The 53,892-nt window shown below is 38.8% G+C and carries 53 protein-coding genes and 1 pseudogene; 31 read left to right on the forward strand and 23 right to left on the reverse strand.

Features of this window, described 5'->3' with window-relative positions; all coding sequences use genetic code 11:
• The first annotated feature begins 113 nt into the window (after positions 1-113).
• The 6 genes from FJR05_RS17105 (at position 114) to FJR05_RS17130 (ending at position 3,224) form a co-directional block, all read left to right on the forward strand.
• Complete coding sequence (locus FJR05_RS17105) at positions 114-1,205, forward strand: PspA/IM30 family protein (protein ID WP_217385615.1); 1,092 nt, start codon at positions 114-116, stop codon at positions 1,203-1,205.
• A 330-nt stretch (positions 1,206-1,535) separates the two neighbouring features.
• A complete protein-coding gene (locus FJR05_RS28020) occupies positions 1,536-1,688 on the forward strand; it encodes a hypothetical protein (RefSeq protein ID WP_371416906.1) in 153 nt (50 codons plus the stop codon).
• A 2-nt stretch (positions 1,689-1,690) separates the two neighbouring features.
• Complete coding sequence (locus FJR05_RS17115; protein ID WP_371416907.1) at positions 1,691-2,086, forward strand: type II toxin-antitoxin system VapC family toxin; 396 nt, start codon at positions 1,691-1,693, stop codon at positions 2,084-2,086.
• A 146-nt stretch (positions 2,087-2,232) separates the two neighbouring features.
• Positions 2,233-2,454: a hypothetical protein gene (locus tag FJR05_RS17120; protein WP_168645226.1), complete on the forward strand. Its 222-nt coding sequence runs from the start codon at positions 2,233-2,235 to the stop codon at positions 2,452-2,454.
• Positions 2,455-2,471: 17 nt separating this feature from the next.
• Positions 2,472-2,873 (forward strand): type II toxin-antitoxin system VapC family toxin, encoded by a 402-nt coding sequence (locus FJR05_RS17125; RefSeq protein WP_168645227.1) that lies wholly within the window; start codon positions 2,472-2,474, stop codon positions 2,871-2,873.
• 63 nt (positions 2,874-2,936) lie between these two features.
• Positions 2,937-3,224 (forward strand): hypothetical protein, encoded by a 288-nt coding sequence (locus FJR05_RS17130; RefSeq protein ID WP_168645228.1) that lies wholly within the window; start codon positions 2,937-2,939, stop codon positions 3,222-3,224.
• On the opposite strand, the gene FJR05_RS17135 is transcribed toward FJR05_RS17130, so the two are convergent.
• From FJR05_RS17135 to mutL, 3 genes are all read right to left on the reverse strand, one after another.
• Positions 3,221-3,424: a type II toxin-antitoxin system HicA family toxin gene (locus FJR05_RS17135; protein WP_168645229.1), complete on the reverse strand. Its 204-nt coding sequence runs from the start codon at positions 3,422-3,424 to the stop codon at positions 3,221-3,223. The genes FJR05_RS17130 and FJR05_RS17135 overlap by 4 nt on opposite strands.
• A complete protein-coding gene (locus tag FJR05_RS17140; protein ID WP_168645230.1) occupies positions 3,421-3,615 on the reverse strand; it encodes a type II toxin-antitoxin system HicB family antitoxin in 195 nt (64 codons plus the stop codon). Before FJR05_RS17140 ends, FJR05_RS17135 begins: the two co-directional genes overlap by 4 nt.
• A 128-nt stretch (positions 3,616-3,743) precedes the next feature.
• Positions 3,744-5,402: a DNA mismatch repair endonuclease MutL gene (gene mutL, locus FJR05_RS17145; protein WP_168645231.1), complete on the reverse strand. Its 1,659-nt coding sequence runs from the start codon at positions 5,400-5,402 to the stop codon at positions 3,744-3,746.
• A 172-nt stretch (positions 5,403-5,574) separates the two neighbouring features.
• On the opposite strand from mutL, the gene FJR05_RS17150 reads away from it, so the two are divergent.
• The gene (locus FJR05_RS17150) at positions 5,575-5,910 is read left to right on the forward strand and encodes a rhodanese-like domain-containing protein (protein ID WP_168645232.1); all 336 of its coding nucleotides are present in this window, start codon (positions 5,575-5,577) and stop codon (positions 5,908-5,910) included.
• Between the two features lie 76 nt (positions 5,911-5,986).
• Here the strand turns inward: FJR05_RS17150 and FJR05_RS17155 are convergent, their stop codons facing one another.
• Complete coding sequence (locus FJR05_RS17155; RefSeq protein WP_168645233.1) at positions 5,987-6,997, reverse strand: adenosine deaminase; 1,011 nt, start codon at positions 6,995-6,997, stop codon at positions 5,987-5,989.
• An 80-nt stretch (positions 6,998-7,077) separates the two neighbouring features.
• Positions 7,078-7,497, reverse strand: a complete 420-nt coding sequence (locus tag FJR05_RS17160) for a DUF2358 domain-containing protein (RefSeq protein WP_168645234.1) — start codon at positions 7,495-7,497, stop codon at positions 7,078-7,080.
• Between the two features lie 176 nt (positions 7,498-7,673).
• Between FJR05_RS17160 and FJR05_RS17165 the strand changes: the two genes are divergently transcribed.
• Entirely contained in the window at positions 7,674-8,132 is a 459-nt protein-coding gene (locus FJR05_RS17165) for a pentapeptide repeat-containing protein (RefSeq protein ID WP_168645235.1), read from the forward strand.
• Positions 8,133-8,338: 206 nt separating this feature from the next.
• On the opposite strand, the gene metK is transcribed toward FJR05_RS17165, so the two are convergent.
• From metK to FJR05_RS17180, 3 genes are all read right to left on the reverse strand, one after another.
• Positions 8,339-9,580 carry a methionine adenosyltransferase gene (gene metK, locus FJR05_RS17170; protein WP_168645236.1) on the reverse strand — a complete coding sequence of 414 codons (1,242 nt, stop codon included), beginning with the start codon at positions 9,578-9,580 and terminating at the stop codon, positions 8,339-8,341.
• Positions 9,581-9,976: 396 nt separating this feature from the next.
• Positions 9,977-10,333 (reverse strand): hypothetical protein, encoded by a 357-nt coding sequence (locus FJR05_RS17175; RefSeq protein ID WP_168645225.1) that lies wholly within the window; start codon positions 10,331-10,333, stop codon positions 9,977-9,979.
• 349 nt (positions 10,334-10,682) lie between these two features.
• Positions 10,683-11,684, reverse strand: coding sequence for a phosphoribulokinase (locus tag FJR05_RS17180; protein ID WP_168645237.1), 1,002 nt, complete (start codon positions 11,682-11,684; stop codon positions 10,683-10,685).
• Between the two features lie 865 nt (positions 11,685-12,549).
• Here FJR05_RS17180 and petH point away from each other — a divergent pair.
• Both petH and FJR05_RS17190 read left to right on the forward strand, forming a co-directional pair.
• Entirely contained in the window at positions 12,550-13,905 is a 1,356-nt protein-coding gene (petH, locus tag FJR05_RS17185) for a ferredoxin--NADP reductase (RefSeq protein ID WP_168645238.1), read from the forward strand.
• 111 nt (positions 13,906-14,016) lie between these two features.
• A complete protein-coding gene (locus FJR05_RS17190; RefSeq protein ID WP_168645267.1) occupies positions 14,017-15,306 on the forward strand; it encodes a homoserine dehydrogenase in 1,290 nt (429 codons plus the stop codon).
• Between the two features lie 63 nt (positions 15,307-15,369).
• On the opposite strand, the gene FJR05_RS17195 is transcribed toward FJR05_RS17190, so the two are convergent.
• Positions 15,370-15,807, reverse strand: coding sequence for a CAAD domain-containing protein (locus tag FJR05_RS17195; protein ID WP_168645268.1), 438 nt, complete (start codon positions 15,805-15,807; stop codon positions 15,370-15,372).
• Positions 15,808-16,176: 369 nt separating this feature from the next.
• Between FJR05_RS17195 and pcrA the strand changes: the two genes are divergently transcribed.
• The 6 genes from pcrA (at position 16,177) to FJR05_RS17225 (ending at position 23,904) form a co-directional block, all read left to right on the forward strand.
• Positions 16,177-18,507 carry a DNA helicase PcrA gene (pcrA, locus tag FJR05_RS17200; protein ID WP_168645239.1) on the forward strand — a complete coding sequence of 777 codons (2,331 nt, stop codon included), beginning with the start codon at positions 16,177-16,179 and terminating at the stop codon, positions 18,505-18,507.
• Between the two features lie 630 nt (positions 18,508-19,137).
• On the forward strand, positions 19,138-20,664 hold the full coding sequence (psbB, locus tag FJR05_RS17205; protein ID WP_168645240.1) for a photosystem II chlorophyll-binding protein CP47: 1,527 nt from the start codon (positions 19,138-19,140) through the stop codon (positions 20,662-20,664).
• A gap of 98 nt (positions 20,665-20,762) precedes the next feature.
• Positions 20,763-20,867, forward strand: a complete 105-nt coding sequence (locus tag FJR05_RS17210) for a photosystem II reaction center protein T (RefSeq protein ID WP_168645241.1) — start codon at positions 20,763-20,765, stop codon at positions 20,865-20,867.
• Between the two features lie 300 nt (positions 20,868-21,167).
• The gene (locus tag FJR05_RS17215; RefSeq protein ID WP_168645242.1) at positions 21,168-22,208 is read left to right on the forward strand and encodes a 30S ribosomal protein S1; all 1,041 of its coding nucleotides are present in this window, start codon (positions 21,168-21,170) and stop codon (positions 22,206-22,208) included.
• A 119-nt stretch (positions 22,209-22,327) separates the two neighbouring features.
• Entirely contained in the window at positions 22,328-23,059 is a 732-nt protein-coding gene (locus tag FJR05_RS17220) for an HAD family hydrolase (protein ID WP_168645243.1), read from the forward strand.
• 179 nt (positions 23,060-23,238) lie between these two features.
• Positions 23,239-23,904: a nitroreductase family protein gene (locus FJR05_RS17225; RefSeq protein ID WP_168645244.1), complete on the forward strand. Its 666-nt coding sequence runs from the start codon at positions 23,239-23,241 to the stop codon at positions 23,902-23,904.
• A gap of 456 nt (positions 23,905-24,360) precedes the next feature.
• Here FJR05_RS17225 and FJR05_RS17230 read toward each other — a convergent pair whose 3' ends face one another.
• Positions 24,361-24,522, reverse strand: coding sequence for a hypothetical protein (locus tag FJR05_RS17230; RefSeq protein WP_168645245.1), 162 nt, complete (start codon positions 24,520-24,522; stop codon positions 24,361-24,363).
• Positions 24,523-24,900: 378 nt separating this feature from the next.
• Here FJR05_RS17230 and FJR05_RS17235 point away from each other — a divergent pair, with 378 nt between their 5' ends.
• The 5 genes from FJR05_RS17235 to FJR05_RS17255 all read left to right on the forward strand — a co-directional run bounded on the left by FJR05_RS17235 (position 24,901) and on the right by FJR05_RS17255 (position 29,462).
• Positions 24,901-25,401, forward strand: a complete 501-nt coding sequence (locus tag FJR05_RS17235) for a DUF2231 domain-containing protein (protein WP_168645246.1) — start codon at positions 24,901-24,903, stop codon at positions 25,399-25,401.
• Positions 25,398-26,009, forward strand: coding sequence for a DUF2231 domain-containing protein (locus FJR05_RS17240; protein ID WP_168645247.1), 612 nt, complete (start codon positions 25,398-25,400; stop codon positions 26,007-26,009). Before FJR05_RS17235 ends, FJR05_RS17240 begins: the two co-directional genes overlap by 4 nt.
• A 103-nt stretch (positions 26,010-26,112) precedes the next feature.
• Positions 26,113-27,039, forward strand: a complete 927-nt coding sequence (locus tag FJR05_RS17245) for a cytochrome c oxidase subunit II (protein WP_168645248.1) — start codon at positions 26,113-26,115, stop codon at positions 27,037-27,039.
• 50 nt (positions 27,040-27,089) lie between these two features.
• The gene (ctaD, locus tag FJR05_RS17250) at positions 27,090-28,745 is read left to right on the forward strand and encodes a cytochrome c oxidase subunit I (protein ID WP_168645249.1); all 1,656 of its coding nucleotides are present in this window, start codon (positions 27,090-27,092) and stop codon (positions 28,743-28,745) included.
• A gap of 111 nt (positions 28,746-28,856) precedes the next feature.
• Positions 28,857-29,462, forward strand: coding sequence for a heme-copper oxidase subunit III (locus FJR05_RS17255; RefSeq protein ID WP_168645250.1), 606 nt, complete (start codon positions 28,857-28,859; stop codon positions 29,460-29,462).
• A 91-nt stretch (positions 29,463-29,553) separates the two neighbouring features.
• On the opposite strand, the gene FJR05_RS17260 is transcribed toward FJR05_RS17255, so the two are convergent.
• Positions 29,554-29,826 carry a type II toxin-antitoxin system RelE/ParE family toxin gene (locus FJR05_RS17260; protein ID WP_168645251.1) on the reverse strand — a complete coding sequence of 91 codons (273 nt, stop codon included), beginning with the start codon at positions 29,824-29,826 and terminating at the stop codon, positions 29,554-29,556.
• Complete coding sequence (locus tag FJR05_RS17265; RefSeq protein ID WP_168645252.1) at positions 29,823-30,026, reverse strand: hypothetical protein; 204 nt, start codon at positions 30,024-30,026, stop codon at positions 29,823-29,825. The genes FJR05_RS17260 and FJR05_RS17265 overlap by 4 nt, the downstream gene beginning before the upstream one ends.
• 350 nt (positions 30,027-30,376) lie before the next feature.
• Between FJR05_RS17265 and FJR05_RS17270 the strand changes: the two genes are divergently transcribed.
• The gene (locus FJR05_RS17270) at positions 30,377-31,861 is read left to right on the forward strand and encodes a TerB family tellurite resistance protein (protein ID WP_168645253.1); all 1,485 of its coding nucleotides are present in this window, start codon (positions 30,377-30,379) and stop codon (positions 31,859-31,861) included.
• Positions 31,862-32,264: 403 nt separating this feature from the next.
• On the opposite strand, the gene FJR05_RS17275 is transcribed toward FJR05_RS17270, so the two are convergent.
• Entirely contained in the window at positions 32,265-32,867 is a 603-nt protein-coding gene (locus tag FJR05_RS17275) for a DUF3318 domain-containing protein (RefSeq protein WP_168645254.1), read from the reverse strand.
• 74 nt (positions 32,868-32,941) lie between these two features.
• On the opposite strand from FJR05_RS17275, the gene FJR05_RS17280 reads away from it, so the two are divergent.
• On the forward strand, positions 32,942-33,199 hold the full coding sequence (locus FJR05_RS17280; protein ID WP_096662662.1) for a hypothetical protein: 258 nt from the start codon (positions 32,942-32,944) through the stop codon (positions 33,197-33,199).
• A gap of 45 nt (positions 33,200-33,244) precedes the next feature.
• Here the strand turns inward: FJR05_RS17280 and FJR05_RS17285 are convergent.
• Positions 33,245-33,415 (reverse strand): annotated as a pseudogene (locus FJR05_RS17285) (IS630 family transposase); the annotation flags it as partial.
• Between the two features lie 322 nt (positions 33,416-33,737).
• Between FJR05_RS17285 and FJR05_RS17290 the strand changes: the two are divergent.
• The 4 genes from FJR05_RS17290 to FJR05_RS17305 all read left to right on the forward strand — a co-directional run bounded on the left by FJR05_RS17290 (position 33,738) and on the right by FJR05_RS17305 (position 38,576).
• Entirely contained in the window at positions 33,738-36,782 is a 3,045-nt protein-coding gene (locus tag FJR05_RS17290; protein ID WP_168645269.1) for a phosphoenolpyruvate carboxylase, read from the forward strand.
• A 124-nt stretch (positions 36,783-36,906) separates the two neighbouring features.
• Positions 36,907-37,164, forward strand: a complete 258-nt coding sequence (locus FJR05_RS17295) for a hypothetical protein (protein ID WP_168645256.1) — start codon at positions 36,907-36,909, stop codon at positions 37,162-37,164.
• 147 nt (positions 37,165-37,311) lie between these two features.
• Positions 37,312-37,872 carry a hypothetical protein gene (locus tag FJR05_RS17300; protein WP_168645257.1) on the forward strand — a complete coding sequence of 187 codons (561 nt, stop codon included), beginning with the start codon at positions 37,312-37,314 and terminating at the stop codon, positions 37,870-37,872.
• Between the two features lie 113 nt (positions 37,873-37,985).
• Positions 37,986-38,576, forward strand: coding sequence for a hypothetical protein (locus tag FJR05_RS17305; RefSeq protein WP_168645258.1), 591 nt, complete (start codon positions 37,986-37,988; stop codon positions 38,574-38,576).
• 134 nt (positions 38,577-38,710) lie between these two features.
• On the opposite strand, the gene FJR05_RS17310 is transcribed toward FJR05_RS17305, so the two are convergent.
• Positions 38,711-39,475 carry a Uma2 family endonuclease gene (locus FJR05_RS17310; RefSeq protein WP_168645259.1) on the reverse strand — a complete coding sequence of 255 codons (765 nt, stop codon included), beginning with the start codon at positions 39,473-39,475 and terminating at the stop codon, positions 38,711-38,713.
• Positions 39,476-39,867: 392 nt separating this feature from the next.
• Here FJR05_RS17310 and FJR05_RS17315 point away from each other — a divergent pair, with 392 nt between their 5' ends.
• A complete protein-coding gene (locus FJR05_RS17315; protein WP_254446972.1) occupies positions 39,868-41,040 on the forward strand; it encodes a hypothetical protein in 1,173 nt (390 codons plus the stop codon).
• 325 nt (positions 41,041-41,365) lie between these two features.
• Here FJR05_RS17315 and FJR05_RS17320 read toward each other — a convergent pair whose 3' ends face one another.
• From FJR05_RS17320 to psaA, 3 genes are all read right to left on the reverse strand, one after another.
• Positions 41,366-42,697 (reverse strand): AAA-like domain-containing protein, encoded by a 1,332-nt coding sequence (locus tag FJR05_RS17320; RefSeq protein WP_254446973.1) that lies wholly within the window; start codon positions 42,695-42,697, stop codon positions 41,366-41,368.
• Positions 42,698-43,157: 460 nt separating this feature from the next.
• A complete protein-coding gene (gene psaB, locus FJR05_RS17325; protein ID WP_168645260.1) occupies positions 43,158-45,389 on the reverse strand; it encodes a photosystem I core protein PsaB in 2,232 nt (743 codons plus the stop codon).
• Between the two features lie 120 nt (positions 45,390-45,509).
• Positions 45,510-47,768 carry a photosystem I core protein PsaA gene (gene psaA / locus FJR05_RS17330; RefSeq protein WP_168645261.1) on the reverse strand — a complete coding sequence of 753 codons (2,259 nt, stop codon included), beginning with the start codon at positions 47,766-47,768 and terminating at the stop codon, positions 45,510-45,512.
• A gap of 623 nt (positions 47,769-48,391) precedes the next feature.
• Between psaA and FJR05_RS17335 the strand changes: the two genes are divergently transcribed.
• Positions 48,392-49,573 (forward strand): hypothetical protein, encoded by a 1,182-nt coding sequence (locus FJR05_RS17335; protein ID WP_174783755.1) that lies wholly within the window; start codon positions 48,392-48,394, stop codon positions 49,571-49,573.
• Here the strand turns inward: FJR05_RS17335 and FJR05_RS17340 are convergent, their stop codons facing one another.
• Positions 49,574-50,488, reverse strand: a complete 915-nt coding sequence (locus tag FJR05_RS17340; protein ID WP_168645262.1) for a glutaminase — start codon at positions 50,486-50,488, stop codon at positions 49,574-49,576.
• Positions 50,489-50,769: 281 nt separating this feature from the next.
• Between FJR05_RS17340 and FJR05_RS17345 the strand changes: the two genes are divergently transcribed.
• Complete coding sequence (locus tag FJR05_RS17345; RefSeq protein ID WP_168645263.1) at positions 50,770-51,135, forward strand: hypothetical protein; 366 nt, start codon at positions 50,770-50,772, stop codon at positions 51,133-51,135.
• Positions 51,136-51,256: 121 nt separating this feature from the next.
• Here the strand turns inward: FJR05_RS17345 and aroB are convergent, their stop codons facing one another.
• Positions 51,257-52,348 (reverse strand): 3-dehydroquinate synthase, encoded by a 1,092-nt coding sequence (gene aroB, locus FJR05_RS17350; protein ID WP_168645264.1) that lies wholly within the window; start codon positions 52,346-52,348, stop codon positions 51,257-51,259.
• Positions 52,349-52,478: 130 nt separating this feature from the next.
• Between aroB and petL the strand changes: the two genes are divergently transcribed.
• On the forward strand, positions 52,479-52,571 hold the full coding sequence (gene petL, locus FJR05_RS17355) for a cytochrome b6-f complex subunit PetL (RefSeq protein WP_168645265.1): 93 nt from the start codon (positions 52,479-52,481) through the stop codon (positions 52,569-52,571).
• A gap of 161 nt (positions 52,572-52,732) precedes the next feature.
• Here the strand turns inward: petL and FJR05_RS17360 are convergent, their stop codons facing one another.
• The 3 genes from FJR05_RS17360 to FJR05_RS17370 are packed head-to-tail and all read right to left on the reverse strand — an operon-like array spanning position 52,733 to position 53,759.
• Positions 52,733-53,152 (reverse strand): type II toxin-antitoxin system VapC family toxin, encoded by a 420-nt coding sequence (locus FJR05_RS17360; protein ID WP_015081509.1) that lies wholly within the window; start codon positions 53,150-53,152, stop codon positions 52,733-52,735.
• Positions 53,149-53,418 (reverse strand): DUF2281 domain-containing protein, encoded by a 270-nt coding sequence (locus tag FJR05_RS17365; protein WP_028084968.1) that lies wholly within the window; start codon positions 53,416-53,418, stop codon positions 53,149-53,151. Before FJR05_RS17365 ends, FJR05_RS17360 begins: the two co-directional genes overlap by 4 nt.
• A 50-nt stretch (positions 53,419-53,468) precedes the next feature.
• Positions 53,469-53,759, reverse strand: a complete 291-nt coding sequence (locus FJR05_RS17370; RefSeq protein ID WP_174783756.1) for a hypothetical protein — start codon at positions 53,757-53,759, stop codon at positions 53,469-53,471.
• Between the last annotated feature and the right edge of the window lie 133 nt (positions 53,760-53,892).

Raw genomic sequence — 53,892 nt, forward strand, 5'->3', positions numbered from 1 at the left:
CCTACTTCTACCTACCCTATAAACTCTCGAAAGTGGGGGGAGAGTGAAAAACTACATTAAAAAGTATTCCCATATTAATTTTAGAGTCAACAATTCCTTTAGGTGAACTTAATTTGAGTTTAGGTTATTGGAATAGTGGGGATACATCTTATACTCAAGCCTCAATTTTATCGGGTATATCTTTCTCTGATTTGCTTCGTAGTTTAGTTAAACAAAGGGCTTTGGAGTGGGAAGTAACTCGCAAAAAATTGGAAGCAATTGGTAAGGATGAAGCCTATATTAAAACTATGGGGGGAGTGAATGAAGAAAATTTACAAGTTTATTACAAAGAGTTAGCAGAAAAGACGGAATTAGAAGAACATCGCATTGATATTGATACTTCTAATTTACCTATTACTAAACAATACAAAACCACAGAGCAAGATTACAAGAGTTTTTATCAATATTTAGCGGTATGGCATTGTTTGGCGATCGCCATTCATGCAGATATGCTCTTTTTGGGTAATTCTTGGGAAAATACGCCTTTATTGCCTAGTTTAATACCTTATCTATTAGAAAAGTATAAAAATCATTTTCTATTAACTCCCCAATTTTGGCAGGAAGCAATCTCTGAAATTGTGACAACTTACGGGCAGTTTTACGATAGTTTAAAATCGGATGCTTCTAGTTGTTTGCCTGAAATTCGCATGAAGTTGGCATTATCTTTAGCTAATTTGCCTAATGAATATAAGTATTTAGCTTTAAAACAGTGCGATCAAGCGGTTACTGACTGGTTAGTAGCGAATAATGTACCGTCAGATAAGATTTTTGATCTCGATGATGATGATGATTGTCAAACCTTAAAGGGAATTTTTTATCAAGAAGATAAGCCTTTTTTAGATTCAATTAAGCAGTTGTTAGTAATTGTCAATGAGGCTGAGAATATTGATTTAACCAATTTAAAAAGGATTAATAGTCTTTTGGAAGGTTGGAAGCTTTTAAGTCGTTTTGGCACTATTCCAGCTTTACCACAAGTAAAAGTAGAAGTTAAATCTATTATTACTAAAAGTGTGATGACAGCCTTTGAGCGCATGGAAGAAAAAGTGCTGATGCAGGAGAAGAAGTTTGGCAAATCTCTTGAGGATCAGTTTGCAGAGTTGGAGGCGGGGTGTGAAGATGTAGATGCAGAATTAGAAGCACTACGCTGTCAGTTGCCTAGACTTTAACATACTTCCGCACGTGAAGGGCAGGGGATTCTTGTGCATGGTTCACGAAAATTCGCTTATTACCTTTGTTTTCCCATTAATAATCGTGATCGTCTCTTTGTAGCGATCTCCGATCTTGTAGTGTGATTGTGGGGACATAACAATATTATTTCCCGATATTTTTTGATCAGGAAATCAATTAAAATTATAATAAAGTTATCAAATAGCGAGTAGTGAGAATTAAACAAAATGGAAATTACCAAATTATCAAATCAAGGTCAAATAACTATTCCTCAAATATTAAGAGAGCAGTATCATTGGTAAGACGGACAGGAATTAGTAATAATTAATATGGGTGATGGAATCTTATTAAAACCGAAAAAACCTTTTAAAGAAACGACTTTAGAACAAGTTGCAGGGTGTTTAAAATATGAAGAAAAAGCGAAAACAATAGAAGAAATGGATGAAGCAATTGAGCAAGGAATAAAGGAGTTAGGTTATTAATCATTGCAGTTGATACTAATATTATTGTCAGGTTGATTACCAAAGATGATCAATTACAATATGAAAAAAGTTTACAAGTATTTAAGAGTCAAAACATTTTTATTGCTGATACAGTAATTTTAGAAACAGAATGGGTGTTACGTTTTGCTTATAAATTTAAACCAGTAGAAATTGCTCAAGCTTTAAGAAAATTATTTGGTTTACCTAATGTGTATTTAACTAATTCTACGTTAATTTTACAAATTCTTGAATGGCATGAAAATGGGTTAGATTTTGCTGATGCTTTTCACTTAGCTTTTAGTAATCATTGTAGAGAATTTTATACATTTGATGAAAAGTTGATCAAAAAATCTGAAGGTTTAGGTAATTGTATTGTTAAAAAGCCTGATTTCGATTAATATGTTTACTAAATTATCAGCGAGTTAAGCGAAATTCACCTTTACAGCAATTCTTGTTCTCATGAAATACAATGAAGGGCGCACGCCCTGCGCCCCTACAATTAGTTTCTGATAATGATGATCACCCAATTTATAGAGGTTAATCCATGCTAAAAACTGTTCAGGGAATTTATAAAGATGGAAAAATCCAACTTGCTGAAATACCAAAAGACATTCACGAAAGCACTGTATTAGTTACATTTCTAGAAAACAAAACTAGAACTTGGTCGAATCTAATTTTGCAACATCAAGGTTTTGCAGATAGTATTACCTTTGAGTCCTATCGAGACGAATTGCTGCCACCTGACGAAACCATATTTTCAGTTTAATATTTTTAATTGAATTTATGCAATATTTACTTGATACTTGTGTAGTCAGTGATTTTGTCAAAGGTGATCCAAATACATTACAACGACTAAAACTGATTTCCCCTGACGATATTTCTATTTCCGCAGTAACATCAATGGAATTGAAGTATGGATTAGCAATAAATCCCCAACGAGCCATCAAAATTAGACCACTGATTATATCGTTTCTTAATTCTGTGACAATTTTACCTTTTGCAGAAGCAGAAGCAGAACAAACTGCTCAAATCAGGAGTTTTCTCAAACAGGCAGGAACTCCGATAGGTGCTTACGATGTCCTCATTGCCGCAACTGCAATCACCCATAAACTAATTATTGTAACTGCTAACGTTCGGGAATTTGAAAGAATCCCAAACCTGCAAATTGAGAACTGGCGAGATTAACAAGGGATTTCTTGTGGCACAATTGATATTAATAATGATTACCAAATCGGTTGAGGTTAATTCATGCTAAAAACTATTCAGAGCATTACAGAGATGAATAAACTCAGAAAAAAGGTAGTACAACGTTTGGAAGTTATCCCTGATGATAAATTACAAGAAGTTCTTAGCTTTTTAAATTATCTGGTTTGGCAAAGCGAAAATCCTCAAACCCAAGAAGATATAGACTGGTTAGAAAGTGACTTATCAAGGTTAGAAAAATATGAACCTTATGAATGGCAAGAAGGAGAATTAGAAGAGGGGATACTCGTTAAAATTATCGCTGAAACAGGAAAAGTCTTCAAAAATAATTAAAGTAAATCATCTTCTGTTAAATCAGCTTGTTTCATCAGACTTTTGAGAGTACCTATCTTTAAGTCTTTATTTCCGTGAATAGGAATTATCACGGATTTACTATCTTTATAGTATTTAAAATGGCTACCATTAACATCAACTAATATCCAACCTTTTTTATTCAGGATATTAGCTAATCTTTTTCCTGAAATTGATTTCATAAAGTAAGTTCTAATATTTGTCCAGATGGATTTTGATTAGGAATTGGTCTCAGATATAATTCAATTGCTTCTCTAAGATTGTTTTCTAATTCTTCCTTCGTATCACCCTCCGTAACACATCCTGGCAATGCTGGAACTTCCGCCCAAAAACCGCCTTCTTCTGCTTCATGTATGATTACTTGAATTTTCATAATTTATTCCGTTTAACTAGTTAATTCAATTATACCCAATTAAGGATGGATTGGACACGCAAATAATTAAGAGGACAATTATTTACGTTCACCTACTTATTATCCATTTGATTAAAAAATAAAATACTTCAAATTCCATGACTTTTGCCAATTACCCAATTACGTCGAAAAAACCGCGCTAGTGCTGATTCTTCCAAAGATAAATAAATCGGTCTACCATGAGGACAGGTGCGCGGGTTGCGGGTACGTTGCCAATTATCTAATAAGGTTTGCATTTCTGGTAAACTCATTTTTGTGCCATTGCGAATTGCACTCCGACAAGCAACAGCAACTTGAGCAGTTTGTAAATCTCCTCCCCAACTTAATTCTAAAATTGCATCAGCATAATCTTCCCGTTGTTTTAACATTATAGGAATATTACGCACTGCCCAAAGGTTATCACCAAATGGTTCTATATCTAAACCAATGCGTTGTAATTGGGAAACCTGGGCTGGTGATAATTGATAAATAATAATTGGGGTTTCTACAGCTACTAATTGCCAACTATCACATAATTGTTCATATAATACTCTTTCATGGGCTATATGTTGTTCTACTAACCACATTCCTCCTGAATGTTCAGCTACAATATAGGTATTGCTGAGTTGGGCAACAGCTTTTAAATAAGTTTGATTTTCACTGGGTTGAGAATTTTGAGGATTGAAATTATATTCACCTTTTGATTCTGCGACTTTCAATAAGTTACTAACTCTGGTTGTGTGAACAGATTCTTTTATATTGGTTTCTGAAATTCGCAGGGATTTGTGAATAGATTCAGTAATTTGTTCTTGCCAAAAAGTTAGTTCATTCAGATAAATTTCTGTTTTGGCTGGGTTACGATTCCAGTTAATTTGTTCTGGAGAAATCGTTAAATGTAAAAAACAAACTGGATAGCGATCGCGTGGTAATGTCTTATGAAAGGCTGAAAGTATTGTCTGCTCTAATTCTGGCGTTTTAATCATTCTGCCATTAATTGCCACTTTTACCCAATCAGGACGATGACGATGGCATCTATCCGGTAATCCTATCACCAAATGCAAAGACGAATTTTCCAGATTTGGTATTTGTAAATTCACCTCATGTAAATCACTTTGTCGCACCTGGGGGAGAATTTGGGGAATCAGTTTTCCCACAGTTGGTGCGGGACAAATCGTAAACCATTCTTTGTCATTTTGCCAAACTTGATAATTAACATGAGGATGACACAAAGCTATTTGTTGAATGACATTTTGTACAGCCTTTAATTGCTGATTTGTCGCCGGTAAACCCTGACGACGAGGCTCATAATTAGCAAATAAATTATTAACTGTGACTACCGTACCCGGTGCGATCGCTACCACTTCTACTTGTGATACTATTCCTTCATTATTATAAGCAACTCGCCAACCTTCACTTCCCCCCAAAGGACGACTTAAAACTTCTAAATCTGCCAAAGTTGTTAAACTATGTAGCGCCTCACCACGAAACCCCAAACTGCTGATTTTCCATAAATCTGCACTCGAATGAATCTTACTGGTACTGTGTGCAGTTGCAGCTTGTTGTAAATCATCCAAATTCATGCCACAACCATTATCAGCCACACGAACTCGCCACATTTGCGGCCATAAAGAAACGACAATGCGCGTTGCTCCAGCATCTAGGGAATTTTCCACCAACTCTCTGACAACAGCCACCAAAGAATCAATTACTTCTCCTGCCGTAATCAAATATACAACTTCTGTTGGTAAAGCTTGAATAGTAGATGCCATTATGAATAATTAAAAATTAAAAATTAAAACTTGTCTTACTGTGCAGAGAATTAGCTTACAATATTATGATCACAAAATTATCATTTCTAAAATCTGCTGTGATCCTAAAGAAATACGAATTAAGAAGGGATATTTGGTAAATTTCTGATTAGATTATCCCCAGAAAAAGCTTATGAGTATTAATTTAGTTGCTGATGTTCAAGACTTAAAAACCAGTCTCGAATGGGGTCAACCTGCTTTCACAATTATTGATGTGCGCGATCGCTCAAAGTACAATTATAGCCGCATCACCGGAGCAATTTCCATCCCCCTCAATGACTTGGAATCTCGCGCCCAAACTTCCCTCCACAGAGAACGCCAAATCTACATTTACGGCGAAAATGACAGCCAATCAGCCCAAGCTGTGAGAACCCTACAATTCCTCGGTTTTACCGCCGTAGCCGAACTCAGCGGTGGCATAAAAGCCTGGAAAACCATCGGTGGCGCTACAGAAGGGGTAGAGGGTTAAAAGGAGTTGGGGAGGTTGGGGAGGTAGCGGATAAAAGAATTTTATCTCCCCCCACTCCCCCTACTCCCCCCACTCCCTACCTCAACAACCCAGTTAACAAAGATGCCGGACGTTGACTGTGAGGCCAAGCAAAAGCATGACGGAAAGCTGCATCTTGACAAGCTTGTAACTGTTGAAAATTGATAATGTCGTAAGTCAAAAGATTTTCATATTCAAAGGGGAGACGCACATTATGTAAGCCCGCATTATCCGTACAAATAGCGATATCCACCCCAGCTTCAAAACAGCGGTCAAAAACCAACTTCAGTTGCCGAATATCCTGCAAAGTCCCTGTTTTTAAATAAGTTGTCGGACAAACCTCTAAACATTGTCCTCTTCTAGCAACTTCTGGCAGTAACTCAGGATACAAGAGCGGAACTTGGATACCGTGACCAATTCGCATTAAATAGGGCAACAATTCAGGATAACAACCATCTTTGGTTTCATAAAGATGCCCCGTAGTGTTAATACCCAGCGAATGGGCATAATTATATAAACTAATCCATTCTTCCATTCTTTCGGCATAATAGCGATCGCCACCAGCCAAATCTATCGCACAAACATACTTTCTATTTTGTGCCGCCAAATCAATAATTGCCTTATTTACCTCAAAAGATAAACGGGAGTGCATACAAAGAATTTGACCAGTCACAATCGGATATTCCGGTAAATAACTAGATTTACCTACAATATCCACAATTTCCGCCATTTTATCAATTCTTTCACCTTGATTCAAATGTTCAGGAGTTCGCAAATAGGGAGTATAGCGTAATTCCAAATAAGCCAAATTCTCAAAAATATAAGCACCACGTAATAAACGGTAAATAAAGTAAGGTAAAGTCTCCACCGTTTGCACACTTTCCACAAGAGTATGCAATTCTAGATATTCATCTAAAGTATTACGAGGACGAGTATAAAAATCTTCAAACTCTGCATATTCACCAAAGCGAGAAATCAACTCAGAATTATGACGCTGGAAATATCGCCATAGTACACGAGGTACAACTGAACCACCTAAATGCCGATGCAATTCTGCGTATAAAGCCATAGTGGTATTTTGCCAAGAAAATTTCACTAATTGTAACAAAAACTTCCCGAAAAAAAATCGTCTGACTCAAATACCGTTAATTAACCCCTTTGCCAAAACTGCTGGAGGATTTCCCCTGGTTTTCTATCCCAAGTGTCAATATGCTCATATATCAAACCATCTGTATTCAATTTGTAAGTTGAATAGCCATTAAAAAATAACTTTGCTTGCCAAGGAACACGCAAAACACCTCGAACTGTCCATGTAGCTATAATTGTGTCATGATCAAACTCAGATACATCATGTAAATCAAAAGCAATTTCGGTAAAAAATAACCGTGCATGAAATCGTAAAGTCCAAAAGATTAACCGATAGTTAAATTTACCTTTAAATTTATTAACTGGATCACGAAAATAGATATCATTTGTGTATATTTCATAAGAAATATCCTGCTCAAATAGTGTAGGTAGATCCTGTTGCAGAGTTGTAATTAACTGTTTTATCCGTAACTTAGATTTCATGTGATTTGTATTTAGTAATATGATGGACTATTCCCCGTTACCTATTCCCCATTACTGATTTATAAAAAGAAATATCAAGCTTGTAGTTTAAATCAACATTTTTCAGCTAATTAGTGAGATAATGGATTCGTGAGGTAAAGAACGGACATAACTATATTGTGAGAGGGGGAAACTTTATGAAACTTCAACTATTAGCCGCTATGGCCTTGATAACTCCCCTGTTTCTAGCTAATTCAGTTCAAGCTGGAAGCCAAAAAGATTTACAGAAACTTTTGTCAACTAGAGAATGTATCCAGTGTAACCTATCAGGACTCAACCTCAGTGGTACTCATCTAATTGGTGCAGACTTACGAGGCGCAAATCTTCAGGGTGCTAACCTTACAAATGCTAACTTAGAAGGTGCTGACCTAACTGGGGCAAACTTAGCAGGTGCTAATTTAACATCAGCTTTTCTTACCAACGTCAATTTCAAAAAAGCCAACTTAAACAGCGCAAATCTTACCCGCGCCACAATCAATGATTCCAATGTCTATCAAGCATCAATGGACAATCTTAACATTACTGATGCTGGTATATATAACACAGGCATCGGTATTGGTGGCGAAGATGGAGCTATGTTGCGTGATTGGGATTAAGTAGATATACTCAATACGGATTTAATTATTTGATTTAAGTAGGGGTTTAGCACTGCTAAACCCCTAAAATTCTAGTTTTTTCGTGATTTTACAAAAGCCCATGTCCCAACCATTTTGAGTATAAATTGAGAAAAATCTAAAAAAGAGGCTATAGATAATTAAATTGTCTATAACCTCAACCTAAATCTTGTTATCAAACTAACTGATTAAGCAAAGGCCGCTTTCTTTAAAACATCCACCTTATCAGTGCGTTCCCAAGGTAAATCCAAATCAGTTCTTCCCAAATGACCATAAGCCGCAACGTCCTGATAAAAACGTCCGCCTCTTTCACTTGGTAAGTTACGTAAATTGAACACATGGATAATTCCCGCTGGCCGGAGTTCAAAGTTATCCTTGACCAAATTCAACAGAATTTCATCATCAACTTTACCTGTACCAAAAGTATCAACAAAGATACTCACAGGACGCGCCACACCAATGGCGTAACTTAGCTGCACTTCACATTTTTCTGCTAACCCAGCCGCAACAATATTTTTTGCTGCATAACGAGCCGCATAAGCTGCGGAACGGTCTACTTTCGTGGGATCTTTACCGGAAAAAGCTCCGCCACCATGTCGAGAATAACCACCGTAGGTATCAACAATAATTTTCCGTCCTGTTAAACCGGAATCTCCTTGTGGTCCACCAATCACAAACTTACCAGTGGGGTTAACCAAGAACTTAGTCTCTTGACTTGGTTTCACAGTAATATCACCAAATATAGGTTCTACTACTTCTGTCCACAGGTCAGCTTTAATCTTAGCCTGTACCTCAGCATCATCGCTAATATCCCCAATATTAGCTGTATGTTGGGTAGAAATTAAGATCGTGTCAATCCCTACAGGCTTGCCATCTTCATAAACTATGGTAACTTGGGTTTTACCATCAGGACGCAGATAAGGGAGAATACCAGCCTTACGAACTCCCGCTAATCTTCGGGCAATGCGGTGAGCTAAACTGATGGGTAAAGGCATAAGTTCTGGGGTTTCGTTACAAGCAAAACCAAACATGATACCTTGATCACCAGCACCAATTTTATCGAATAGCTCTTCACTATCCTCTGTTCTGGCTTCTTTAGCAGTATTTACACCTTGAGCAATATCCGCTGATTGTTCATCCAAAGCAATTAGAACACTAGCACTATTCGCAGAGAAGCCGTTATCAGCGTCAGTATAGCCAATTTCCGCAATCTTTTTACGGGCAAGATTAACGTAATTAACATGAGCTTTAGTGGTAATTTCTCCGGTAATTAGCACCAAACCAGTATTAACTACAACTTCTGCTGCTACACGGCTATTGGGGTCTTCTGCCAATAGCGCATCAATAATGGTATCCGAAATTTGATCACAAATTTTATCTGGATGACCTTCTGTAACTGACTCGGAAGTAAATAAATAGCGTCGAGACAAAGGAATTTCCTCCTGATAGATTCTTTTCACCAATGAAATACATTAGTTACTAATTTCTGAAATCATAACAATATTTACAGTTTTTGGAATAAGTATCTTTTATCTCAGTACGTCAATAATCACAGGTATGAAAAAATGCACATTCTTCGTAAACTCTGCCTAGAAGTTAGGATAATTCATTAAACGCAGATAAACGCAGATAAACGCAGATGTAAGATATTGGCAGTTTTTGATTCTATTTGGAAATAGAAAATTTTCCCCAGATCATTTATGATTCCTCTATATCAAATGATATTAAGCAATTTTTTGATAAACAACATTAATTTTAGGTTGAGATTTATCTGGCTGTTGATTTGTTGTCAAATTTAGTATCAAATTTTTCCGCTTCCATAATTATCACTCATCTATTAAATCAGCAATTAGATGGTCATAAATATCTTGCCACAGGGTTAAATGTTCTTGAAAGTTGAGAATTACAGCTATTTGTTGACCTTGAATATCAGTTAAAAAATGAATATTACCAAGGTGAGGATATTGATTAATTACTGTTTCCCAAAGTTGTTGATGGGATAGTAAATCTATAAATACTCCTGTTCTTCTATTTTTTTTGTCTGTTAAAAACTGAATACCTTGTAATTTAGGTAAATTATTATTTTGATACGCTTGATAATATTTACCTCTCACTCCTTGACTGAAATCATATTCTTCTAACATTTCAGTATCTTGTGGTTGATTAATCTTGGTTTTGTTCATAAAACCTCGCGGTATGCGGGAAACTCAGTGGCTTTAGCCCTGAGAGGGAAGCGACACGAGTGAATTTATTCACTGTGGTATTTAAATGCTGATTTTTGAATGGATATAATCCCGGGAACACCTAATCACTAAAATCAGCTTAAATCAAATCGAATTGCTATATAATAATAAAAAAATAATCTGCGTTTATCCGCGTTCATCTGCGTTTAATACCTACTTCTTGTCCCTGACTGAAATAGAAATTGCTATCATCTAAAATCTATTTTTAAACATTCTTGTATAGTCAACATAAAAAAAGAGGGAACATATTCACCTGTTCCCCCTAATCTTTGACACAAAGACTGCTGTTTTAGACTTGAACCGCTAGTTTTGCTTCTTTAGCTGTCAATCGCTCATAAGCAGCACGCATTTTCAAACCTGTTAATACTTGGAATAAACCAGTACCATTGTTAGAACCTGGATATTCACGGTGTTGTAGTAACAAGTGAGTCATCTCACCTTGATATTTGGTGGATGTTTTGCTCAGATGAGTTTCGATGTAAATAATTTCATCGAGGTTATCAAATTGACCGTCTACTTCCAAAACTGAGACATAACGACCATAGTAAACATCAGAACCGTAGTAAAGCTGCATACCGGGGTAAGAACAGGTCAGTTTACGTCCACAAGGAGTCCACTGAATCGTTGAACCTTCATCAAACAGGTAGCTTGGCTCAAGGCCTTCTTTACCTTCCCGTTGTAACATCCGTACCCGCAAAACTTTACGTTCTGTATCGTTTTTAATTAAATTTGTGGGTAATACTTGCAGAACCACATCAGCAAATTCTCTTTGTGGTTCGATGAATTTTTCAAAATCGGGTTTACGAGAATTGATTTGTGCCAAAACATCTTCATAGCGGTGGCCTCTTTCAGCCATATCGCGTTGAATTTTCCAAGCAATTTTGACTTCATCGCTGATATCAAAATAAACGCTGAAGTCTAGAAGCGCTCTTACTCGTTCGTCATATAAAGGATGCAGACCTTCTACAACGATAATATGATTTGGCTCAATCCATTCTGGTGGATCAATCATGCCAGTTTCGTGGTTATAAATCGGCTTATGAATTGATTGACCTTCTTTAAGAGCTTTGATTTGCTCATACATTAAGTCAAAATTATTTGCTCTGGGGTCAAGTGCAGTTATTCCTGTTTCTTTACGTTGTTTACGATCTAGGCAATGATAGTCATCTAAACAGATAACTGTCATAAATTCTTCGCCAAATAAATCAATCAACCGACGCAAAAACGTAGATTTACCGCACCCAGAGTCTCCGGCTACTCCAATTAGTACCACGCGTTCCGGCTTAGTCATAAATTTCCTCTAAAAATGTGTCAATCAATAATTTTTCTCACAACAGATTTTGAATCCAGGAGCTTAACCCAACGGTATATTCCTACGTTCTGGCTACCCAGCATAACGATGACAGATTTCAACAAATAACTTATACGCCTATAGCAGTTACTCGTCCTAATTTAGTCTAATTTTATCGCTGGTAAGTATTTAATCTTAGTGTTGCACTAGATTTTAACAGAATGGGGTGTACTCTCACAAGATTTACCTTGAGAACGAATCTAGTTCCCTAGCAATTATCTGTTTAACATTCTGCCATAGATGATACATTTTTGTAAAAGGAGTCAGGATGAAGAAGAAAGAATCAAAGCTTCTTAGTATTTAATAATACGCTGTACTTAATTTACATTGAATGTACCGTATATATAAAATTGATTATTAATAAGGTCGGTTACTGCACTGTCATGGTAAGATGGTACTGATGGTTTTAGTTCAATCCAAACTAAAGTTATAATATGCTCTTTAGGAATATTTTCACAAATGAAAGGGCTTTTTTTGCAAACCCATAATTTTTGCAGGATCAATATACAGTAGAATATTTGATCAACAAGCCTAAAACTATGTAGTTCGAGAAAAAAAGATTAAAGTGATTCACTATTAACATTCTCGCAAAGACTTATCCTCTAATTTAGAAGGTGAACAGGTGTGTTTTTTGCCATGCCTACTGGTCTTGGGCGAGTGTACTGAGCAAGGCATCATGGTAAATGATGTCGTTTTCCCAGATGGCTAGTTTTGTGATCCGAAAATCCGGTAAACTGAACCTCGCATAAGGATGGGAATGATTTTTTTGATAAACGGTTAAGTAAATATCGGAGTGTTAGAAGGAATGTACAATCAAGGTGCTGTTGAGGGTGCTGCCAGTATAGAATCAGGTAGCCGCGTCTTCATTTACGAAGTGGTGGGTCTGCGTCAGGTTGAAGAAACTGATCAAACCAACTACCAAATTCGTAGAAGTGGCAGTGTATTCATCAGAGTACCTTACAACCGCATGAATCAAGAAATGCGACGGATCACTCGCCTGGGCGGTAAAATTGTTAGTATCCAATCTGTTACAGCTTTAGAGCAACTCAATCGCAAAGTTGACTTAGCAGTTAACGAAAAAGTTGAATTGGTAAATGCTGACATTAAAGTTAGCAACGAAGTCGCGGCTGAAGTAAGTGCTAACAAAGATGAGCATGGTAAAGCCACACCTGTAAATAATGTTAGTGAAGCTAAAGGCTTTGCTAAATCACCAGCTAAGGATAAAAAAGGCAACTCCATGACTCAAGCAAAAGCTAAAAAAGATGCTCATGCTGATGTTCCTGTGAACATTTATCGTCCTAATGCTCCGTTTATTGGTAAGTGTATTTCTAATGAAACATTAGTTAAAGAGGGCGGAATTGGGATTGTTCAACATCTCAAGTTTGACCTGTCTGCTGGTAACTTGCGGTATTTAGAAGGTCAAAGTATCGGGATTATTCCTCCTGGTGTAGATAAGAATGGTAAGCCTGAAAAACTCAGACTGTATTCCATTGCTTCTACTCGTCACGGTGACAATCTCGATGATAAAACAATATCTCTGTGTGTTCGTCAGTTAGAGTACAAGCATCCAGAAACAGGTGAAACGGTTTATGGTGTTTGTTCTACCTATTTGACCAAAATCAAACCAGGTGATGATGTCAAAATCACAGGCCCTGTTGGTAAAGAAATGTTATTGCCGGAAGATCCTGAAGCTAATATCATCATGTTAGCAACAGGTACGGGTATTGCGCCGATGCGGACTTACCTGTGGCGGATGTTTAAGGATGCAGAAAGAAAAGCTAACCCAGAATATCAATTTAAAGGATTTTCTTGGTTGTTGTTTGGTGTGCCAACATCTCCCAATATTCTCTACAAGGAGGAATTGGAAGCAATGCAAGAGAAATATCCCGAAAACTTCCGTCTTACCTATGCTATCAGCCGGGAACAAAATAACCCCGCAGGTGGGAGAATGTACATCCAAGACCGGGTTGCGGAACACGCTGATGAGTTGTGGGCGTTGATTAAAGACGAAAAAACTCACACTTACATCTGTGGTTTGCGCGGTATGGAAGATGGCATTGATGCGGCTTTAAGTGGTGCTGCGGCTAAAGAAGGTGTGACTTGGAGTGATTACCAAAAGGATCTAAAAAAAGCTCACCGCTGGCACGTAGAAACATATTAATTTGGTCATTGGTCATTGGTCATTGGAAAATTAAAAGCAGATAATTAGTAGGTAGGGCTTATGGCTCTGCCTACAATTGTTTTATGTAAATTTAATGTGGGTGCAAAATCTGTGGCTGTCAAATTAGGAATACTTGGATTAGGTACAGTGGGAACGGGGACAGTACAACTGTTGCAAGACAAAGTAGGTCGTCATCCGCTGTTACAGGAAATGGAAATATATCGAGTGGGTGTGCGATCGCTCACGAAACCCCGTGCTGTAGAATTATCCCCAGAGGTGATAACTACGGATTTAGAAGCCATTGTTAATGATCCAGCCGTAGATATAGTTGTAGAGTTAATGGGGGGATTAGAACCCGCACGCACACTCATCCTCACAGCTATTAAAAATGGTAAGCACGTAGTTACCGCCAATAAAGCCGTAATTTCTCGATTTGGTGGCGAAATATTCACCGCTGCTAACCAAGCAGGTGTTTATGTGCTGCTAGAAGCCGCCGTTGGTGGTGGTATTCCTGTAATTCAACCCCTGAAGCAATCTTTAAGCGTTAACCGCATTAGCGCTATCATGGGCATTGTCAATGGTACAACCAACTACATCCTCACCAGGATGCAAACCGAAGGTAGTGAATTTGATGATGTCTTAGCAGATGCTCAGAAATTGGGTTATGCTGAGGCTGATCCGACAGCAGATGTAGATGGTTTAGATGCCGGCGATAAAATTGCTATATTGGCATCTTTAGGTTTTGATGGACGAATTAATCGGCAAGATGTCCATTGTGAAGGAATTCGCCAAGTTACAAAAACAGATATTGCCTATGCTGCTAAATTAGGATTTGTCATTAAATTACTAGGAATAGCTCAACATTTAGATCAAGATAATACCCAACTTTCAGTCAGAGTTCATCCTACCCTCATCCCCCAAACTCATCCTTTAGCTAGTATCAACGGTGTTTACAATGCCATTCTTGTGGAAGGAGAACCCATAGGCCAGGTGATGTTATTCGGTCCGGGTGCCGGGGCTGGCGCTACCGCTAGTGCTGTATCATCAGATATCTTAAATCTTGTTGCTACCCTCAAAACCAATACAGCTAAACCAAATCCTCTTCTAGCTTGTAGACATCAACATTACTCGCAAATTACCCCCATTGCTGAGTTAGTAACCCGGTTTTATGCCCGTTTCCTCAGCAAAGACCAAGCCGGAGTTATTGGTAGACTGGGAACTTGTTTTGGTAATTATGGCGTAAGTTTAGAATCAGTCGTCCAAACCGGCTTTCAGGGAGAACTAGCAGAAATTGTCGTTGTTACCCACAATGTCCGGGAAGGGGACTTTAGACAAGCTTTGGTAGAAATTCAAGCTATGGCATCAATTGACAGTATTCCCAGCGTATTACGAGTGCTTTGAAGCATAAAAAAATCCCCGACTTCTTTAAGAAGTCGGGGATCTAAGATTGTCTAAACTTATTAGTTAAGATTGAGAAGAGTTTTTACCCACAACTTGGGATTTGAGGCTGGTAATTTCGCCAGACAACTCCTGTCTGCTGGAAGCTTTGAGTAAATAGCGATAGACAAACCACACAGAGTAACCAATCCCAATTAATTCAAAGGTAGGTGCTACTAGAGGGACATCATTAAGAGCGTCTAATACAGCTAATAGTACCTTAACTGTGACTACTGCTGTCACGACTAAGCCAACACTTACAATAGGTTGCTGATATTGACCAAAGAATTTACCTACATAGTCTGGTAATGTCCCCAAAAAACCAGAAATTTGTTGTCCGTATTTCAACCATTCTTCTTGAGACTGCATAGGAGGTTGAAGTTTAGTCAAATTCCCGGTTTGGGTGTTAATTTCAGGTATGGTTGTTTCTTTAGTCTGGGTTTCTTTAAATTCTGGTTCTTGCATTTTCGTTTCCATGATTTTGAAAGTGGAGTTTCTTACTTAGATATTTACAACCAAAAGGCTGTTAATCGGTACTTTCCCTCACTAATCAGGGTGAGAGATTAGAGATTATTGGTTTATCTTACATCTAGAGTTCTTCACAGGTATGACAAAACTTTACACAAAATCCAGTAACATTAAGTTGCTAGTTGGGAAGCAAGGATAAAACTAAATAATCTCACAATATATCAAATTTTCTCAAAGTTTAGCAATTTAAGTAAATTTTTATCGTTTTTGCCCCATTATGCTGCTTTTGTATGATTCTTTGTACTGAGTTTGACGCTGACAGAATAACCCGATAACAAATTGTCCTTTTCATCATTGTTATAGTTTATGACCACAAATATTGATTTTCTTGCTCACCTTAATCCTAGTCAACGTCAAGCCGTCGAACACCACTGTGGACCATTGTTAGTGGTAGCGGGCGCTGGTTCAGGGAAAACTCGCGCGCTGACTTACCGCATTGCTAATTTGATTATTAAACATCGTGTTAATCCTGAAAATATCCTCGCGGTGACATTTACTAACAAAGCCGCTAGGGAAATGAAGGAAAAAATTCAAAGGATATTTATGGAGCAATTAGCCATGAAACAACATGGTAAAAAGTTTGATTTGCTCACAGAATATGAGAAAACCCAACTTAAATCAAAGGTTTATCGTACTATCATTAAAGATATCTGGTGTGGGACTTTTCATGGTTTATTTTCCCGCATTCTTCGCTTAGAAATTGGAAAATATCAAGATGAAAAAGGTAGACGGTGGAATACAAATTTTTCTATCTTTGATGAATCAGATGTGCAAAGTGTGATTAAAGAAATTGTCACCAAAGATTTAAATTTAGATAGTAAAAAATTTGAACCTAAATCTATTCGCTACGCCATTAGTAATGCCAAAAATCAAGGACTTTCTCCCCAACAATTTGAAAGCGAACAACCAGACTATCGCGGTAGGGTGATTGCTGATGTTTATAATCGTTATCAAGATAAACTTGCCCAAAATAATGCTTTAGATTTTGATGATTTAATTTTAATTCCTACCCGATTATTTCAACAAAATGAACAAGTTCTAGGTTATTGGCATGATAAACAATTTCGCCATATTTTGGTAGATGAATATCAAGATACCAACCGCATCCAGTATGATTTAATTCAGCTTTTAGTGACAAATGGCGAAACCCGTAAAAGTGAATGGAACTGGAAAGATCGTTCTGTGTTTGTTGTCGGTGATGCAGATCAATCTATTTACAGTTTTAGAATGGCAGATTTTACCATTTTGCTAGAATTTCAGGAGAATTTTGGCGATGGTTTAGCAGATGATGATACTCGTTCAATGGTGAAGTTAGAAGAAAATTATCGTTCATGTGAAAATATTCTCCAAGCAGCGAATGAATTAATTGAAAATAACACTCTACGCATTGATAAAGTTCTCAAAGCCACAAGAGAACCAGGAGAAGGAATTTATTGTCATAAAGCTGATGAAGAAATGGCAGAAGCAGCTTTTGTGATTAATCAAATTCGCACTTTAGAACATCAAAACCCGGAATTAAATTGGGGTAACTTTGCAATTTTATATCGAACTAATGCCCAATCTCGACCTTTTGAAGAATTATTAGTAAAATATCAAATTCCCTATACGGTTGTAGGAGGAATGAAATTTTATGACCGAAAAGAAATTAAAGATGCTGTGGCATATTTAAGGGCGATTAATAACCCAGCGGATACTGTAAGTTTATTACGAGTTATCAACACACCTCGGCGGGGAATTGGTAAATCTACTGTTGATGCTTTGGTGAATGCTTCCCAGCAGTTAGGAACAACATTATGGGAAATATTAAGTGATGAAACATCTGTAAATACTTTAGCAGGACGTTCGGCAAAAGCTGTAAATAACTTTGCGGCGATGATTCAAAATCGTCAAGAACAAATTAAAGTAGTTCCGGGTTCGGAAATTTTACAAGGCATTTTGGAAGATTCTGGTTATATTAAGGAATTGCAAGATCAAGCAACAGATGAAGCTGATAATAGAATCAGTAACGTCAATGAATTGCATAACGCTATGTTGCAATTTCAAGAAGAAAATGCTGGAGAAGATATTTCTTTACAGGCATTTTTGCAAAGTGCGGCTTTGAGTTCTGATTTAGATAATTTAAAAGAAGGACAAACAGCAGTTTCTTTAATGACTTTACACGCTTCTAAGGGTTTGGAGTTTCCTGTTGTCTTTTTGGTGGGGTTAGAACAGGGACTTTTTCCGGGTTATCGTTCGTTACAAGATCCTTCATTGTTAGAAGAGGAACGGCGTTTGTGTTATGTGGGAATTACCCGCGCTCAAGAACGGTTGTTTTTATCTCATGCGAGAGAACGGCGTTTATATGGGTCCAGAGAACCAGCAATGCGATCGCAATTTCTTGATGAAATACCAGCAGAATTATTAATTACCCAAAATAAAGTTACCCGTAGTTCAACTAAAACTACACCTGCAAACTCCAGCAAACAAAGCACTCCTGGAATTTGGCAAGTAGGTGATAGAGTATTGCATAAGTCTTTTGGACTTGGGGAAATTACTCACGTTTTTGGAGAAGGAAATAAGGTGTCTGTAGCGATTAAATTCCTGAGTTTAGGACAAAAAATCGTGGACCCCAGAGTAGCACAATTACAAAAAGTTTAATTTTGCATTAGTCCACCTAGTAGTCTGTCAATCCAAAAATGACGGGTAAAGGCGAGTAGGGGAGGTAGGGGAGGTAGGGGAGGTAGGGGAGTAGGGGAGGGAAGAACAAAAGTCATTATCCGTCAAAATGTCTTTGACAGACTACTAGATACCAAAATTTATATACATAAATTCAGTATAAAATACAACCTATAGGTTATCTACAAGCGATCGCCAAGCCCTGCTGTAAGAAGTTCGCCGAACAAAACTCCGGTTTAGTTTTATCCTGAAATAGTGGACTTAAAAAACCTCAGCCTTCCCAATAGATCAGGTTATAACCAGCATTTCTGGGGACTGATAGCGATATTTAAGCCACACGCTACGTAACTCCCGCAATAGAAACGCTTGCAAAGCGTTCCATCAATAGTTACACTTTTTAAAATATTCTCATTTTTGTTTAGCAATCACCCAAACACTCAAACAGCCAGTTCTTGACAAAAGAACTCAAACTATGGTAGTGCGTCAGTATTGCCAAACTCAAAATCAGCAATAAAAAAACTCAGAGATTCCTCTGATTGACGGTTTCCGTCATACAGAACCTCCGTAAGAAAATTGCTTTGTAAACATAACTATCCAGGAGGCTTGTAGTCAATGGGACTACCTTGGTACCGAGTACATACAGTCGTACTGAATGATCCAGGTCGGCTAATTTCTGTACACTTAATGCACACAGCTTTAGTAGCTGGTTGGGCAGGTTCAATGGCACTGTACGAACTAGCCATTTATAACCCTAGTGATCCAGTTCTCAACCCCATGTGGAGACAAGGGATGTTCGTACTTCCCTTTATGGCACGTTTAGGCGTAACCGAATCTTGGGGTGGTTGGAGCGTAACTGGTGGCACAGCAGTAGACCCCGGTTTCTGGTCATTTGAAGGCGTTGCTGCCGCTCACATCGTTCTCTCTGGTTTATTATTCTTGGCTGCCGTTTGGCACTGGGTTTTCTGGGATTTGGAACTCTTTAGAGATCCTCGCACCGGTGAACCTGCACTAGACTTGCCAAAAATGTTTGGTATTCACCTGTTCTTATCCGGTTTACTTTGTTTTGGTTTTGGTGCGTTCCACCAAACTGGACTATTTGGTCCAGGAATGTGGGTATCTGATGCCTATGGATTGACCGGCAGTATTCAGCCAGTAGCCCCAGAATGGGGTCCGGCTGGATTTAACCCCTATAATCCAGGTGGCATAGTCGCTCACCACATTGCGGCTGGTATCGTCGGTATTATTGCAGGTTTATTCCACCTCACAGTTAGACCTCCTGAAAGGCTCTACAAAGCCCTACGGATGGGTAATATTGAAACCGTACTTTCCAGCAGTATTGCTGCTGTATTCTTCGCTGCTTTCGTAGTAGCCGGAACTATGTGGTACGGTAACGCTGCTACCCCTATCGAACTGTTTGGCCCTACCCGCTACCAGTGGGATCAAGACTACTTCCGTCAAGAAATTCAGCGTCGTGTGCAAACAAGCGTTGCCGAAGGTTCTTCTTTGACCGAAGCTTGGTCGCAAATTCCTGAAAAACTGGCTTTCTACGATTATGTTGGTAATAGCCCCGCCAAAGGTGGTCTATTCCGTACAGGGGCAATGGTGAAAGGTGATGGTATTGCTGAATCTTGGCAAGGTCACGCTGTGTTCACAGATGCCGAAGGACGAGAATTAACAGTTCGTCGTCTACCTAACTTCTTTGAAACCTTCCCAGTCATTTTGACTGATAAAGATGGCGTTATCCGTGCTGACATCCCCTTCCGTCGCGCAGAATCTAGATACAGCTTTGAACAAACTGGCGTAAAAGTCCAATTCTTCGGCGGGAACCTGAATGGTCAAACCTTTACAGATCCTGCTGATGTTAAGAAGTTTGCCCGTAAAGCTCAAGGTGGAGAGATCTTTGAATTTGACAAAGAAACCTTGAATTCTGACGGTGTATTCCGCACATCTCCCAGAGGTTGGTTTACCTTTGGTCATGCTGTATTTGCTCTATTATTCTTCTTTGGCCACCTGTGGCACGGTTCACGGACAATCTACCGTGATGTATTTGCCGGTGTGGAAATTGAAGAAGAACAGGTTGAGTGGGGTCTGTTCCAGAAAGTGGGTGACAAGACAACTCGTACCCGTAAGGAAGCTTAAAATTTGGATTACGTATGGAGTAGATTTTTCTTACTTCATACTTTTTCCCAGGCTTGGTAAACTAAAATTACTGGCTCAATAGGCAGGATCGGAAAAATATGGAAAGTGTTGCTTACATCTTGGTTTTGACCTTAGCATTAGGTGTTATCTTTTTTGCGATCGCCTTCCGCGAACCCCCCCGCTTTGAGAAAAAAGATAAATAGGTTATTTATTCCCAATTTATGAGGGAATATATCTAAAAATATCCGTTGTTACTAGTGATAGTAGCAGCGGATATTTTACTTTAAGATTTCTTTCTTCTCCTGACTCCTGGCTCCTGACTCCTGACTTCTGACTCCTGAATATGATATAATTTTATGTCTGGAAGTTGATATGTGTTAAAACTAGCTATTCTAAGCTAGGATAAGACAGCAATGTAAGTGGAAATTGTCATCCCCCTACTTACATATAAACTGAATTTATGACAAAACCTTTACGGAGACTAGACCCAGGAACACATTAGCATGGTCAATCAGAACTTAACCGCTACAGAAATTGGATTTACCCACGAAGATTTCGCTGCTCTACTTGATAAATACGACTATCACTTCAGCCCTGGTGATGTCGTACCGGGTACAGTTTTCAGTATAGAGCCGCGCGGCGCTCTGATTGACATAGGTGCGAAAACCGCAGCATATATACCCATACAAGAAATGTCTATTAACCGGGTTGATGCCCCGGAAGAAGTCTTACAATCAAACGAAACACGGGAATTTTTCATCCTTACCGATGAAAATGAAGATGGTCAGCTCACCCTTTCAATTCGTCGGATTGAGTATATGCGGGCTTGGGAGCGAGTACGACAGCTACAAGCAGAAGATGCTACTGTCCGTTCTGGCGTTTTCGCAACCAATCGTGGTGGTGCATTAGTGCGAATTGAAGGACTGCGCGGCTTTATCCCCGGTTCTCATATTAGCACCCGCAAACCCAAGGAAGATTTGGTAGGCGAAGAACTGCCTTTGAAATTCCTAGAAGTAGATGAAGAGCGTAACCGCTTAGTTCTCTCCCATCGTCGAGCGCTGGTTGAGCGGAAGATGAACCGTTTGGAAGTGGGCGAAGTAGTCATTGGTACTGTTCGCGGTATCAAACCTTACGGTGCTTTCATTGACATTGGTGGCGTAAGCGGACTACTACATATCTCTGAAATTTCCCACGAGCATATTGATACTCCTCATAGCGTATTCAATGTTAATGATGAAGTGAAAGTAATGATCATTGACTTGGATGCAGAAAGGGGACGGATTTCACTGTCTACTAAACAGTTAGAACCCGAACCTGGTGACATGATCAAAAACCGTGATTTGGTTTACGATAAGGCCGAAGAAATGGCAGCTAAGTATCGGGAACAATTGCTTGCCAAACAGCAAGGCATTACTACACCTGTAGAAGCTACAGATGTGGAAGCCGTAGCTGAAGAAGTTGCACCTATGGAAACTGTAGTTGAGGAAGAAATTCCCCCAGCCACAGATATTGAAGAAGAAATCCCCGCAGCTATTGAATCATAGATTGATAATTGTCAGTGATTACAACTCAGATTGTTAAAGTATATTATGAAGAGGGAAACCCCTCTTTTTTTTTACTTACAATCTAAAATCCGCAATTAATATCAATGGGGTGAAATATTTTGGCAACTATTAAATGTAAAAACATTGCTTTTTCTAATATTGAAGCAATTTTATTTGATAAAAACGGTACCTTAGAAGATTCTGAGTCATATTTAAGAACATTGGGACAAAAAGCAGCACGGATGATAGACGCACAAATTCCTGGAATTGGCGAACCTTTATTAATGGCTTTTGGTATTAATGGCAATTTCTTAGATCCAGCAGGTTTAATATCAGTAGCCAGTCGTAGAGAAACAGAAGTTGCCGCAGCAGCTTACATTGCCGAAACTGGCAGGGGATGGTTTGAATCTTTAAAAATCGCCCGTCAAGCTTTAGAAGAAGCTGAACAATATGTTGGTAAAACTCCTTCACCTTTATTTGTAGGTAGTTTGGAGATATTAAAGTCTTTGTCAGCAGCGGGTTTAAAATTAGGAATCCTGTCAGCAGCAACGACTCAAGAAGTCAAAAAATTTGTCAATACCCACCAATTAAGCGATTATTTGCAACTGGAAAAGGGAGTTGATGAAGGTCCCAGTAAACCAGATCCAACGCTGTTTTTAGAAGCTTGTCAAGCCTTGGGAGTATCACCAGAGGCAACTTTAATGGTAGGTGATTCGATGGGTGATATGCAAATGGCGCGTGATGCTAATGCTGGCGGCTGTATTGGGATTACTTGGATTGGTAAGGCAGATAATGTTCAAGGTGCAGATGTAGTGATTAATCAACTTGATGAAATTCAGGTGATTGCATAATTACAAATGCTTGAATTTTCACTTGTACTGAGTTACAGTAGTTTTCATGTATTTAAACCAAACTCTTCACTCCTATTTGCGCCTCTGCGCCTCTGCGTGAGACAAAAAAATGTGGTTAATTAATTGAACTGCGTACAAAAAAGCGTTACCCTAAGTAGGACAAAACATAGGAGAATACCGTGACTTCCAACACCCAAATCAAAGCATTAGATGTACCTACCGCCATAGTACAACGTCGTTCCATCAAAACCTTTAAATCAGATCCTATTTCCCCAGAACTACTCAAGCAACTGGTAGAATTAACCGTAGCTGCACCCAGTAGTTTCAACGTCCAATCGTGGAGAATAGTTTTAGTGCAGGACGAAGCCCAAAAAGCAGCATTATGTGCGGCCTCTTGGAATCAAAAGCAAATTATTCAAGCGCCTGTTACCTTTGTTTTCGCTGCTGACGCTGCTGCGGGAGAACAAGATTTAACACCCATCTTAGAACAAGGTGCAGCCACTGGAGCGTGGAATGAGGGAACAGTTAATTACTTTAAATCTGCAATTCCTCAATTTCAAGCAGGGTTAGGAGACAAGCGCCGGGAATACGCCATCAAAGATGCCATGATAGCTGCGACAAATTTAGTATTAGCAGCGGAAAGTTTGGGTTTATCCACCTGTTTTATGAATGGTTGGATTGAGGAACAGGTAAAAGCTGTAATTGGTGCAGAAAATGACCCAGATATAGGTATTGCTGTTGTAGTACCTGTAGGTTATGCGGCTGAACCCCGTTTAAATCCCGGTCGTCTACCATTATCTGTTAATGTTTCTGTAGATAGACTTGATAATCCTTATCAAAGATAATTAGGGATTTGGGGATTAGGTTGGTATTTTTGATCACGGATTATACGGATTAAGGGATTTCACGGATTTTAATTTTTCGTTATGCTATAAGTCTACGCTATTATTTTTATTCTTCTAGGTTTAAACCCCGGTCGTCTACCATTATCTGTTAATGTTTCTGTAGATAGACTTGATAATCCCTATCAAGGCTAATTAGGGATTTGGGGATTAGGTTGGTATTTTTGATCACGGATTATACGGATTAAGGGATTTCACGGATTTTAATTTTTCGTTATGCTATAAGTCTACGCTATTATTTTTATTCTTCTAGGTTTAAACCCCGGTCGTCTACCATTATCTGTTAATGTTTCTGTAGATAGACTTGATAATCCCTATCAAGGCTAATTAGGGATTTGGGGATTAGGTTGGTATTTTTGAATGCAGATATGGGTTTTTAGTAGTTTTTGGGTAAGTAAATTATATTTTTGTTTCGCACAAAGGTACTAAGAAGCAAAAGCGCAAAAACAGAATGTGTGATAAATATGTGAAAATTGCTGTAAATTCAAACACTTTTTTAGATTCTTCTTTCTTCTTTCTTCTGACTCCTGACTCCTGACTCCTACTTACTATAAAAACCATATATTTCGGTTTTTTAAATTACAAAGTGATAATTTTTTATTGTACATCAATAAACATAAAAATAGTTGGTTTTGATTTAAAAATATTGTAATAGAGCCAAGATCAAAATCTGTTGTTGGCTCTCTCATTAATTCTAGAAGTTCTGCTTTTAGTTTTTTGGACAATTCATAAAAATTTACGTCTAGTAAATTCAACCTCTAACAGTGATTTAGTTTAGCTACATCCATAATTGCTGTTGTCACCATGAGGAAATAATTTGTCGGCTATACATTGCAGCAAACTCACACTAGGTTTATCAAATAATTTATTGATATCAGTGAGTGGGTATCTAGCAATTATTTAAGTCTGGCTAAGGAGTCGTAAGTCTAGGAGAATTTAATGCTGGATTTTTTCACTTCATTGAATGAGCATAATTTACCATATCCAGATCCATTGCATCCTATCGTGGTTCACTTCGTAATTGCGATGGTTTTATTTTCTGTTTTCTGTGATATTGCCGGGTATTTAACTGGTAAAACCACTTTGTTTGAAGTGAGTTGGTGGAATATGTGTATTGCCACAGTAGCTATTTTTGTGGCGATTATTTTTGGTCAATTTGAAGCTGGTTTAGCAAAACCCTACGAACTGGCTAAATCAGTATTAAATGTTCATACTCTTATCGGTTGGTCACTTTCAGGTATTATTGCTGCAATTACAGCTTGGCGTTATGTTTTGCGGAGTCGTAACTCTAAAAAACTCCCATTTCATTACATAGCTGTGGCAGTTTTATTAACAGTCCTGGTTGGGTTTCAAATATATCTTGGTGATGAACTTGTATGGGTGTATGGCTTACACACTGTACCTGTTGTGGAAGCGGTAAAGGATGGAATCTTGCCATGAATTCAGAATTACTAGACCAAATTAGTCACCAAATGGGTGCAAATGGTTTACCTTATGCCATTCCGATTCATCCTAATTTAGTACACCTAACATTAGGTTTATTCATCATTGCCATTATCTTTGATCTTTTAGGTGTATTTTTCCCCTTGGAAAAATGGTTGTTCAAGTTTTTGGGAATTAAAGTCGAGCGTTCTCAATTATTTGATGTTGGTTGGTACAACATTTTTGCTGCATCTGTTATTACATTTTTCACTGTTGGTGCAGGTTTTTATGAAATGTTGTTGGCAGCCCCACCAGCGGATATCAAAAGTCCTTGGGGAATGTTAGCAATGCCCACAATGATGTGGCATGGTGTGGGTGGTGTATTGCTATTAGCGATGATTGTTGGTATGACCTTTTGGCGAGGTTGGCAACGTTATGTTATCGGCAGATATGAAGAGCGAGAAGTACAAATTTCTTATCTGGTTGTTGGTGTAATTATTATGTTGCTGATGTATTTTCACGGCACATTAGGAGCGCACTTGGCAGCAGATTTTGGTGTTCACAATACAGCCGATAAATTACTAAGAGCCGGAAAAGACATCAATCAAATATTTGGTAATCGGTAATGGGTGATTAGTAATTGGTGATTGGTGATTAGTAAAAATTCTTGCCTAACAACTGACCACTGACCACTGACAACTGACCACTGACAACTAACAACTGACCATTATGAAAATTCGGCAATTTCTCAACTTTTTGACCATAGTTACTGGGGCAGTTGCGGTAACTCTTACTAGTCTATGGATTGGTAAACAGGCTTATTCTTGGCTTCCTCCCCAAGGGGCTGCTGAATCTCATCTAATTGATGATTTATTTAGCTTTTTGGTAACATTAGGATCTTTAATTTTTCTGGGAGTAACTGCTACTCTTTTCTATTCTATTTGTTTCCATCGGGCAAAAGCCAATGATTTAGGCGATGGACCTCACATTGAAGGTAACGTTACTTTAGAAGTGGTTTGGACAGCAATTCCAATTATGTTGGTATTGTGGATTGCAGGTTATAGTTACCAAGTTTACGAAGAAATGGGTATCCAAGGACCCTCCCACCAAATCCATCTACATAATCCGATGAAGATGGAAACCGCCTATGCTGTACCGGGTGAAGCTTCAGAAGCCGCAGCAGATGACGAAGTAGAACATATTGATGTTTTAGCTAAACAGTGGGCGTGGGTGTTTCATTACCCAGCAAGCAACGTTACCAGTACAGAATTGCATTTACCGGAAGGTAGCCGTATTCGTCTAAATCTGCATTCAGAAGACGTACTTCACGGCTTTTATGTCCCCGCTTTCCGCCTCAAACAAGACATTATTCCCGGTAATGACCTCGACTTTGAATTTACCCCCATTCGCCCCGGTGCGTATGACCTCACCGACTCCCAGTATAGCGGTACATACTTTGCCACCATGCGAGCCAAAGTCATCGTTGAATCACCCACTAAATATCAGCAGTGGTTAAGCAAAGCTGCCAGTCAAAAACCCAGCCCAGCCCCTAACCAAGCGGCTTCCGAATATGCCCTAAAAATCGAAAACGGCATTGATAGCGGTTGGAAAACCGTTGAACCCGCCGCACCTCCATTGGTTAATTTCCCTGGTTAACTCCCTAATTGTTAACTCCCTAATTTTTCTTTCCTACTAACAACTAACAAATGACTAATATTCCCATTCCTATTGCTGGTGAATCACATCACCAACATCCCCCCCAAACCTGGAAAACATATTTCAGCTTTAGTACCGACCATAAAGTTATCGGTATCCAATATCTTGTTACTTCCTTTATTTTCTTCCTCGTTGGTGGCATTTTCGCCATGATTTTGCGGGGAGAACTCATCACCCCCGAAGCCGACTTAATAGACCGCACAGTATACAACGGAATGTTCACCATGCACGGAACAGTCATGCTGTTTCTGTGGACATTTCCCTCCCTTGTCGGTTTAGCCAATTACATCGTTCCCATCATGATAGGGGCGCGAGACATGGCTTTCCCTCGCCTCAATGCCGCCGCCTTTTGGATGGTTCCAGTGGTCGGTATTTTGATGATAGCCAGCTTTTTTGTCCCTGGAGGTCCGGCCCAGTCTGGTTGGTGGGCATACCCCCCTGTCAGCACCCAGAACCCTACAGGCAACTTAATTACAGGTCAGGTTCTCTGGTTATTAGCGGTAGCTATTTCCGGGGTATCTTCCATTATGGGGGCAGTAAACTTTGTCACCACCATTGTCAAGATGCGAGCGCCTGGTATGGGATTCTTCAGAATGCCGTTAATGGTCTGGGCAGTATTTAGCGCCCAAATTATCCAATTATTTGGACTACCAGCTTTAACAGCAGGTGCGGTGATGTTACTGCTTGACATTACAGTGGGAACTGCCTTTTTTGACCCCAGCAAAGGTGGAAATCCGGTGATGTTCCAGCATTATTTCTGGTTCTATTCTCACCCAGCAGTTTATGTAATCATTCTGCCTATCTTCGGAGTTTTCTCAGAAATATTCCCAGTTTATTCTCGCAAACCTTTATTTGGTTACAAAGTCGTTGCGGTTTCTTCGATGTTAATTGCCGTAGTTAGCGGTATTGTTTGGGTTCACCACCTGTATGTGAGTGGTACACCTGCTTGGATGCGGTTATTCTTCATGGTGACAACCATGTTTGTATCTATTCCCACAGGGATTAAGGTATTTGCTTGGGTGGCAACTATTTGGGGTGGCAAAATTCGCTTAAATACACCCATGTTATTCGCCTTGGGTGGTTTGGTAATGTTTGTGTTTGCTGGGATTACAGGTATTATGCTTTCTTCTGTTCCAGTGGATGTTCACGTTAACAATACTTATTTTGTAGTTGGTCATTTCCATTATGTTCTCTATGGAACTGTAACTATGGGAATGTATGCAGCCATCTATCATTGGTTTCCCAAAATGACCGGCAGAATGTTCCACGAAGGTTGGGGAAAAATCCATTTTTGGTTAGCATTTATCGGCACAAATTTGAATTTCTTACCCATGCACCCATTAGGTTTGCAAGGGATGTTACGCCGCGCTGCTTCCTACGCACCTGAATTAATTGGTTGGAATATTGTCGCTAGTTTGGGTTCTTTCCTGTTAGGAATGTCTACTCTTCCTTTCATTTTCAATATGTTAATTTCTTGGATGGATGGAGAAAAAGCTCCTGCTAATCCTTGGCGAGCAATTGGTTTAGAATGGACTATTTCTTCTCCTCCACCTGTTGAGAATTTTGAAGAAATTCCTGTGATTACTTGTGAACCTTATGGTTATGGTAAGTCTGACGAATTAATTGCCTCTTCTGAACATGAGTAATTTGTCAATTTCTAGATCCCCGACTTCTTTTTGATTTTGTGAATAAGTTATGAATTTATAACAGAAGTCGGGGATCTTATTTCTCACTAATTTATTCAATTGGAAATGATCATGGATAGTTCTATTTCATCGGAAGATTTACAACCTCATCACGGTCATGAACACGAACATGATGAAGAAGGCAATAAAATGTTTGGTTTTATTGTGTTTCTGTTATCAGAAAGTGTGATTTTCTTGAGCTTTTTTGCTGGATATATTATCTATAAAACTACTGCGGTTAATTGGTTACCGGCTGGTGTTTCTGGTTTAGAAATAAAAGATCCTAGCATTAACACCGTAATTTTAGTTTCTAGTAGTTTTGTAATTTATTTTGCCGAAAAAGCCTTAGAAAGACATGATCTAAAAACCTATCGTTTGTTGTTGTTTTTAACAATGGCTATGGGTAGTTATTTCTTGTATGGTCAAGCGGTGGAATGGAGTAGTTTGGAGTTTGGTTTTACTTCTGGTACTTTCGGGGGAATGTTTTATCTATTAACTGGTTTTCACGGTTTGCACGTTTTTACGGGTATTCTGTTACAGTTAATTGTCTTGTTGCGATCTTTTATTCCTGGTAATTTTGATAATGGTCATTTTGGGATAAATGCCACTTCTTTGTTTTGGCACTTTGTTGACGTTATCTGGATTGTTTTGTTTCTGCTTATCTACGTTTGGCAGTAGGTATATTAGTAGCAACAAATCAATAAATTATGTAGGGGTTTAGCATTGCTAAACCCTTATTCATGTATTTGTATAATTATTGCAAAATTACCTATTTAGGAAAATAGCGATAAATTTCTTTTCGGTGTAAAACCCTTTCAAAAATTAATGTTTCACCATCGAAAATAATACCAAGACGATAATCACCTATGCGAATACGATAAGCATTATCATATCCCTGAAGCTTTTTGATATTTGTGATTTCTGCAAAACTTGATATTTCGATTATTTCTTCAAAAGCAAATTTCTTAATAGACTCATAGTAAGGTGTACTTTTGAGTGCTTTCAAATCTTTAATAAAACTTGGTAGATACTGGGTATTCACTCTTTTTCTAATTCCGCTAAAGCTTCATTTAAATTTAATGGTGTCTCATTTTCTACTTCTTTCATAGCTAGAATAAGTCCTTCATCTTCTATAGCTTCTATCAACCGTAAATAGTCTTGAAAATCAATGACTACTTTTCTGATATTACCTTCAATATCAGTAATCAATTCTTGAGCGAATGGATATTGATTAGTTTGCATTTTGTTTATATAGGATTAGTATTTTACTATTTACATTTAATATAGCATATTTTTATCAAGCTGAATTTGAGTCGTTCTTTCATTCCTGATAATTATGATAATGGTTACTTTGGTGTTAATTCAACTTTGTTATTGAAATACTTACTACGAGCTTATTTTTTGTGTCTACTGGCATAAATAACATTTAGAAAGACATATATAGTAAATTTACGTATATAAGTTTAAGTAATATTGAGGGAGTTTGGTAAAAATAAGTAAATTTACTTTTGTTAATTACTTATAAGTATCTATATTATATAAAAGGTTTTTAGCATTCACTCAACTAATTACTTTATCTTCACTACTCTTTTATGCCAGTGATTCTTCCTTTCATACTTCAGACAGTCCTACCTGTCCTCAGTACCATTTTTGCCCTTTTAGTTCCTGTACTATCTGCTGTTCTAAGTTTTACCATCACTCGTATCCCCAAAATTCCTTCCTATATTCGACTCATTCTCATTTTATATTCAGATATTGATTCATCTGCTAAAGAACGCAAAATAGTGAATGGTGGACTGCTAGTAATTAGTAGTATTTTGACTTTCATGGCTTATTCTCTTATACCTTTAACGGGTATACCTTTGATTGGTGCTATTACTACTCCCATTGCTGCTTCTCTGTCTATTGTAGTAGCTTTGTCACTTTTAGATATAATTTTTCAACTTAACAAAGGCTATTACATAAACAAGCTGCAAGAGAGAAATTTTGCAGGAATTAGCGACATAGAAACCGATATTAAGGACTTGAAAGCTATTTTTGGTAAGTCATGGCAAAAACTTACAGATACTATTAATAATGCCAGTCAGAAAATCTATGAAGAGGGAAATAAACAGGGAATAAACTTTAATGACAAATCTTTTCAAGGCTATGTCAATTATGAATTAGAAGGCTTGAAATTGTACTTCAATAATAAGTCAGTTACCTACTCTCTAGATACTACTGCTGATTTATTAAAGGACAATAATAGTGATGATTGGACAAAAGAGGCACTTTCTTTTGGGACTAGTGCAACTATAGGAACTGTGGCTGGTGTGGGAGTTTCAACTGCTGCTTCATCAGTATTTGTCCATGCTAGTTTATTGACAACTATACAAGGTCTTTTTGGAATGTCCACAGGTGGTATCGTTGTCGGTGCTTTGCAATATTCATTATTTACTGTTGCTGCTCCTGTTGGAGTAGGACTATTAGCAACTGTGGGAATTTATAGCGGTTTGATGAATTGGAAAAATAAAGATGAAGCCGCCAAAATGAGTAAGTTTATATCAGAAATTCTGATAGCAGCTTTACCAATGGCTTGGATTGATGGTAACTTAGCGGAAGAAGAAGAAGATGCTATAGATAGATTAATGACTACCTCTGGTATTAGGAAACAAGAGCGAGATTCAGTTAGGGAAGCTATAGATAAACGTCAAAAATTTGAAGATATTATCCAAAAAAGTATTCTTTTTGATGAAGAACATCGGGATAAAACTTGCCGTCTCAGCAATAACGAGCGATTGAAACATCGTCTCATGTTATCTGTTGCTTGGGAAATTGCTATTGCTGACGGAAAAATTGAGTTTTCGGAATTGAAACTTCACAATCGCATGGCAGATAAGTTAGGTGTTTCACGGGAAGAAGTCAAAGAAATTCGTCGGGTAATTAACCTCAAACATCACCAAGAAATTTTAGTAGCAGAGGAAATTATAGAACCAGAAATCGTAGAAGCAGAAATCATAGAAGCAAATGTTTCTAATCAAAAATTATTGATGCCTGTGCGAGAAGTATATCTTCTTAAAGCAGCAGAGAATCTTTAATAAATTGCCTCTCACCCTTATAGGATGAGGCTAAATCAGCATAAATTTAATTTCTCTGCTGTTATTTATAAGCATCTAAATTATATTGTGAATATCACGATGTGGTATTTCATCTGCTGTCAAAGTCACAACTTTACCATCTCGCAAAATACTAATAGATTCTCCTAACCTGCGAAGGCAATGGTTTCAATATTTTTCGGATCACTTCTGGAAAAGTTTTTAAGCGCATAATTTGATATTTTTTTAGTTATATTTTTTTAGCTTGTATCAAATCATGGCACTTTTCCTGAATCTTTTTTTAACATTCAACACTTCTGCAAACAGATAAGCCATTTCTAACTTAAGTTGACACCAATAAGCATTGCTAAACCCCTACGTAAATTTTAATTACTCTGCTGTAAATCTATTGATAGTTTTTAGGAATACCAACTTGTGATAAACCAGCAATTGCTTTCAAATTTTGACAACGAATTAATTCACTGAAATTTAAACCAGAACGCCCTTCTATTGTTCCTAATGCTTCAATAGCCGTTAACAAATGTTGGGCGGCTTCCGTTTCTGAATAACCCCGTCTTTGGGCGATTCTAATAGCGGCTGTATCAGCAGTTAATTCTGATTCCTGGGATTTATTCGTGCGCCAAATTCGTATAGCCGCTACAGCACTTAATCCCCCGGCTATTGCCACACCTACAATATCCACTTGGACTGCTTCGAGTATTCCGCCTACAAACCCCGCTAAGACTACACCTTGATAAATATCAGGTTGCAGCCATTTCACCCCTATTAACCAGCATACTCTTTGCAATAGGAGTAAATCTCGTTGGGGTTTCGTCAACCGTCTCCATAAATCAAAATTAATATATATTGGTCTTGCTTGGCTTAAAGGCAGGGGAAAAGCCGCATCTATTACCTGTTTTTGTTCTGGTTTACTGACGATTTTAGTCATCATTCGCCCAGAAGCGGGCATCATATCCAACAACCGACGAATTTCAATATTTGGTTCCATAACACCCATTGTTAGTCATAATTATGTATATTCAATGACTACTAAGATTGCACTCTATTACACTTTATATTTATATGGACGCTTTTGATCCTAATCCGCCAGAATGGACTAATCAAGCCGTACACGCCTATCAGTTTCATTGTCCCAAATGCCATGCTGGTAGTCGAGATGCTGTTAATGTATGGTTAAATAGGCGATCGCCTGTCAGTACCCCAGAACGTCGTCGGAAGTGGCAAGAATTCTACCATTGTCATTGCGGTTATGTCTGGTGGGCTTGGAGTAATGATAGACCACCGACGGATTTATCTAAGCAAAATCAAAATCAGGATTAACTGCTTTTTCCTCTCTCTCGTTCCCACCCAGAGACTAGTAGTCTGTCAAGAACTAATTGACGGATAGAGGCGCTTCAATTTAATCCGTGCATCTTGGGTAGTAAATTGCCAATCTACTTTGCATGAGAGTTCATTTCTGCGTTTTTCCCAAGCAGCAATTTCCTGTTTCAAAACTTCTTTTTCAGCAATACGCAGGTCAAGGCATTGTCGGTTCATAGGAACACAAATTTAATACCCTGCAATTCTGATTTAACCTAAAATGGTGCGTTATGATGTCGCTAACACACCCTACTGTTGATATTGCTGCTATGGCTTTTCTCCTGTTGGCTATTGAGTGAAAGTGAACTTTATCCTAAAATAACTAGTAGGAATTTGGTGAAGCGGTTTATTTTACTTGCCTCTTCTCTACTGAAAATGAATCAAAAGCAGTTAAAAGTAAGATAAGTCACCTGTGAGTAGCTCCTAAAAAAAAGCTAACAGCTTGATATTGGATGCTCAAAAAGGTAAGTTAGATGTTTTGAGTATCTTATAGCGTATGATGAAAACTATGAAAGCTGAACATATTGATTTTCCAGTGTTGCACTCGGAATTATTCTTGCGTCATCGTCTACAAGTGGTAGAGGAATTGTGGGAGTCGGTGCTGCGTCAAGAATGTGGTCAAGAAATGGTGGATCTTTTGCGTCAACTGCGGGACTTATGTTCTCCAGAGGGACAAGCCACTAATGACTTAGCTGCCTCGGCTGTAGAATTGATTGAACAATTGAATATCAATGAAGCGATTCGTGCGGCGCGTGCCTTTGCGTTGTATTTTCAGTTGATTAATATTATTGAGCAGGAATATGAGCAAAAGCAGCAATTAAACCGCTATGGTGGAGAAACTGATGAAGATGTTTTTCCTAGTATAATTTATTCTACTAACCAACGAGAGGAAGAATTGCCTGTTACGAAGGAAATAGGTAGTGATTTAATGACATCGGAAACTCCCCAGAAAGGGACTTTCGCGGCTTTATTTCCTCTTTTGTTTAAGTTGAATGTTCCACCTCAGCAAATTCAACGCCTGATTTCTCAACTAGATATCCGCTTAGTTTTCACTGCACACCCGACGGAAATTGTTCGTCATACTATTCGGGATAAACAGCGTCAGGTGGTTCATCTTTTACAAAAAATGGATGAAGCCCAAAGTCGCGCTGGTAGCTATCCTTGGGAAACTTTGGAAGTGAAAGAAAGATTACTGGAAGAAATTCGCTTGTGGTGGCGGACTGATGAGTTGCATCAGTTTAAACCGACGGTTTTGGATGAAGTAGATTATGCTCTTCACTACTTTCAAGAAGTGTTGTTTGATGGGATTACGCAACTATATAAACGCTTCAAATATTCTTTGGGAGAAACTTTTCCCTGGTTACAACCACCAACGACAAATTTTTGCTCTTTTGGTTCTTGGGTAGGTTCAGATAGAGATGGTAATCCTTCGGTGACACCGGAGGTAACGTGGAAAACCGCTTGTTATCAACGAAAAATGGTGTTAGAGCGGTATATTAAGTCAGTTAAAGAGTTAGTTTCTTTATTGAGTGTATCCATGCACTGGAGTGATGTTCTGCCAGATTTACTGGAGTCTCTGGAGTTAGATCAATCGCAGTTAAGTGATGTGTATGATGATTTGGCGTTGCGTTTCCGCCAAGAACCTTATCGCCTGAAGTTATCTTACATTCTCAAGCGGTTGGAAAATACCCGCGATCGCAATTTGGCTTTATATAATCGAGAAACGCCAAACAATGAAGATGCACCTATGTATCGTTCGGGTACGGAATTTTTAACGGAGTTGTTGTTAATTCAACGCAATTTGACGGAAACTGGTTTAAGTTGTCGAGAGTTGGAAAACCTGATTTGTCAAGTGGAGATATTTGATTTTAATCTGACTCAATTAGATATTCGTCAAGAATCATCCCGTCATGCTGACGCTATCAATGAGATTCTGGAATATTTGCAACTGTTACCCCAGTCCTACAACGAATTATCAGAAGAACAGAGAATCGCTTGGTTAACTTCAGAATTGCAAACTCGACGGCCATTGATTCCGGCTGAGTTACCATTTTCGGAAAAAACCAATGATGTGATTGAAACTTTCCGAATTTTGCGATCGCTACAACAAGAATTTGGCATTAAAATCTGTCAAACTTATATTATTAGTATGTGCCGTGAAGTTAGCGACGTACTAGAAGTTTTACTCCTCGCCAAAGAATCAAGTTTATTTGATCCTGTAGTTGCAGTGGGAACAATTCGCGTTGTCCCTCTATTTGAAACAGTAGAAGATTTACAACGTTCTAGAGGCGTAATGCGGGAACTGTTTGAATTGCCTTTATATCGGGCAATGTTGGCTGGAGGTTACGCCGCAATTAACACTTCGACTCCGCTCAGTGCAAAAGCTTCAACTTCACTCAGTGAAGAACAAGCACCTCCATCTATTTCTACTTTGAATCCTAACTTACAAGAAGTAATGTTAGGTTATTCTGATAGTAATAAAGATTCGGGTTTTTTAAGTAGTAATTGGGAAATTCATAAGGCTCAAAAATCACTTCAGAAAATAGCTGAAGGTTACGGTGTCAATTTGCGGATTTTTCACGGACGAGGCGGTTCTGTAGGGCGTGGTGGTGGCCCTGCTTATGAGGCGATTTTAGCCCAACCAGGTCATAGTATTAGTGGACGGATCAAAATTACTGAACAAGGGGAAGTATTAGCTTCCAAATATTCCTTGTTAGACTTGGCTTTGTATCACCTAGAAACCATCACTACAGCGGTAATTCAAGCCAGTTTATTGGGAACAGGGTTTGATGATATTGAACCTTGGAATGAGATTATGGAAGAGTTATCTCATGCGTCGCGTCAGCACTATCGTAACCTAATTTATGAGCAACCTGATTTTATTGACTTCTTTCACCAAGTCACCCCCATTGAAGAAATCAGCCAATTGCAAATTAGTTCTCGTCCAGCCCGTCGTCCATCTGGTAAAAAAGATTTAAGTAGTTTGCGAGCGATTCCTTGGGTATTTAGTTGGACACAAACCCGGTTTTTATTACCTTCTTGGTATGGAATTGGAACAGCTTTACAAGAATTTTTGGACGCAGAACCAGAACAACATTTGAAATTACTCCGCTATTTTTACCTCAAATGGCCATTCTTTAAAATGGTGATTTCTAAAGCTGAAATGACTTTAGCAAAAGTAGATATGGAAATGGCACGTCACTATGTTGATGAATTGTCTAACCCTGAAGACAAACCGCGATTTGAGAAAGTTTTTGAGCAAATTTCTAGCGAATTCTTTCTCACCAGAGATTTAGTTCTAAAAATTACCGGACATCAAAAACTATTAGATGGTGATCCAGTATTACAACGTTCTGTACAATTAAGAAATGGAACAATTGTGCCGTTAGGATTTATTCAAGTTTCTCTCCTTAAACGATTACGTCAATCGAAAACTGCCCCCACAACCGGAGTAATTCACTCTCGTTACAGTAAAGGAGAATTACTGCGAGGGGCATTATTAACCATTAACGGAATTGCTGCCGGCATGAGAAATACAGGTTGATCATGGGTAATGGGTAATGGGTAATGGGTAATGGGTAATGGGTAATGGGTGAAAATCCAATAAGATGTTTAATAAATAAATATCTCTCTGTTCCCTGTTCCCTGTTCCCTCTTCCCTAATTAATATGATCAAAAAACGCATTCTTATTTGTACATTTTTGGCACTTTCTTGCGGTTTTTTTAGTGGTTTAATAGCTGGAAAAATCACCGTCACGCTGCATAGCCAAAGGTGTCAAAACCAGTCTTGGGGATTTAAACAAATGTGTAGCGCTTTAGTGACTCCGGGTGCAAGTTGGCAAGGTAGCACTGCGGGATTGTGGACAGGGACAATTTTAGGAGCGTTTGTGGGTGGTTTGATTACTCGTAAATCTAGTGATTGGTAGTTGGAGATATGGGTTTTTTTACGCGAAAATTCTGAATTATCAAGAATTATGAAAAGTCCTAAGTTTACGTAAATTCCGGGGTGATAAAGGGGTGATAAAAGAGTATGATGTGATTCGTAAAAGTCAACTCATCAAGGATTTTTGAGGATGAAATCGCTAGGTAAAGTTTTTGCTGCTTTTCTATTGGCTATAACCATCGCCTTCGGTGGTTTTTCTGGCAATGCCCATGCTCAAGTGGGCGCTAACCTCAATGTTGCAATTGATGTTAATCAAACCGTAGATCAAGTTTTAAGGCTAGTCACCACAACACAGCAATTCCAAATGGTGATAATTAATAAAACTGGAAATACTCTTACCCGTGCGGGTGCTTACAATACTCTAGGAAATTGGGTTCTTGGTGATGTTCCTTCATTAAAGGCTCAATATAGAGATTGGACAGAGAGTGGTCCTGGGTATTTTACCTTTGCTTCTAACTATGCAGTTGGAAATACTGGAAAATTTTTCCAATTTGCAGCTTCATGGCCTCCCGTAGGAAGAAGAAAAATTAATCTCTGTAACATAAATAGCCCTGGCAACGGTCCTGCAGAAAAATGTTGGGACGGCCAGTCAAATGCTAATGACAAAAATGTGAGAAATGATCAATTCCTTGGTATAGCGTTGATGGGCAATAGAGATGGCAGAGTTCAGTGGATATATGAAGTGAGATAACTTGATCTAATTGACCTAAAAAGAGGTAGGTATGTTTTTTCCTGCCTCTTTTTTATTAGTTGCTGATTTTGAAAAATTTGTCATTTTGAGTTAACTAAGGATATCTAATTGATATGAAATCTCTAGCTAAAGTTTTTATTGCTTTGTTGTTGACTGTAACTATTGCCTTTGGTAGTTTTAATACTCGTGCCAACTCTTCACCTATAAGTTATATAGACCATAATCAAGTTAGTTCATCTGATCTACAACCGCAAATTCTTCCTAATCAAAGTATAGAAATACCAATGACCATAACCTATAAAAGGATCGTTGAAATAGCTAACAAGACTCAATGTATTCTTAAACCTATAGGTGCTTACAATAAGTCCTTAGAATGGCCTTTAGGTGATATTGATTCATTGCGATTAGTTGCTGAAAGATTTAATAGTGATAGTTTTTCTTTTGCATCTAATTATCAAATTGATTGTGGGATAGGTAAAGAAAAAAGAAATTTACAATTTTCAACTTCATTAGATACTCAAGGGAATAAAAAAATTAATATTGGAGTTATTAATCAAAATGGCAATCAGCCAGCAAAATTAACTTGGGATAAAATGATAGATTCTAGTGATAAATCTCTGCTTAATTCTCCTTTTGGGGTTAATGCTTTCATCAGACAGAAAGACCAGACATCAATCTGGCTATTTGAAGTTGTAGAAAAATAATAGCCTTTGTGTAGGGAGTGGTGCGATAGTGAAGCACTCCGCAGGAATCGCCTTTTATTTATAAGTGTTTCAGGAGGTTTCTGCACCGCTAGGTATTATTTGTGACAATAATGATATCGTTGAATATGGGTATTTTACGCTTCTGGTTCTACTCCTAAAGCACGTAATTGGGCAATTAGGCGATCGCTTTTTTCTTTTTCACTTTCAGCCCGTTGGTGTTCATTTTCAGCCCGTTGGCGTTCATATTCGGCTGTTTCATGACCATCAAGTAATAAATTACCATCTAAATCCCACCACCGCAGCCAAGGTAACTCCATATTTTGATATGTTCCTTGCCAAATACCTAATTCTACACCCATAGGTGTAATCGGATAATGACCTCGTTTATTGGGTAGCAATAAATGATATTGTCCTTCCATCAGATGATATATTTCCACCCTAGCTTTACTAACTTCATAAATGCCATAAAAAGCAGGTTTAATCACCTGTTCATAAATCCAAAATTTTCCCTGCCAAGGTGTTTTATCTCTTTCTTCCGTACCATTTCCTGATACAAATTCTAAAGCAATTAATGGGGCAATAAATTCTTGCCAAAGCACATAGGAACGTCGGACTTTACCATTTAATAATGGTGGAACATGAGGAACATAAAACCAATCGGGAGCTTCTGCACCTCGTTCTGGTGGTTCAGTTATTCGCCAATAAATACCGCTATCTTGTCCTATAGCATATTGTCCATCAGCGTGGAGTTTTTGTAATACTGGAATAATAGATTGAGTTAGTAAAATACTTTGAGGGTGTTCTTGGAAATTTTTCACAAATTTTCCATTAGATTCTGGTAGTTGAGTATGATCTGGAAGGCTGGTTTGTGTATAGGGAGGATCTGCGGTAAAGGTCATGATGTCCTCGTATTTTAGAAGGTTTCCAACTTCTGAGATTAAGTAAGGATGAGACAATAAACAAATTATAACAATAATAGAACCTACACAACTGTCACACCAAAAATCTGTCGTAGGTGAGCTAGACTGCATAAATCCTACAAATAAACAGATTGTTGATATTTAACGCGGCTGGTGAGATTGCCAAACCACACCCGACCAATGTGCCAGTTGCGTAAGTCCTGAATAATTTTAAAGATATTTGAATTTACCTGAATTTACCTGAATTATCAACGATAAAAGTCCTGAATTTACCTGAATTCTTGAATTACCAAAATAGGTATCATCTGAGGGTGTGGGACAAACCACTTCACGGAAAAAACTTCAGAAACAGATACCATTCCGGGTAATTTATGAGAAAGTTAACTTCCTTTTTGGCTGCTATCCTTAGCTTTGTTGTCTGTCTAGGTGGAGTAAGTCCTGCTTTAGCTCAACAAGCTCCTCAGCCCGCATCTCGTGGAATAACCACCCTTTACATCACTCCAGAACAACAGGCAGAAGGGGTGAACGTATATGGGAATATATTGAAATATGATGTAGCTATACCTAATCCTGACCTAAGTGCGATGTTGCCTGAAAATTTAAGCGATTTTCCAGCAGCTTATCAACAAGTCCTCGCACAGGGTCGGCAGAAAAACGGAATTAATGGCTCATTTACTGAAGGTTGGTTTGATTTCCAAGGTGCAACTGCTGTAACTCCTGGAACTAACACACTTTTCACTATTAATGCTCCTGGTGATAGCAGAATATACACTGTGGTAGCTGGAAAGCCTTCCAGTCAATGTCCTCTCAACATTGAAGAAACTGCAATTGCTTTCTTTGATAATGAAAAAGCGGCAGCATCAAAGGCTAATGACTTGGATGCAAACGGGTACTTGGTCTACGTTTCCCCCGTAGATAATTTGACCATCAAAGCATTTTCACAACTTTTCTATGACCAAGCTACTGGCAAGAAAAAAACCAACTCAGCTTGTTTCTTAGTTTCAGGTGCTACTGAAAAGGTTACAACTGATTTCCGTCAAATCTTCCCTTTACTTCCACCTGCATTACAACAACCAGCAAGACAACAAGCATTTCAATTCTTCCCTAGAGTTGGAAAATTCATCTATCTTGTCAATGCTAGAAAGACTCTGAATGAGAACACTGTTATCCGTAATGTTGATTTTCTTGTAAATGTGATTTCTGGTTCGTTGAAAGGTAAACAATTTAAAGGGTCTTTTACCTATAATCCCTCATTGCTTAAAGGTAAGGGACAGGAAACAATCAACGTTCTGAGCGCAGAATTTAACTACTTGAGTAAATACACTGAAACACCTAGCATTTCATTCACTGATGGAAATTTTGAGAGACTGATTTGGGTTTCTGGTAAATCTACTGAGCGATTTGGCTTTAATGCTGGCTTTCGGCGAGAACAATTTGGCCGACCTGAAGAAGCTTTTATCCGAAACGGTAAAGACTATTTTGCTTATCTCAATGCAGCCACTTTTGTTGACGGTGCTGGAACAATAACATATACGACCAAATAAACTGTCTGAAAAGTGCGATCTCCGAGATTGTAGGGTGCGTTAATGAAGTGTGACGCACCATCCCTATAACTAAAAACGGTGGGTTATACTCAACACGGCTTAATTACTTGATTCTCCGGGTAGGGGTTTAGCAGTGCTAAACCCCTACAAATCTGGGGTTTTCGTGATTTTACAAAAGTCCATGTCTCAACCGTTTTTAGTATAGCAACAGCTTAACCCACCCTACGCAATAAGAGCGATCGCTTTTTTGTTGAGAGCAGGGTGATCATCCGCACACTTTGATTGAAAATACAGTTGCTTTTTGACAAAATATCAGAGGTATAAATTAAGATTCACAAGAAAAGATTAATAGCAAGATCGAAAGTATAGTTACAGACCTCTTAATTCTGATTAATGATTTAGAAATAAAGCGTGAAGAGGCTAAACAATTAGCTGATATGGTTTCCAATCGCACTGGTTTAGGAGAATTAATCACTGTTTGAAATGCTGTGATCAGTTTTGGTTGCTGTTGCAACTTCAACCAGTGTTCGCGTAAATAATGACGATAAATACCTGCATCCGTAGAGGCTTCTGCTAACAACTTGTGTAGGGTCATATCTGGATAATTTTTGAGATGAGAAAATGCCAATTTCAACAAATAAGGATGACCACCTACTAATTGTATTAAGGGGTCTACTAAAAATGAATCTTCTATTAATCCATATTGTTGGGCAAATTTCTGAACTTCTTCTTTAGTTAATTCTGGTAATTCTATAGGTAATCCTATATTAAAAGGCGATTGATTAGTATTTGCGTGCATATAAACGTCCGTAGAATAGGCGATCGCTAACCGGAGTTTTTTCCAGTGGGAACGGTTTCTAGCTTTCTCATACCAAGAACACAACAATCTAAAAAACTCTTCATAAAGTTCAGGATAAGGAAAAAGCACATCTACATCATCTATATATAAAACTAAAGGACTATCATTTGCTGCTAATAAATATGTTTCTAAATAAGTTGTACAACTTATTTTAGCACCTATACCTTCTTCATCCCAATATTCATCTAAGCGATTGGGTAGGTTGAGTTCTCGACTGAGATTCAGACAAAACCAGCGCAGAAATTTATTCAAGTTTCTGAAATGAATTTTCTTATCTGCCATCTCCAAACTTAAACTAACTATTCGATAGTCCTCCTTGGATACCTTCAGTAATACCCGCTCCATTAAAGAAGTTTTACCCATTAATTTAGGTGCTTTTAACCAAATTAAAGAAGCAGGTTGTAAGAGACTGTCATAACAAATAAATTCGAGATAATATCGATCTATATATGGTTTTGTATTTGGTAAGTTGTGTTTAACTTGGCTTAGTAAGTAATATCCATCTGTAAATTGCTTGTCCCAACATTGTTTTTCCCAATATCGTTTTAGGGCTTCTTTAAAATTACTTTTTTTGACTTTCTCTCCTATAGCTTCTGTCAATAATTTCCAAAGTTTAGGCGCAATATCTTGACTAATATAACTGGTTGTGTAATTGTGTTTACTCGCTATTTGACTATATTCTTGTCGTTCCCAAGCTCCTTTAAGGACAATTATTTCCACATCAGTTAATGATCTATAAAAATTTTTCAAAACAGCTTGGTTAGCAATTTCAATTGCCTGATATAATTTTAAGTCCATAAACAAAAAAAGTGAAAGAGTGTATTTATTTCATGTTAAGTAGATTGACGTTAAAATTATCTTTATGACAAGGGAAGAGATTTTGATCATTTTTACTTTTTGTTAGATACTTTGCTTTTTGTGATTTTCTATTTATATGATTAATTCACACCCCTTTGAAATGCTTGGTTGCTGATTACTTCACTTTCAAGAGTATCATGTAGATGTAAAATACTCTAACATTTTTGAAAATACGTTGCTATGTCTACTGAAACTACAAACGGTGCTGATAATATTGACCAAGCGATCGCTCAGGGAATTGACTTTGTTTAACGTAGATGAATGCAGATAATAATTAAACAAATAATGACTTCATGCGTGAAACAGCGGCATTTGTCTTTCTCTATCAGCCGCATAGCTAAAAAAAATCCCCCACCTTGCGGCAGAGGATTTTTTAATCACCTAAAACTAGTAGTTAGGATCAACCAAACTTACCAGCAGTAGAAGCAATGAGGAACGCTGCGTAGGTAACGATGTAGCCAACAGTGAAGTGAGCTAAACCAACCACACGAGCTTGAACAATGGAGAGAGCAACGGGCTTGTCCTTCCAGCGAACCAAGTTAGCTAAAGGAGTACGTTCGTGCGCCCAAACCAAGGTTTCAATTAACTCTTGCCAGTAACCTCTCCAAGAGATGAGGAACATGAAACCAGTAGCCCAGATTAGGTGTCCAAAGAGGAACATCCAAGCCCAAACAGACAGGTTGTTCATGCCGTAGGGGTTGTAACCGTTAATCAACTGAGCAGAGTTAGCCCAGAGGTAGTCACGGAACCAGCCCATCAGGTAGGTAGAGTTTTCGTTGAACTGAGCAACGTTACCTTGCCAAATACCGAGGTGTTTCCAGTGCCAGTAGAATGTTACCCAACCGATGGTGTTTAACATCCAGAACATGGACAGGTAGAAAGAGTCCCATGCGGAGATATCGCAAGTACCGCCACGGCCTGGACCGTCGCAGGGGAACGCATAACCGAAGTCCTTTTTATCGGGCATCAGTTTAGAACCACGAGCATCCAAAGCACCCTTAACAAGTACCAAGGTGGTGGTGTGGATAGCCAAAGCGAAAGCGTGGTGAACCAAGAAATCGCCAGGTCCAATTGTCAAGAACAAGGAATTTGTTCCAGAGTTGATGGCATCTAACCAGCCAGACAACCAAACGTTACCAGCATTGGGGTAAGCGGTGTAAGCAATACTGTCGGGGTTAGACAACAGTACATTCAAGCCATACAAAGCTTTACCTTGAGCAGCTTGGATGAATTGAGCAAATACTGGCTCAATCAAAATTTGTTTTTCAGGAGTACCGAACGCAACAACTACGTCGTTGTGAACATATAAACCTAATGTGTGGAAACCTAAGAAGAGAGACACCCAGCTAAGGTGGGAGATGATCGCTTCTTTGTGTTGTAACATCCGGTCAAGGACGTTACCTTTGTTTTGTTCGGGGTCGTAGTCACGAACCCAGAAGATTGCTGCGTGAGCAAAAGCACCAACCATCAAGAAACCAGCGATGTACTGGTGGTGGGTGTACAGTGCTGCCTGTGTGGTGTAGTCCTTAGCGATAAACGCATAAGGAGGCAGAGCGTACATATGCTGCGCTACCAAGGAACAGATAGTTCCCAAAGATGCCAAAGCTAATGACAACTGGAAGTGCAGGGAGTTGTTGATGGTGTCGTAAAGACCTTGGTGGGGCAGGTTGAACTGACCTTCGCTCTTGCTACCGGGAACTAAACCGGATTTGGAGTTCAGCATTTCTTTGATGCTGTGACCAATTCCGAAGTTAGTGCGGTACATATGACCAGCGATGATAAACAAAACTGCGATCGCCAAGTGGTGGTGAGCCATGTCAGTCAACCACAAGGATTCTGTTTGGGGGTGGAAACCGCCCAAGAAGGTGAGAATCGCAGTCCCCGCACCGGTGGAAGTACCAAATAAATGGCCAGCGGTGTCAGGGTTTTGAGCGTAAACGCCCCAGTTACCTGTAAAGAAAGGAGTTAAACCTTCTGGATGGGGAGCTACACTTAAGAAGTTATCCCAACCCACGTGAATACCACGAGATTCAGGAATAGCAACGTGAACCAAGTGACCAGTCCAAGCTAAGGAGCTAACACCGAACAAACCAGCTAGGTGGTGATTCAAACGGGGTTCAGCGCTCTTGAACCAAGAAAGGCTAGGACGGAACTTGGGTTGTAAATGTAACCAACCAGCAAACAATAACAATGCTGACAACAGAAGCAAACCAACGGAACCAGTGTATAGTTCGCTGTTTGTCCGCATCCCAATTGTGTACCACCAGTGATAAACACCGGAGTAAGCAATGTTTACGGGATTGCTTGCACCAGCTTGAGTGAAAGCTTCAACTGCGGCTTCACCGAAGTGAGGGTCCCAAATTGCATGGGCAATGGGACGGACGTGCAGGGGATCTTTAATCCACTGTTCAAAGTTACCTTGCCAGGCCACGTGGAACAGGAGGCTGGATGCCCACAGGAAGATGATTGCCAAGTGGCCGAAGTGAGTAGCGAAAATCTTTTGGTAAAGACCTTCCTCTGTAATGCCATCGTGACTTTCAAAGTCGTTGCCTGTAGCGATCGCATACCAAATCCGACGAGTAGTCGGGTCCTGTGCGAGATCCTGGCTAAATTTTGGAAATTTTGTTGCCATAGGTGTGATCTGTCCTCTGACCTTTAGCCATTATTTGTCAGCAAAATTTTAGATTCTAGATTTTGGATTTTGGATTAAATCTAAAATCTTAGAATCCAAAACCCAAAATTCTACTGATTTTTATCCTACTGAAAGGATGTGTGCGTGGAAGAATGCCCAAGTGGTGGCAATTCCTCCTAATAGGTAGTGAGCCACACCTACAGCCCGACCTTGAGTGATGCTCAGTGCGCGAGGCTGAATTGTTGGGGCTACTTTCAGTTTATTGTGCGCCCATACAATGGACTCAATTAATTCTTGCCAGTAGCCACGACCACTGAACAGGAACATTAAGCTGAACGCCCAAACGAAGTGAGCGCCTAAGAACATGAGTCCGTAAGCGGACAATTCAGTTCCGTAGGAATTAATTACTTGTGTAGCTTGCGCCCACAAGAAGTCACGTAACCAACCGTTGATGGTGATAGCACTTTCTGCAAAGTTGCCGCCAGTAATGTGATTTACTGTTCCATCTGCATCTACTGTTCCCCAGACATCAGATTGCATCTTCCAGCTAAAGTGGAAAATTACAATTGATAAGGAGTTATACATCCAGAAGAGTCCGAGGAAGATGTGATCCCAACCAGAAACTTGGCAAGTACCGCCACGACCTGGACCATCGCAAGGGAATCGGAAGCCTAAGTTAGCTTTGTCTGGAATCAGACGAGAACTACGGGCGTACAATACACCTTTAAGCAAGATGAGAACAGTAACGTGAATGGTAAAAGCGTGGATGTGATGAACCATGAAGTCCGCTGTACCCAATGTAATGGGCATCATAGCGATCTTATCGCCGATAGCAACAATTCCACCACCAAAAGCATGACTAACTACTTGAAGAGCGTTAGGTGCTGTGTTGCCGGGAGCTAATGTGTGCAGGTTTTGCACCCATTGAGCAAACACTGGCTGTAATTGAATTGCTGAGTCGGAGAACATATCTTGGGGACGACCCAAGGCACGCATGGTGTCATTGTGGATGTACAAACCAAAGCTGTGGAAGCCTAAGAAAATACAAACCCAGTTGAGGTGAGAAATGATAGCGTCACGGTGACGAATCACGCGATCTAAAACGTTGTTTTGGTTAACAACAGGATCATAATCGCGCACCATGAAGATGGCTGCGTGAGCCGCACCACCAACAATCAAGAAACCACCGATCCAAATATGGTGAGTGAAGATACACAATTGTGTTGCGTAATCAGTTGCCAAGTAAGGATAGGGAGGCATCGCGTACATATGATGCGCGATGATGATTGTCAATGAACCCAAGAAAGCTAGGTTAGTAGCTAATTGAGCGTGCCAAGAAGTGGTGAGGTTTTCGTAAAGACCTTTGTGACCTTCGCCAGTGAAAGGACCTTTATGAGCTTCTAGAATATCTTTAATGCTATGACCGATACCCCAGTTGGTACGGTACATATGACCAGCAATGATGAACAATACAGCGATCGCTAGGTGGTGATGAGAAATATCAGTCATCCACAAGCCGCCTGTAACTGGGTTTAAACCACCCTTAAAGGTGAGGATATCAGCATAAGCTCCCCAATTTAAGGTGAAGAAAGGTGTTAAACCACTAGCGAAACCAGGATAAAGTGCTGCCATTTTTGCTGTATCAAACAGCAACTCATGAGGCAGAGGGATGTCCTTAGCTGCTACACCTGCATCTAACAGTTTGTTGATTGGTGCAGAAACGTGGATTAAGTGACCAGCCCATCCCAAAGAACCACAGCCTAGCAATACTGATAAGTGATGATTCAGCATTGACTCCACATTCTGGAACCATTCCAGTTTAGGAGCGCGTTTGTGGTAGTGGAACCAGCCAGCAAATAAGAACAAGCCTGCTAATACCAAGCCGCCAATTGCAGTTACATATAGCTGGAAGGAGCTAGTGATACCCCAGCCACGCCATACTTGGAACAAGCCAGAGGTGATTTGAATACCGCGGAAACCGCCGCCCATATCACCGTTTAAAATGTCTTGACCAACAATAGACCAAACTGTCTGAGCGCTGGGCTTGACTCCTAATGGATCAGCCAGCCAAGCTTCGTAGTTAGAGAACTTAGCGCCGTGGAACAACATCCCGCTCAACCAGATTGCTACTACAGCCAAATGGCCGAAGTGAGCGGCGAATATCTTGCGGGAAATGTCTTCTAAATCACTTGTATGTGTATCAAAATCATGGGCGAGGGCATGGAGGTTCCAAATCCAGGTTGTGGTTTTTGGACCTCTGGATAAGGATCTGTCGAAATGTCCTGGCTTTGCCCATTTTTCAAATGAGGTAGGAACCGGGTCATTGTCAACGATCACTCTTGCTTTTTTTTCCTCTCGCTCCGGAGGACTAATCGTCATTCGACCTCCTCTCTATAAGGAATGGGGAATCATGAATACCACCTAGAATATCACAGTCGCCGTTTTCAGATTGCTCTGGACTAGCGATGCGGTTGCCGTGTGGAAAAGAAAAGTTGTTTCTGTTGAATTATAGAGTCTGAACTTGCATATTGTTATAGACCTGTTAACAATAATTAAAAATAGCCAGATTTATTGTCTAATCTGCTTTACAAGTTCCTATACATTGTCCAAAAGTCAATAGACTCTTCATTTAATTTACAAAGAACAACAATTGGAAAAACTTATGATTCATACGCAAAGCACCTCAAACTCCTGCCATTTGGCTACTTTTACCTAAAATCAGCGGACTGAAAACAAATTTATTTCCTGAAAATAAGTCAAAAAAATCACTTATTCGATATTTTAAGCAGATAAAAGTAGGTAAATTTATAACTTTGGTAGTAGATTTATGCTCTTATCCATAGTTCATGAGTCATAATTTGCGTCACAATGATGGCGTTAATTGTTAAAAACTATTACGGAATAAAAACATGAACACTGGGTGCAGAAAATTTTTTGAGCAACTTTTCTCAAAAAGATTCCCAATTATTAAATGGGTTGTCATATTAGTTCTAGTTGTAAACTTGAGCAGTTGCGTTGAAGCAGCAAACAGCCAGGAAGCATCTATCAATCCTTTCATGAAAGCACTCCCAGTATCAGAAATTTCTGGGACTTTTTCAGAAACTGCACCACCAGAGGTGATCCAAGCATTGCGTCCTAGTTTAGAAGGTTATCAACCTCAAGTTAGTATCCTCAGTCCCCAAGGAGATGAAATTCTTCCCGACAATATAGTTAAAGTCCGGTTGCAGGTTAAGGACTTACCGTTATTTAAAGACCCTAAATGGCAACTTGGTCCCCATTTGCACCTAATTTTGGACAATCAACCTTATATAGCTGTTTATGACTTAAATCAGCCGGTGGTATTGTCAGACTTATCTCCAGGTACGCATACTCTTCGTGTTTTTGCTTCTCGTCCTTGGCATGAAAGTTTTAAAAATGAAGGTGCTTATGCTCAAACTACATTTCACGTTTTGACGAAAACTGAGGAAAACAACCCAGATTCTAAATTACCCCTACTGACTTACAGTCGTCCTACTGGTGGTTATGGCGCAGAACCAATTATGCTGGATTTCTATTTGACTAATGCACCGTTGCACAGCATGGCTGAAACTAATCCTGACGATACAATGAGTAATTGGCGCATTCGTAGTACAGTCAATGGTGAAAGCTTTATTCTTGATCGTTGGCAACCAATTTATCTCAAAGGGTTTAAGCCTGGTAAAACTTGGGTAAAGCTGGAGTTCCTCGATAATGAAGGACAACCTGTGAAAAATGCTTTCAATACCACTATCAGATTAATTAATTACCAACCCAATGGTCAAGATACTCTTTCTAAAATTGTCAGAGGGGAATTGACAGCAGATGAAGTGCGTGGCATTGTAGACCCAAGTTATACAGCTAAGATTCCAGTTACCGAACCTACTCCTACACTAGCACCAGAAACCAAAGTCGAAAAACAGCTAATTCCTGAAGTTAAACTCCCTGAAATTGCACCAATACCGGAAGCTGAAGAAACACCAGCACAAGAAACCAAAGTCGAAAAACAATCAATTCCTGAAGTTACACCAATACCAGAAGTTGAAGAAACACCAGCACCAGAAACCAAAGTAGAAAAACAATCAATTCCTGAAGTTAAATTTACTAAAGTTACACCAGCAGAAGATATTCAGACAATGGAAAGTCCCAAATCCCAAATCCAAGAGTAATTAACAAAAAATACTCAGTTGTAAATTTTGAGATAAAGTTTCCATTAATGCCAAACCAGCTACAGGATTACCTGTAATATCTAAAGCAGGACTGTAGCTGGCGATCGCTCCCTGATTTGGTATAATGGCAACAAGACCACCACCAATACCTGATTTTATTGGTAAGCCAATTTTTACAGCATACTCAGCGGAAGCTTCATATAAACCACAAGTTAACATCACCGTATTCACGAATTGACGGTGTTGATTGTTTATAAATTCGTTTTTACAAGCTAATAAGTTTCCTAATTTAGCTAATTCCTCTACCCGTCCAGAGATACAGCATATTTGTTCATAAACGTCTAGAGATAATTCAATATTATTTAAATTTCCAGACTCGCAGAGATAGTTGGTAATATCTATATTTATTTGGGAACGACTAGCACGAACTGAAGCTAGAATATCTGTATCTATATATATTTGAGTACCCGCCAATTCATTTAACCATTTACAAAATAATTGTGTACATTCATTTCCGTCCTTTCCTGGTAGCTTATCAGCAAGAGTAATAGCACCACTATTAATCATAGAGTTGCGAGGATATCCATGATCTTCTTTTAATTGCAGTAAAGAATTAAAAGGTGCATCCGAAGGTTTAACTCCAACCCATTGTAAAACCTGTTTTTCTCCGTAATATTCCAGCAGGTATAGTAGAGAAAATGGCTTAATCACACTCATAAATGGAAATACACAATCGGTATCTCCTAAACTATAATTTTCTCCTGATTCACAACTTATATAAACAGCAAATGAGTTAGGATTAGCCGTAGCTAATTTGGGAATGCGTTCAATAACTTTACCTTGTGCTGCTTGGGTTTTGGCTTGTTCTACCCAAATAGATAAATTATCTAAATTGATGCTTGTTATTCCTAGCAAAAACTTAATCCTTAAATCAAAACATAATCTGGATTATATCTTAATGAGTATTTACTCTAATTTTATGTAACCGATTTTAAATACAAAATCGAAAATTTACGTAATATTAGTAATTACGGGTAATTGGTAAAAAGCAATAAAAAGATAAATATTCCCTTTCTCCTGTTCCCTGTTCCCTGTTCCCTGTTCCCTCTTCTTCGATAAGATAGACTGATTAACAACCAAGTTGTCGGAAAAGATAAGTTGGTTTATTTCCCTAATAACAAGGTTTTTAACAGTACATGAACAAAAGATTTATTTTAACTTTGATTTCTAGCCCCGTGTTGTTTACATCCATGTTATCTATGGTGATGATGGCTAGACCTGCTCATGCTAGTCAAACAGTTGACACTGCTGGTACTCATGAATCTTGTGTCATGTCTCCTCATTCAGCAACTCCGAACAAGGTATGTATACAGGTGAGTAATACTCCTTTGAGCGTTGCTAAAGAACCTATGCAAGTGGCACAAGCGGACACAAATAATCCCCAAGAATTAGAATTTTCTGATGCTGAAAGTGATTTAGCTATCAAATTATTTGGCTGTGATTGTCCAGTTTGCATCAATGCTGCTAGGCAATTGAATGGTTCAGCACCTTTGCCAGTATAGAAGGAAAGGGCAAAAAGCAGGAAGCGGGGGAAGAATTTTCTTCTTCTTCTTCTTCTTCTTTCTTCTTTCTTCTTTTTTCTAAACTCCTGACTCCTGACTCCTGACTCCTGACTCCTGACTCCTATTCCCTAATTAATACTTCCCGGATTATTTCTGTTGGTACTTCGTCGGTAATTTTGACTGCACCAATTTGGGTTGGTAGGACAAAGCGGACTTTGCCAGATTTAACTTTTTTGTCTAATTGCAAAGCATCAATAAGAGCTTCAATATCTAAATCTGCGGGTATTTGGGTGGGTAAACCTGCTTTTTTGATTAAGGCGTTTTGACGTTCTGTGTCTGCTTGTGTCCAAAGTCCTAATTTTACAGCAATGTCTCCGGCTGCTACCATACCAATACCTACAGCTTCACCATGTTTGAATAAACGGTATTCTGTGAGGCTTTCTACTGCATGACCGATAGTATGACCATAATTTAAAATTGCTCTGATTCCAGATTCTTTTTCATCTTTGCTGACAACATCTGCCTTTGCTTGACAGGAATGAGTTAATATGCTGTTTATCAGGTCGGATTTCACATAGCGGAGTTGGTCAAGGTGTTTGCTTGCTGTTAGTTGAGTAAACAGTTCGGTGTCCCAAATGATCCCGTATTTGATCACCTCTGCCATTCCTGCTCGAAATTCCCGTGCTGGAAGGGTTTTTAAGACTTCTGGGTCAATTAAAACTAAACTGGGTTGATGAAATGCACCAATCAAGTTTTTGCCGTGAGGATGATTTACGCCGGTTTTCCCACCGATAGCCGAGTCTACCATTGCAAGGAGACTGGTGGGGACTTGGACGACGTTAATGCCTCTGAGCCACGTAGCGGCGGCAAAGCCTGTCATATCACCAATTACACCTCCCCCCAAGGCGACCATTGTGGAGGAGCGTTCTAGGCGATTTTCCAGGGCGATATCGTAGAGTTTTTGAATGGAGTTGAGGGTTTTGTAGCGTTCACCGGGGGGTAAGTTGTAGCTGACAACTTGAAAACCGGCTTTTTCTAAAGATGCGATCGCTCTTTCGCCATAATATTTAAATATCATCGGGTTGGAAACTAGCAATACTTTCTTACCTAGTTTCAAACTCGCCATTTGTTCACCTAGTTGATCTAAACTCCCAGGTGCGATGGTAATATCATAAGATTTTTCTGGTATATCTACTTTAATTACAGAAGTCATTCCCCAACCTTAATATAATCACTCGTCTGGGTATTTTACCTCAAGTTGACAACCTCTTTTCTATTCCCTGTTCCCTTTAATAATTATTGATGATTGAATAGAAATAAGTAACTAATCTGGAGCAAAACAAATGGCTGTAGTTGAATATATTGTCTTTCTAGGCGTGTTTATGGGTGTAGCTATAGGCTTGTTATTTGGTCTACGCGGAGCTAAGATCCTCTAATCCTACAATTAGACGCTAATTAAACCCACTTTATGTGGGTTTAGGTATCGGTCTCAATCAGATTATCAAATGTCTATTTACTACTTTGCTGTTTGATTGCTTGCTTCACTACTTCGATATCTAACTCAAGTATCCGAGCAATTTGTTCTACAGTTAGTCCCTCATTTAATAAACCAATTCTCAATTATCAGATCCTCAAAATCCTGAAAATCTGCCACATTATTTGTTACTAAAATCAAGTCATTGCAGAAGGCAATACTGGCAATTTGTCCATCAATAAAAGCAGGTGTTTTACCAATTTTCGATAGTCTAGCTCTTTCCTGTGCGTGCCATTTTGCAGCTTTGAGATCATAGTCAAACACAGGCAAATCTAACACAGAATCTTGAATGTATTTCCATAAAGAATCCTTGCGTTTAGATGCTGGTAAACGCCAACAGCCATAAAGGATTTCATGAACAACAAGACTTGCTACTGCTACTTCTGAACGATAGCGATTTAATTGATCTAAAACCTGAGTATTGGGAATTGGCCGACTCGGTTCTGAGATAATATTAGAGTCTAGTAAAAAGCGAACTGTCATAAATCAATCTCGCGTCCTGGACTACGATCTCTAAGATTTGCAAAATCTTCATCTGTAAATTCAATTCCTTCTCTTTCAATTGTTTCTCGAAACCTTAAAACCCCTTCCCAAAAGCTATCTCCTTTATTCTGTAATGGTTTTTCCTGTACTTGTTCTTTTATTTGTGACAGTTTATGTTTAAGAAATTGAATAAAATCTAAAACTTCCTGTTGTTTATCGGTTGGTAACTCTCGCAGATTTTCTAAAACTGCTTGTTCAATAGTCATAGTTTCACCTCTACTACTAGGCTATAATTTCATTATAAATGATATCTGCATTAATTTTTATTTTCTCCTCCATTTTTGAGATCAATTCCTAATATTGCCAATTGTTGATTTATCCAATCTGTAGCTGTTGCTTCATCGGTTTCAATTGCTTTTTTTACTCCTATTTTAGCAATTTCTAGGAGTTGTTTGGATTTTAGTTTTAAATCCAAACTTTCGAGCAATTTTGAATTAATATGCTGTTGAAATTGAAAATCAAAAATAGGTATTGGTAAAGATTTTATAAGTAGGTAAACATAATAAAAACGATATATGTTTAGTTTTGTAAAATGGCTGAAACTCAATCATAATCTCGCGTTGAGATAACTTTACATACCGTTACATACCTTTAAATTTTCCTGTTTACCTACTTAGAAGTTTGAGTTATAAGCGGTTGAACAGAAGCAAAGCTAGTGGTCTGTCAGTTTTCTATTTGTG

Source organism: Dolichospermum sp. UHCC 0259, assembly GCF_009711935.1.
Taxonomy (GTDB): Bacteria; Cyanobacteriota; Cyanobacteriia; order Cyanobacteriales; family Nostocaceae; genus Dolichospermum.

Bases quoted from the DNA above. Each gene is read 5' to 3' on its own strand.
- FJR05_RS17255 (WP_168645250.1), top strand. From the start codon at position 28,857: ATGGATAGTTCTATTTCATCGGAAGATTTACAACCTCATCACGGTCAT.
- FJR05_RS17275 (WP_168645254.1), bottom strand. From the start codon at position 32,867: ATGGAACCAAATATTGAAATTCGTCGGTTGTTGGATATGATGCCCGCT.
- FJR05_RS17175 (WP_168645225.1), bottom strand. From the start codon at position 10,333: ATGAACAAAACCAAGATTAATCAACCACAAGATACTGAAATGTTAGAA.
- petL (WP_168645265.1), top strand. From the start codon at position 52,479: ATGGCTGTAGTTGAATATATTGTCTTTCTAGGCGTGTTTATGGGTGTA.
- FJR05_RS17280 (WP_096662662.1), top strand. From the start codon at position 32,942: ATGGACGCTTTTGATCCTAATCCGCCAGAATGGACTAATCAAGCCGTA.
- psaB (WP_168645260.1), bottom strand. From the start codon at position 45,389: ATGGCAACAAAATTTCCAAAATTTAGCCAGGATCTCGCACAGGACCCG.
- FJR05_RS17165 (WP_168645235.1), top strand. From the start codon at position 7,674: ATGAAACTTCAACTATTAGCCGCTATGGCCTTGATAACTCCCCTGTTT.
- FJR05_RS17365 (WP_028084968.1), bottom strand. From the start codon at position 53,418: ATGACTATTGAACAAGCAGTTTTAGAAAATCTGCGAGAGTTACCAACC.
- FJR05_RS17230 (WP_168645245.1), bottom strand. From the start codon at position 24,522: ATGGTTTTTATAGTAAGTAGGAGTCAGGAGTCAGGAGTCAGAAGAAAG.
- FJR05_RS17305 (WP_168645258.1), top strand. From the start codon at position 37,986: ATGAAATCTCTAGCTAAAGTTTTTATTGCTTTGTTGTTGACTGTAACT.
- FJR05_RS28020 (WP_371416906.1), top strand. From the start codon at position 1,536: ATGGGTGATGGAATCTTATTAAAACCGAAAAAACCTTTTAAAGAAACG.
- psbB (WP_168645240.1), top strand. From the start codon at position 19,138: ATGGGACTACCTTGGTACCGAGTACATACAGTCGTACTGAATGATCCA.
- FJR05_RS17135 (WP_168645229.1), bottom strand. From the start codon at position 3,424: ATGAAATCAATTTCAGGAAAAAGATTAGCTAATATCCTGAATAAAAAA.
- FJR05_RS17295 (WP_168645256.1), top strand. From the start codon at position 36,907: ATGATCAAAAAACGCATTCTTATTTGTACATTTTTGGCACTTTCTTGC.
- FJR05_RS17195 (WP_168645268.1), bottom strand. From the start codon at position 15,807: ATGCAAGAACCAGAATTTAAAGAAACCCAGACTAAAGAAACAACCATA.
- FJR05_RS17180 (WP_168645237.1), bottom strand. From the start codon at position 11,684: ATGACTAAGCCGGAACGCGTGGTACTAATTGGAGTAGCCGGAGACTCT.
- FJR05_RS17215 (WP_168645242.1), top strand. From the start codon at position 21,168: ATGGTCAATCAGAACTTAACCGCTACAGAAATTGGATTTACCCACGAA.
- FJR05_RS17310 (WP_168645259.1), bottom strand. From the start codon at position 39,475: ATGACCTTTACCGCAGATCCTCCCTATACACAAACCAGCCTTCCAGAT.
- pcrA (WP_168645239.1), top strand. From the start codon at position 16,177: ATGACCACAAATATTGATTTTCTTGCTCACCTTAATCCTAGTCAACGT.
- aroB (WP_168645264.1), bottom strand. From the start codon at position 52,348: ATGACTTCTGTAATTAAAGTAGATATACCAGAAAAATCTTATGATATT.
- ctaD (WP_168645249.1), top strand. From the start codon at position 27,090: ATGACTAATATTCCCATTCCTATTGCTGGTGAATCACATCACCAACAT.
- FJR05_RS17300 (WP_168645257.1), top strand. From the start codon at position 37,312: ATGAAATCGCTAGGTAAAGTTTTTGCTGCTTTTCTATTGGCTATAACC.
- FJR05_RS17120 (WP_168645226.1), top strand. From the start codon at position 2,233: ATGCTAAAAACTGTTCAGGGAATTTATAAAGATGGAAAAATCCAACTT.
- FJR05_RS17245 (WP_168645248.1), top strand. From the start codon at position 26,113: ATGAAAATTCGGCAATTTCTCAACTTTTTGACCATAGTTACTGGGGCA.
- mutL (WP_168645231.1), bottom strand. From the start codon at position 5,402: ATGGCATCTACTATTCAAGCTTTACCAACAGAAGTTGTATATTTGATT.
- FJR05_RS17125 (WP_168645227.1), top strand. From the start codon at position 2,472: ATGCAATATTTACTTGATACTTGTGTAGTCAGTGATTTTGTCAAAGGT.
- FJR05_RS17345 (WP_168645263.1), top strand. From the start codon at position 50,770: ATGAACAAAAGATTTATTTTAACTTTGATTTCTAGCCCCGTGTTGTTT.
- FJR05_RS17290 (WP_168645269.1), top strand. From the start codon at position 33,738: ATGAAAACTATGAAAGCTGAACATATTGATTTTCCAGTGTTGCACTCG.
- FJR05_RS17235 (WP_168645246.1), top strand. From the start codon at position 24,901: ATGCTGGATTTTTTCACTTCATTGAATGAGCATAATTTACCATATCCA.
- FJR05_RS17360 (WP_015081509.1), bottom strand. From the start codon at position 53,152: ATGACAGTTCGCTTTTTACTAGACTCTAATATTATCTCAGAACCGAGT.
- FJR05_RS17210 (WP_168645241.1), top strand. From the start codon at position 20,763: ATGGAAAGTGTTGCTTACATCTTGGTTTTGACCTTAGCATTAGGTGTT.
- FJR05_RS17240 (WP_168645247.1), top strand. From the start codon at position 25,398: ATGAATTCAGAATTACTAGACCAAATTAGTCACCAAATGGGTGCAAAT.
- FJR05_RS17155 (WP_168645233.1), bottom strand. From the start codon at position 6,997: ATGGCTTTATACGCAGAATTGCATCGGCATTTAGGTGGTTCAGTTGTA.
- FJR05_RS17270 (WP_168645253.1), top strand. From the start codon at position 30,377: ATGCCAGTGATTCTTCCTTTCATACTTCAGACAGTCCTACCTGTCCTC.
- FJR05_RS17320 (WP_254446973.1), bottom strand. From the start codon at position 42,697: ATGGACTTAAAATTATATCAGGCAATTGAAATTGCTAACCAAGCTGTT.
- FJR05_RS17130 (WP_168645228.1), top strand. From the start codon at position 2,937: ATGCTAAAAACTATTCAGAGCATTACAGAGATGAATAAACTCAGAAAA.
- psaA (WP_168645261.1), bottom strand. From the start codon at position 47,768: ATGACGATTAGTCCTCCGGAGCGAGAGGAAAAAAAAGCAAGAGTGATC.
- FJR05_RS17150 (WP_168645232.1), top strand. From the start codon at position 5,575: ATGAGTATTAATTTAGTTGCTGATGTTCAAGACTTAAAAACCAGTCTC.
- FJR05_RS17315 (WP_254446972.1), top strand. From the start codon at position 39,868: ATGAGAAAGTTAACTTCCTTTTTGGCTGCTATCCTTAGCTTTGTTGTC.
- FJR05_RS17160 (WP_168645234.1), bottom strand. From the start codon at position 7,497: ATGAAATCTAAGTTACGGATAAAACAGTTAATTACAACTCTGCAACAG.
- FJR05_RS17265 (WP_168645252.1), bottom strand. From the start codon at position 30,026: ATGCAAACTAATCAATATCCATTCGCTCAAGAATTGATTACTGATATT.
- petH (WP_168645238.1), top strand. From the start codon at position 12,550: ATGTACAATCAAGGTGCTGTTGAGGGTGCTGCCAGTATAGAATCAGGT.
- FJR05_RS17140 (WP_168645230.1), bottom strand. From the start codon at position 3,615: ATGAAAATTCAAGTAATCATACATGAAGCAGAAGAAGGCGGTTTTTGG.